Origin of the sequence: Paenibacillus terrigena DSM 21567 (genome assembly GCF_000374845.1) — a bacterium.
GTDB lineage: Bacteria > Bacillota > Bacilli > Paenibacillales > Paenibacillaceae > Paenibacillus_K > Paenibacillus_K terrigena.
Genome location: NZ_KB895421.1, coordinates 1 through 57,671 on the forward strand (window position 1 = coordinate 1; position 57,671 = coordinate 57,671).

A 57,671-nucleotide genomic window follows, 5' to 3' on the forward strand; every position below is an offset into this window, starting at 1 on the left:
TGATTATTCGGTCTTAGCTACCGTTTCCGGTAGTTATCCCGATCTTACAGGCAGGTTGCCTACGTGTTACTCACCCGTCCGCCGCTAAGTTATCCCCGAAGGAATAACTCCGCTCGACTTGCATGTATTAGGCACGCCGCCAGCGTTCGTCCTGAGCCAGGATCAAACTCTCCAATAAAGTGTTTGACTTGCTCATTTTGAAACTGACTTGCTTACGAGAACAATGTTCTCTTTTAAAAATTTAAGCGATCCATTTGTTTAGTTTTCAAGGAACTTATCTGTTCTTTATCATGTTGTAAGTTATCATGTTGTGTCGAACAGGAATTTCATAATACCATTTATTTCGACGCTTGTCAACATCTTTTTTCTTGTTGTTACTTTCAAAAAAGTTATTGTCCGAAGCGGCAAGAAGTAATATACCATGATTCGACACGAAGATGCAAGCTTTTTTTCAAAATTAATATTTCACCTCAAAATACCTCATAAAAAAGCACCAAGATATCATGAATCAAATTCAGTGATATCCTTGATGCTATTTACTGTTATCTTCTATATATAGAGATTAATCATTATTCTGTCTCAGAGAGCATGTGTACCGCCAAAATAAACATCGCATGCGACCATGTCAACGGAACAACCCACGCCGTGTCACCCGAATGACGATCCACTTGCTCTGGCAGTAATCCCATCTCTGTCTGATGATCCACAGCCCACTGCAGCAATTCCATTGCAGCTTCCTTCTGCCCATTCATCACGCGGTATTGCGCAAGCCATAGCGTCGTAAGAATCCAAGGGTTGCCTCCAATATACTGATCATTCTCATAACGCTTAATTCCACCAACGCTCGGAGATGTCAACGCACGTTCAATCGTATCCGCAGTCTGTACCGCATAGGGATGCGATGCCGGCACGACGCCAAATGGAACGGAAATACCGAGTAAACTTACATCGACGATTGGGTCGTACTCCAATTGGTAGACTGGGTAACCTTTTTCACGCGTCTGAATAGCAGACGGAATTCCTTGTTCCTGCGCTTGACGATAAGCAGCCTCATTTACCTCAAGCTTCAACCCGCGGTAAAAGACGCTTTGCGATGCATTCCAACAGCGATCGGTAATGGACTGGGCAATGCCTTGTGCAGCAGTACGCCAAGTGTTCGACAATTCAGCATTTCCTGCTAGGTCAGCCAAAGATGCCGCTGCATCAAGTCCAGCATATACCGCTGCTGCGGAATACGTATGCTGGCCATCCCGCTCTTCCCATAAATCCCGGCTTGCACGTGGCAGTCCAGTCTCGGCATCGATTTGCTTCGTTAAGAAATTCGCCCCCACTTCGACCGCTGGCCATATTTGATGAAGGAAACGTGTTTGCTCCTGCTCCGAAAGGAACAATAAGTGCTGATACATCCCCCATAGAATGGATGCTCCTTCATCTAATTGAATGCCCCAAGAAGGAGCCAATGCGCCATCATGATAATGACGCTGCTGCCATGCACCATCCGGATCTTGTGCCGTTAACGTCCATAAGTAGAAGCGATCTGATAGATCGGTTAATCCCGCACGGTCGAGTGCCGTCGTAATGAAGGCTGCATCTCTACCCCAACAATAGGCATACCCACCACACTGCGCGAAATGTTCATCGAATTCAGGTGCAGCGATAATGCTGCCTGTCTCTTCATCCGTCATCAGCTTCATCGCAAGCAGTGATCGCTCGTAGAGTGCAGTAATTCGCTCATCCTCCATCGGGCAAGGTTTAGCGGATTTCAGGAAATCGCTCCAATATTGGGCCGTTTCTGCTGTCCAAGCTTCTACGGCGCGTTCCTTCGCTTGATGCATGACACTTTTTGCTTCATCTTTTGTGTGACCTGCTGTGATATAAACTGGAAGTGACACGGTCTCGCCTGGCGCGATATTCGCAAAAGTCCATTCCATCGCACCATCCGACGCCATTTGAATCCGGCTTCCATCAAGAGCTCCATGGTTCGCGTTATCCCAAGCGTTCGCAGCTTGGAACTTTGTGCATACGTTTGCACTCGAAGCCATAAAAAAATAACGATGCCTGAAATGAACGAGCGCATCCGCTTCCACATCGAACTGCGTCGTATGATAATAAGGACTTTCCGATACGGTCATGGACGTATAATGAACAAAATGAAATGTTGCTGGCTGCTCGCTTCGGTTCGTAAATTGATAATGGAATACGAGTAAATCTTGGCCCGGAACGGCAAATGAGACCTTTTCAACTTCAATAGGACATTGACTAGAATGTGCATTCACGCGATATAGATTCGAACGCGGTACATAAGCTGCTTCATGCTGCCAGCCATATTCTTGCTCCGCGCTATCAAACCACGATGTCTGCGCACCCTCCATTCGAATACCTGTGCGGATCATATCCACGTGCTGCAGAAACCCGACGTTCGGCCACCATAAGCGTACCAAACGTCCAGTCCGAGTTAGAGAAGCAAGAAATTTCGAATTTCCGATGACAGCATCAACAAGATAAGGTTTACGTTCTAAATGTGTCGTCAACCTATTCAACTCCTTTTCGATTTCGTATAGAGGGATGATTCGCGAATCATCAGTCGATGCGGAACGATTGTTCTCGCTTGGGATAGGGTCTCTCCCTGGATTCGCTTAATTAATAGTTGTGAAGCCATATAACCCAGTTGGTAGATACCGATATCAATACTTGATAGCGGCGGTGTCGATAATTCGGTAAGCGAGATGTTATTAAATCCAATGATATTCAAATCTTCAGGTACACTGTACCCCAGCTCCGTTAGGCCGCGCATAATACCGAAAGAGACCACATCATCAATCACGACAAGTGCTGTTGGACGTTCAGGCAAGCTCATGAAAAATGACATCGCCCGATAACCGCTCTCCTGCAGGAATTCCCCTTCGACGATCCACTCCGGCTTCATGTCCAGTTGGTTTTCAATTAGCGCATGTTTGTAGCCTTGAAGACGATCTTGAGAAACCGATAATGACGGCGGTCCGCTGACGAACCCGATCCGAGTATGTCCTTGCGCAATTAAATGACTGGTTGCGTCAAATGCAGCTTGAATATTATCATTATCGACACAGAGCACCGTTGGATCATCTTCAAACCGTCCAATGAGTACAAACGGAAACTGCTGCTCTTGCAAGAAGGCAATGATCGGATCGAATTTGCGAGATTGAAGCAAGATGATGCCGTCCACCCTGCGGCCCTTCACCAAACGCGTAATCGCTTCCATTTCGTCACTCTCGCTAGAACCCGTTGTCATCAATACATCGTACCCATTCCGAGAAGCTTGTGTTGTAATCCCACGTATGTTCTCTGCAAAGAAATGATTCTGGAACAGTTCCTCAGCAGGACGCGGCAGGATCATGCCTAATGTATATGTTTTATTCGAGACAAGACTACGGGCCATCATATTCGAATGATAGCCCATCTCATTCATAATACCTTTCACTTTCAACGCCGTCTCTTTACTGATTCGGGGATGATTCGACAAGACGCGAGATACAGTTGAAGGAGAAACGCCAGCTTTCTTGGCAACATCTTTGATAGTAACTGCCATAATGCCCTCCACTTTGTGCAATCGTTTGAATTAATCTATGCATAATGTTAGCGCAAATTAACGTGCATGTAAACAGAATGAACTCACATCCAAGCTAAAATGGCATTCTCTCCTAATTCATAAATGAGTTAGAAAATCGAAGAAAATCAAAGAATTAAGAAGTTAACCCCCTATTTTCCAAGCAAAAACGATTGTGCAAACGGTTTACCAAATTTCAGGTGTTGTGTATCATAGGGCATATAAAAGCGTTTTCAGTCGTCGTACAAACGGATCAAACCGCTATTTTTTTTCGCATTTTGTACAAACGTTTGCACACAAACGCTTTTCATAAGAACTAGATATGTATCATACCAATTGGAGGGGTACTCACAATGAAAAAAATGTTGGTTCTCATGTTGACTTTGACGATGGTACTCGCAATCTCAGCATGCGGCGGGAAAGCGAAGGAGTCCACAACAGAAAGCACGCAACAACCTACCACAAAAACGGAAGAGGCTGCAGCAACAGAAGAAGAATTCTTGCCAGAGCCTGGCGCAAAATTAGTGGTATGGAGCAGTGGTACAGAGAAAGTACTCGTCGACGAAGCAGCTAAAGCATTCAAAGAAAAATACGGCATTGATGTAGAATTCCAAGAAGTTGGACCTGATAAATCGATTGAACGTATGACAACAGACGGCCCTGCTGGCGTTGGCGCTGACGTGTTCCTAGCGGTTCATGATCGCATCGGAAGTGCTGTGCAATCCGGTATTATTCTGCCGAACGATTATCATGAAGAAGAAACAAAAGCAAATAACAGCGATAAAGCAATCGAAGCTCTCACGATTGATAACATCCTCTACGGATATCCAAACTCCGTTGAGACAACAGCGGTATTCTACAACAAAGATCTTGTTCCTGAGGCACCAAAAACTTGGGACGATGTCATCAAGTTCGCAAAAACGTTCAATGACCCGAAAAAACAAAAATATGCTTACATGTGGGAAAACGGGAACGGTTATTGGAACTTCGGCTTCCTCGGCGGATATGGCGCTTATGTATTCGGTAAAGACGGTTCCGATCCATCCGATATCGGTCTGAACAACGAAGGCGGCGTAGAAGCAATGAAGTTCTACCAATCCTTGAAAAATTCCGTTCTACCGCTTAAAACAGCTGATATCACTTCCGACATCAAGAAAAGCTTGTTCACCGAAGGTAAATTGGCAATGAACGTTAGCGGTCCATGGGATACGATTTCCCTGAAAGAAGCTGTTAAGAACCTTGGCGTGATGGAGTACCCAACACTGCCAAACGGCAACCCAATGAAACCATTCTCCGGCGTTAAAGCATTCTTGGTTAATGCAAACACGAAATATCCGAATGCTGCTAAATTATTCGCACACTTGATCACATCGGAAGAGTTCCAAATTAAAGACTTCGAATTACTCGGCAACTTGCCATCGAACAAAAAAGCAGCTGAAAACGACAAAATCAAAAACGATCCATTCGCTTCTGTATTCTTGAAACAGTTCGAAAACTCTGTACCAATGCCTAAGATTCAACAAATGAATGCTTTCTGGAGCGTGCACGAAGCAACCTTCACTTCGATCTGGAACGATGGTGTAGATCCGAAAGTTGCCTTAGACGACATGGTTAAGAAAATGAAAGACAGTATCGCATCCAGCAAATAATTGCTCAGCTTGACACACTCATATCGGTCTAAATCACTCACCCGCCGTCCATCGGCGGGTGACACTGCTCATGGAAGGGATTGATCACATTGAATCGATATGCTAGAACAGCTGGTTGGTTATCTGTTCTCAGTATGGGATTGGGACAGCTGTATAATCGTCAATGGACCAAGGGCGTGTTATTCTTACTCGCTCATATCACTGGCATTACCTTAATTACAACCGTACTTAGCAACCATATTGCAGGCTTCTTTACTCTAGGAGAGCAAGGGCAACACTTAGTTAAAGTCGGAAAAATATATAAAAACATACCTGGGGATCACTCGATCTTCATGATGATTTATGGGCTACTATCCATGATGGTGGTTCTACTTTACGTCTTCATCTATGTTATGAATGTACGTGATGCGGTTGCGAATGGACGCTTGCGAGAGCAAGGGCTCCCAACCAAAACGTTTATCGATTCGATCAGACATGGCGTGCATAACAATTTCCCATGGTTGATCTTAGCTATTCCAATTCTCGGCGTTCTTTTCTTTACGATTATGCCGATTTTGTTTATGATTTTCATGGCTTTCACCAACTATTCTGCACCTGAACATCTCCCGCCTAAAAACTTAGTGGATTGGGTCGGTCTGCAGACTTTCAGGGATTTATTCACCTTAAACGTCTGGAGCGATACGTTCTTCGGCGTACTAACTTGGACAATTATCTGGGCTATATTGGCGACGGTTACTTGTTATTTTGGCGGAATTCTGGTTGCACTGCTCATTAACCAACAAGGCATTAAGCTCAAAGGATTATGGAGAACACTGTTCATTATCCCTTATGCCATTCCACAATTCGTCTCGCTACTCGTCATGCGCAACATGTTAAATGATAAATTCGGACCGATTAACCAATATTTCCGTTACCTCGGACTTGATGGACTTCCATGGCTAAGTGATCCGTTCTGGGCCAAAGTATCCGTCATTGTCGTTAATATGTGGATCGGGATTCCCGTCACAATGGTTCTTGTTATGGGGATTCTAACTTCCATTCCAAAAGATCTCTATGAAGCTGCCGAAGTGGACGGTGCCACACCATGGATTAAATTCCGTAACATTACGATGCCGTTCGTTCTCTTCTCAACGGCTCCGATTCTGATCACGCAGTTCGCCGGTAATATTAATAACTTTAATGTTATTTTCTTGTTAACCAAGGGCGGACCGTCATCCATCGATTACAATATGGCGGGGAAAACCGACCTACTCGTAACTTGGCTTTACAAGCTTACGCTCGAAAACAATAAATATAATGTCGCATCCGCCGTAGGTATTCTGATCTTCTTGATCATTGCATCGGTGTCTATCTTCAGTTATACAAGAACAAGATCATACCGAGAGGAGGATATGATCCAATGAAAACGAAACGATCGGTACGCTTATTTTTCAGTTATCTATTGTTAATCCTGATCGGGATTGCCTCCGTCTATCCGGCGTTGTGGACGATCATGTCCTCGTTCAGAGCGGGCGATTCGCTATTCAGTGATACATTCTTTCCAAAGCATTTCACGCTGAAGCATTATTCGGATTTGTTCCATCCCGAGAATATCGCGGGCAAACAGGTTCCTTATGTGAAATGGTATTGGAACACACTTAAAATCGCTACAATGAGTATGATTATCGGTACATTAATTCAACTCTTAACGGCTTATGCCGTGTCTAGATTTCGGTTCAAGGGGCGCAAGACGCTCTTATCCACCGTGCTCGTCCTAGGAATGTTCCCTGGATTTATGAGTATGATGGCGATTTATATATTCCTCGTACAGCTGAACTTGCTCGATACACCATGGGCGCTGATCATCGTGTACTCCGCAGGAGCAGCTCTTGGACTATTCGTTGCAAAAGGGTTCTTCGATACGATCCCGAGAAGCTTGGAAGAAGCTGCTACCATCGATGGTGCGAATCACTGGCAAGTATTTACGAAGATCATTCTGCCACTATCGAAACCGATTATTACGTATATTTCCTTGATGACATTTACAGGAGCCTGGATGGACTTCATCTTCGCAGGATTGATTCTGCGTTCTCGTGATCAATGGACACTAGCGGTGGGTCTATTCAATCTCGTCGATTCTTACTCGAGCACAGCATTTACGCTCTTCGCAGCTGGGGCCGTTCTGGTCGCTGTGCCAATTACGATTCTATTCGCGTTCACGCAACGCTTCTTGGTGGAAGGCTTAACATCAGGGGCAAGTAAAGGATGATGAATCCGGTGAAAAAACATCGATTGATTCGGTCAAAATGGTGGATTCGAAGTGGAATGGCTGTATTCATCCTCATGTTGGTGGTTGCGTCAGGTTGTACGAGTGATAGTGGATCGGGAAAAGCTGCTGAGGATGCTGGAAAAGAAGCTGCAACGGTTAAGACAACTTCCGTGCAGACAGCTGCTACCGAAATCGATGAGCAGCCTTCAACGGTCTATTATGAGATTTTCGTTCGAAGCTTCTATGATACGAATGGGGATGGGATCGGGGATCTGAATGGTGTGACAGCCAAGCTGGATTACTTGAAAGAACTCGGGATTGGCGGCATCTGGTTGATGCCGATTAACCCCTCCCCTAGCTATCACGGCTATGATGTAACTGATTATTACGGCATTCAATCGCAGTATGGCACGATGGATGATTTCAAAAAATTGTTAGATGAAGCGCACAAACGCGGCATCAAGGTCATTATGGATCTGGTCGTCAATCATACGAGTAGCGAGCATCCTTGGTTCAAAGCTGCCGCCTCTGACAAGAACAGCCCTTATCGCGATTGGTATACCTGGTCAAAACCCGATCAGACGCTAGCCTCGGATGGAGCAACCGGTGCACAACCTTGGCATAAGTCCGGCGATGATCATTATCTCGGGATCTTCTGGGAAGGGATGCCGGATCTGAATTTCGATTATCCTGACGTACGCAAAGAGATGATTAAAGTCGGTCAATACTGGCTGAAGCAAGGCGTGGATGGCTTCCGCCTCGATGCTGCGAAGCATATCTATGAAGATTTCAAATCGCAAGGAAATCTTCCTGCGACAAAGGAGAAAAATCAGGCGTGGTGGCAAGAATTCCGTAAAGGAATCGAGGAAGTTCATCCTGGAGCCTATCTCGTAGGTGAGGTATGGGATTCCACTGCGAAGATTGGTCCTTTCCTAGCGCAAGCATTAGACTCTTGCTTCAACTTCGATCTATCGAAGACGATCCTATCCACAGTAAACTCGGAAAAAGCGACGGATATTGCTTTTAACCTGGAACGAATCTATGGCTTCTATGCCAAAAACTCCGACGGTAAATTCGTCGATGTTCCTTTCTTAACGAATCATGATATGAATCGAACGATGTCTGAAGTAAAGGGCAATCCGGATCATGCCAAGATGGCAGCCTCGATCCTACTCACGCTGCCAGGCAATCCATTCCTCTATTATGGCGAAGAAATCGGCATGCTCGGCATGAAGCCGGATGAGCAAATTCGTGAACCGATGGTGTGGTCCGCTGCTACTTCGGGAGGTGCAGAAGGACAGACCAAATGGGAGCCTTTCGTCTATAATAAAAACATGAAACAAGGTGTCGCCGAGCAAGAGAAAGATACCGAGTCATTGTACAATCACTATAAGAAGCTAATTCAATGGCGGAACGCTGAACCTGCACTTCATGATGGCGGAATTGCTTCCTACAAATTCGAAAATACGAGTGTTCTCGCTTATCAACGTTTGACTATTCAGGCTAAAGTTCTCGTCGTTCATAATCTATCCAAAGAGGTTCAAACGGTCGTGCTGCAAGATGATGCCTATAAGACGTTAGCTTTGAAAAGTAAAGAAGGCGCCGTGTTGGAGGGTACTTCCCTCGAATTGCCGCCATACAGCACCGTTATACTGAAATAATTGTTTGTGAAGTAAGCTTCGCGCCGAACAAAATCGGCGCGATAGCTTATTTGCGTTATATAAGATGAATTGATGAAGGAGCTTGATCTAATCATGTTACTCGAAGCGATTTACCACCGGCCCAAACAGAACTGGGCCTACGCATACGATGAGACAACAATCCATTTACGTATTCGCACCAAACGAAATGATGTGGACCGCGCTGAAGTCGTCTATGGAGACAAATATTTGCCTTGGGATCAAATGATGACGAAGGACATGCGTATTGTAGGACACGATGAATTATTCGATTACTGGCAGGCCGAAGTGCAGCCGAAATATCGCCGCCTCAGCTATGGCTTCAAGCTGCATCAAGGAAAAGAAACAATCTGGCTGACAGAACGTTCACTTGGCGCGCAAACACCAACAGGCCATCTGGGCAACTTTGAATTTCCATTCTTGAATCCGGTGGATGTGTTCGCTCCCCCTGCCTGGGTGAAAGATGCGGTATTCTATCAAATCTTCCCGGAACGGTTCGCAAACGGTGATCCTTCCAATGATCCTGAAGGTGTGGAGCCTTGGGGCGGTAAACCGACACCGAGTAATTTCTTCGGCGGGGATCTGCAAGGTGTCATCGATCATCTGGATTATATTCAAAAGCTAGGTGTGAATGCGATCTACTTCACGCCGGTCTTCGAAGCAACGACGAACCATAAGTATGATACACAGGATTACATGAAGGTGGATCCGCATTTCGGTACGAATGAGACACTGAAGGAATTGGTACAGCAATGCCATGCTCGCGGGATTCGCGTATTGCTCGATGCAGTATTTAACCACAGTGGACGAACTTTCGCTCCATTCCTTGATGTAGTCGAAAAAGGAGCTGATTCCCCTTATGCAGACTGGTTCTATGTGCGCGAATATCCACTAACGGTTGTGGAAGGCGTCCCGACGTATGAGACGTTCGCTTTCGAACCGAAAATGCCGAAGCTCAACACAGAGCATCCGGAAGTGAAGAAGTATTTGCTCGATGTCGCAAAATACTGGATTGACGAAGTTGGTATTGATGGCTGGCGCCTTGATGTAGCCAATGAGGTTGACCATGCATTCTGGCGTGAATTCCGTAAGGTTGTTAAGAGCGTTAATCCTGAAGCTTATATTTTAGGTGAATTGTTCCACGAAGGCATGATGTGGCTGCAAGGCGACCAATTCGATGCGCTGATGAACTATCCGTTCACGGGCGCTGTACTCGACTTCTTCGTGAACGAGAGCACTGACGGAGCACAGTTCGCCGGCAAAATGTACGGGCAGTTGTTCCGTTACCCGCATCAAGCGAATGAAGTTACATTCAACTTGCTCGACAGCCATGACACGGAACGCTTATTAACATTATGTAAGGGCGATGTTCGGAAAATGAAGCTCTCTGCCCTCTTCCAGCTTACGTTCCTCGGTACGCCGTGTATCTATTATGGCGATGAGATCGGCTTGACGGGCTCCCATGATCCGGATTGCCGGAAATGTATGCCTTGGGATGAAGCAGAATACGATATGGACTTGCTTGAATTCTATCAACGGACGATTGCGCTGCGCCATCAATATAGCGCACTACGCAGTGGCGCTTTCCGCTTCCTCTATGCGAAGGAAGGCGATTCGCGCATTGCTTATGAACGTCAGGATGCAGACAGCACGTTCACAATCCTAATGAATGTGAGCAAACGGGCACGTACCATGACATTTGCGCTACCTGCTGGAGAATGGCAGGATGAGGTGACAGGTGTACGTTACACGTCAACAGGTAAGAGCTTAAAGTTCCCGCTTGCTGCATACGGGGCGATGGTGTTAAGAAAAATAATGTAATGTAACGAAAATACGAAAGCCCTCGGGGTTATCCAGACATGCGAATGATCGATGCGCTGGATGTTCCGAGGGCTCTTTTATATGTTACGGTGATGAATGGCTGGCGATGATGATGTAGAACTTAGACGTTCTACTCGCCCAGCAATTGCAATAATTCTTCTTCGCTGTCGATGATTCGAATACCGAGCTGCTGCGCCTTTGTCAGCTTACTGCCCGCACTCTCACCGGCAATGACAAAGTCGGTCTTCTTCGAGACGCTGCCTGTCACTTTTGCGCCGACAGCTTCCAACTTCTTCGCAGCTTCATCACGGCTGAGGGTAGGGAGCGTTCCGGTTAGCACGACGGTTTTGCCTGTAAATACGGTCTCCCGCTTCGGTTCCGAAGAACTCGGCGCTGCAGCTGGCGATACCCCAAGCTCGAGCATCTTGCGAATGCTCTCTTGCATACGTGGATCCGCGAAGAAGGATACGATGCTGTCCGCTACGATCGCGCCAACGTCTTGAAGCATGATTAGCTCTTCCGCTGTAGCAGCCATCAATTTGTCCAAGCTGCCGAAATGATCGGCTAACACTTTCGTAGTCGTCTTGCCGGTATTCGGAATACCGAGCGCAAATAAGAACGAGGATAGATCACATGACTTGCTCTTCTCTAACGCTTCAAGCAGCTTATTCGCTTTCTTCTCGCCAAACCGATCCAAGCCGATCAATTGATCGAACGTCAGACTGTAGAGATCTGCTGGATCACGAACGCCGACCTCGTCATAGAGCTGTTCCGCTGTCATGACGCTGAATGCCTCGATATCCATCGCATCACGTGATGCGAAGTGCGTAATCCGTCCGATCAGCTGCGGTTTGCAGCCAAGCCGATTGTTACAGAATAGATGTGCGCCGCGCTGTTCAAGCTCGGATCCACATGCAGGGCATGTCGTTGGGAAGAGGATTTCTTCCCCATCGTTCTCCTCTGTTGCTTTACCCAAAATCTCTGGGATGACATCATTCGAACGTCGGATAAAGACGCGTGATCCGAGGGCGTACTTGAGGTTCTTGCGTTCAATGTCACCGATATTATTCAGCGTACAATTCTGCACCGTCACCCCAGCCAGTTCTACCGCCTCAACGCGGGCGACTGGCGTTATTTTTCCCGTACGACCGACTTCCCAGGATACCGACTCTAGCACGGTTGTCGTCTCTTCCGCCTCGAACTTGAAGGCAACCGCCCAACGCGGGAATTTATCTGTATAACCAAGAGCCTCGCGCGTACGCATATCTGTAAGCTTAATAACCGCTCCATCAATTAGATAGTCCAGTTGCTCACGCTGTTCCACAATATTGGCAAGCTCCTCAATCGTAGCTTCAATCGTATTGAAGTACGTCACATAGGGGTTTACTTTGAAGTGGTTCTCGTGTAGGAATCCAACCATCTCCTGATGATTGTCGAACTTAATCGCATCAGAGTAACCCACATTATAGAAGAAGGCGTTCAGCTTGCGTTCAGCTGTCGTCTTCGGATTCAAGTTCCTGAGTGCACCTGCTGCTGCATTACGTGCGTTCTTGAGCGGTTCTGCTGCGGTCTCGTTATACTTGTGAAGGACAGATAAGTTCATGATACCTTCACCTTGCACTTCAATGGTTCCGTCTCGATAAGGAATGGCGAGCGACACGGAGCGAATGGTCTTCACTTGTGCAAGAATGCCCTCACCGACTTCCCCATTCCCTCGTGTGGAGGCTTGCACAAGCTTACCGTCCGTATAGGTCAAGTTCAGGGTAAGACCGTCAAACTTCAGCTCCAGCACATAAGAAGGCTCAGGCAGTGGAGTGTCTGGATTTTTCGTATTATAGTCGTTCACAAGCTTCATGACACGTGCATTCCACGTGCGAACATCCTCGACATTCTGCGCTTTGTCGAGACTCCACAGTCTTGCCAAATGGCGATGCTCCGAGAACCCTTTGAGTAGTTCTCCGCCTACGCGCTGTGTTGGGGATTCTGGGAAAATCACACCTGTCTCCCGCTCCATCGCAACAAGCTGATCATATAGCGCATCGTATTCCTTGTCGCTCACGGTAGATTGGTCTAACGTATAGTACTCATAGTTGTACCGGCTCAGCTGCGTAATTAACTCCGACATCCGCGCTGCCGTCTCCTGACTGAGTGTTCCTGTACTCCCTTGAACTTCATTCATCCCTGTACGATCCGCCACGCTCGCATCTTCCACCTTTCTTGTTATGGGTAGTATAAGTTGAAGCAGAAACTTCGCAGCGCTTGTTCCTTCTCTCCTTCAACTTATACTTATTTATACTTTCGTAATTGGAGCAAACCCTGCAAGTAGACGCTTCACGCCTACCGGTGCCGGGAACGCAATCTGCAGCTCCATATCATTCCCTGTTCCTTTGATCGCCACGATGACGCCTGTTCCCCATTTGCCATGCGCGACTTTGTCTCCAGTCTGGAAGCTCTGCGCTCCGCCGCCTGCTCCACCTGATGCAGCACTTGCCGTCGCCTTCGCAGCATCCATGGAGGAAGTGACCATCACGCGTCCGCTCGTGCTTGTGACACCGCCGCTGCGTTGACCAAATCCGCCTGCACTCGCTCCGCTGCCGCCTAGCCCGGACCGATTTCCGAACCCACTTCCGCCTCGGCTTCCCAGGCCTGTTCCGAACGAAGATACATCGCGGCCGAATCGATCTCTCGACGTGGAGGATGCATTCGATTCCTTGAGTTCGTCTGGGATTTCATTCAAGAATCGGGATGGTGCATTGCTCGTTGTACGTCCAAATAGTGTACGCATTCGCGCGCTGGTTAAGAAGAGCTGCTTCTCTGCGCGTGTGATCCCTACATAAGCAAGACGGCGTTCCTCTTCCAGCTCCTCATTATCACTAAATGCACGGCTATGCGGGAATACCCCTTCCTCAAGTCCGATAATAAAGACCGTTGGGAACTCCAAGCCTTTGGCACTGTGCATCGTCATAAGGACGACAGCATCCTTGACTTCTTCCTCTTCATCATCACCGAGTGAATCAATATCTGCAATAAGCGCCAAGTCGGTTAGAAAGGCAACCAGGGACTTATCTTCATTATTCTTCTCGAATTCTTGCGTTACAGACAGGAACTCGTCGATATTTTCCATACGTGCCCGAGATTCTAAGGTATTCTCCCGCTGTAGTTCCAGCTTGTACTCGGTCATTTCGAGCACTTTCTCCGTGAGCTCGGTCACCGAAAGGAACTCTTGCATGCGATTTAGCTGTTCGATCATCGTGCGGAAATCCCGTAATGTTCCCTTGGTACGTACCGCAATATCGACATCATCCATGTTATCGATCGTGTCATAGATGGACATATCCCGTGATGAAGCAGCCACATCAAGCTTCGCCAGCGTCGTATCCCCGATCCCCCGCTTCGGAACGTTAATGATCCGATTCAAGCTGATATCATCGCTCGGGTTCGAAATAAGTCGCAGGTAGGCGAGAATGTCCTTGATCTCTTTGCGATCGTAGAACTTCGTGCCGCCGACGATTTGATACGGAATATCTGATTTAATAAGAATTTCCTCGATGACCCGGGACTGCGCATTGGTCCGATAGAGGATCGCATGGTTCTGATATTGTTGGCCTTGATCATAGTTCTTCTTAATTTCACGTGTAATAAAATAGCCTTCGTCATGCTCGGAATCCGCTTGGTAATGCGTGATCTTCGCGCCTTCGCCTTGGCTGGTCCAGAGCTTCTTCGGCTTGCGGCCCGTATTGTTGCCGATGACTTCGTTCGCCGCGTTCAGAATGTTCGCTGTAGAACGGTAATTCTGTTCGAGGAGAATCGACTGAGCATTCGGATAATCTTCTTCAAAGTTCAAGATATTCGAAATGTCCGCCCCACGCCAACGATAGATCGACTGGTCACTATCCCCGACCACGCAAATATTATGATGCGCATCCGCGAACATTTTGCAGAGCATGTACTGTGCACGGTTCGTATCCTGATACTCATCGACGTGAATATATTTGAATTTTTTCTGATAGAAATCTAGTACTTCTGGAACTTCTTTGAACAATTGAATGGTCGTCATGATCAGATCGTCGAAGTCGAGCGCGTTGTTCGTGCGGAGTCTTTTCTGATACATGGTGTATACTTTGGCAACAATGCCTTCGAAATAATCGCCGATCTTCTGCTCATACTGCTGCGGTGTGATCAGTTCATTCTTCGCGGTACTCATCATCGCTTGAACGGCCTTCGGCTCGAATTTCTTCGTGTCGACATTCAATTCCTTCATGCAATTACGAATGACCGATAGCTGGTCCGTCGAATCCAAGATGGAGAAATTCGAGGTGAAGCCGATCCGTTCAATGTCTTTGCGCAAAATACGTACGCACATCGAGTGGAACGTCGATACCCAGATGTCGCGCCCATCGGGACCCACGAGCTTCGATACCCGTTCCTGCATCTCCCGCGCTGCTTTGTTCGTAAAGGTAATCGCTAGAATTGCCCAAGGTGGCGCTTTACGCGTAGCAATTAAGTATGCGATTCGGTGCGTTAGCACACGTGTCTTACCACTCCCTGCGCCGGCCATAATGAGGAGTGGGCCTTCGGTTGCTTCAACGGCTTTGCGCTGCTCTGGATTCAGGCGGGCAACCGCATCATATATATTCATGGATTCATGCATAAGTACATGCTCCCTCCCTATCTTCTATTCCTGTATCTCTCTTACCGCTTGTACAGTAAGCAAGGCTTGTTCCAATTGATCATATAAAATATTGCCAACAACAATGGTATCAGCGGATGCTGCCGCCAGACGGGCTTGTTCGAGATTCGTAATCCCACCGCCATAAATAAGTTGTGCTTGATGAAGCTTTTGTCGCACGCTTCGAACGAGCTCCATATCGCCGAACATGCCACTATATTCGATATAAATAAACGGCAACCGCATCAAGCGATCAGCCACTTGCGCATAGGCGATAACGTCGGATGTTGCTAGATTCGCATTGGCCTCCGATACTTTGGCAGCCGTCGCATCGCCATTCAAGACAATATAACCTTCAGCGAAAACAATCTCCCACGGCAGCATGCTGCCGAACTCACGCACGGCACGCTGCTGATGTCCGATCAACCAATCGGGGTTGCTCGTGTTGAGTACCATCGGTATCAAATAATGGTCGAACCCCGGCACCGCCGCATCCGGATTGGATACTTCAAGTACGCAAGGCACTTCGTATTGCCGGATTCGCGAGAGTAAATCTACCGTATTATCGAACGTCACACCGGACGAGCCTCCTACCAGAATCGCGTCTGTTCCAGACATGCAGATCTTGTCCAGCGCCTCATCACTAATGCTTCGATCTGGATCCAATTTAAACATGTGCCTCCACGGCATGAATCGTTGTTCCACGGGAGTTCCTCCATCTATTTTATGAAAATAGCTTAACAGAATAAGTCTAAAGGACATAGGGGGTGGTGTCAATTTACTGGGGACTATTACATAAAGTTATTCACGAATGTATGTTCTCTAAATTATAGCATAGGATGGGGCTCGCAGGGAACAAAGAAATAGACCGCTCACCTCGAGAAGGTTGCGGTCTATGATTACTTTAAAATGGATACCAGAATCCGCTAAGCACACCAATCTTCAGCCAGATCGCACTGGCAGTTACCAATATGCACAATGCGCCTACGGTGTAATCCATGGCACGCAGATCCTCCATGGCGTACCATGTGCGGCGTTTATGTTTGCCGAATCCACGTAACTCCATGGCATTAGAGACAACCTCAATACGCTGGAGTGACGAGTATAACATCGGAATGGCAATCGACGTCACATTTTTCACCCGCTGTGTGAATGGGGCATCTCCCTTACGAAACCCGATCCCGCGCATTTGCATCGAATTCGTGATTCCTCGGAACTCCGATTGAATATCCGGAATATAGCGAAATGCAATATTGACGGCGTAGGCGATTTTATAAGGAACGCCGATCCGATTCAGACTGCTCGCAAACTTACTCGGATGTGTGGTGAAAATAAAGAGCAAACTCACAGGGAGCAGAGTCAAATATTTGGCCGTGAGCGTCAATACATAGAACAACGTCTCTAAATTAATCGTATTGTAGCCAATATTCAATACCGGTGTATTCGTTCCAGTCAGCTCCGAGCCATACGTCGGCGTAATGAGAATAATAAAGGCCGTGTTAAATACGTTAAAGACGATCATGACCCAGAGCAGAATCCGAATCTGCCGGAATGGTATTTTCGCGGATAATAATAGAATCGTTCCGATGAGGAGCATCACGATAAAAACGCGCAAATCTAGAAAAAGAAATGTCGTGATCGTCCATGCAGCGAACAATAACATCTTGATACTGCCATCCATACGGTGGAAAACGGAATCCCCGGGAGCATATAACGTTCCCATCTTACTCATGGTGCTTCACCTTTTTTTCATAGTTAATAAAATGCTGCACGAATCCTTCTGCTGAAGGCAGTCCGATCATTCGCGACAACATGGAGAGCGAGGTTTCTTTCAAATTCGCTCGTTCAATCACCTCAGCGTTCGTTAGCACGCTCGCCACGCGATCACTCGCAATGACTTCGCCCCCCGATAGAACGACTGCACGATCTGTGTACTCCAAGGCCAAATGCATATCATGGGTGATGAAAATGAACGAAAGTCCTGTCTGTGACAAACTCGAGATAAACTCCATAAATTCGGTGTAGTGCTTATAGTCCTGACCCGCCGTCGGCTCGTCCAAAATGATCAGCTTCGGCTCCATCGCTAGAACTGCTGCAATCGTGACCCTCTTCTTCTGACCATAGCTCAGCGCAGAGATTGGCCAGTTGCGATACGGATAAAGGCCGCAAATGCGGAGTACGTGCTCCACCTTTTGATCCACGATCTCTTTGGACATCCCACGAACCGTTAGTCCAAGTGCGACTTCATCCCAAATCATATGCTGTGTAATCATTTGATTCGGGTTCTGCATCACATAGCCAATTTTCTCACCGCGCAGCCGTATGTTCCAAGGACGAATGTCCTCGCCCTGCAGCCGGATCTCGCCAGATGTCTGACGAACAATCCCCATGATCAGATGGCTCAGGGTCGATTTGCCCGCACCATTATTACCTAGCAGCGATACAATCTCCCCTTCATGAACTTGAAAAGAAACGCCGCGAATGACCTCATGCGCTTCATCATAAGCAAAGCGAAGATTTTGAACGTCTAGTAGCGGTTCGCGGTTCTGGACTTCTGTTGAAGCAGCGGCGGATTCGTACCACGCCTCGAGTGCATGCTCGAACTTCGGTAATCTCATGTTATTTAACTGCGCTAATTTATCGGCTGTAGAGAGCTCGCATCCGGCATATTTCAGCGCCTCAATGTAGAGGGGTTCGCGTAGTCCATGCTTGCGAAGAACATCAGAGGCTAGAATCTCATCCGGCGTTCCGATCGCTTGTATCTCGCCTTCGCTCATAACCACGATCCGGTCGATAGGCTGCTCGAGAACGTCTTCAATTCGATGCTCTATGATGATGATCGTCTTGCCCGTCTGCTTATGAATGTCGTCAATCATCTGCATGGCTTGCTTACCGCTGGCTGGATCCAAATTCGCGAGCGGCTCATCAAAGAGTAGAATATCGGCTTGCGTAGAGAGAATACCTGCAAGGGATACGCGCTGCTTCTGTCCGCCGGAGAGATCATGAGGGCTTTGATCTATAAATGGAAGCATATTCACGGTCGTGAGTGCACGCTCCACTTCCTCGCGCATCTGTTTGCGCGGTATGCCATCATTTTCGAAGGAAAACGCCACATCCTCGCCGACCGATAGACCGATGAACTGGCCATCCAGATCCTGAAGAATGGTACCAACGGTTTTGCTGATCTCAAAAATACTTTTGCCTGTTGTGGGCTCTCCGTTGATCGTCATCGTGCCTTCGATCTTGCCTTCGTACGTAAAAGGAATCAGCCCATTGATACAATGGGCTAATGTCGACTTGCCAGAGCCGCTTGGGCCGGCAATTAATATTTTCTCACCAGGCTGGATCTCAAGGTTGATGTTCCGCAGCGTCGGCTCGGTTAACTTCTGATATTGAAAGCTGAATTGTTGGAAGGATATCATGCTGTACTCCTATTTCTCGATGGTTAAGTTCGTGCTCTTTTTATTCACACGTAAGATAGCAAGGATGATCGGTAGACCCAGGATGGCAACAACGACGATGTTCGATAGGAATGCGCCCCAGAATTGAACGAGCATTTTGTCTAGCGGCTCACCCATGAAGAGAACGTCGAAAATTGTCGCTTCCCCCATCCCTACGAGACATCCTAAGAACCCAAAAGCTACGATTTGGTATAAATGCTTCTTCGCGTAAGCGCCTGCTTTGACATTGAAACCTTTGCTCAAATATACGAATCCACTGAATAAACCGATGAGTCCCGATCCAAGCGCCCAACCCCACCAGACGCCTCCACCTGACATCAAATCCGTAATGACGTGGCCGATAAATCCGATTAAGAAACCAATCACGGGACCGAACAATGCGCCAAAGATCGTCAAGAACGCAACCGCTGGCTTAATCCATGTCGCTGGACCTACTGTAAAACCAAAAAATCCTAAAAAGCCATACAACGCTGCGCCGATCCCGATCGCGACCACAACGAGTGTGCTGAAATTAAAAATTGACTTCTGATTCATCTAGCCAAAATTCCCCTCTCACCTGATAATAAGCTAATACTAAAGGAAATGACCCTCGGATTCAATAGTAATATTCCGAATATTCAATATTCAGAACTATGAAATTGTTAGGAATTTAGTAGGAGTCTTAATGAAGAAGTTGTCGAATCGCTAAAATGATCAAAATCCATAGCAGGATGCTTAGTCCACCGCCGATGAGCCAGCCGCGACCAGGGTTCCTGCTCTCTTCTTCGTCATAAGTGTCAGATGAGTCATGCGGATGCATGGTCATAGAAAAACCCCCTCTACTAGATGTCACTAGTATCGGGAGTTTGGGGTGCGTTAATACGCGTTCTTATTGATAAAACCGTTAATTACTGTCTTCCAGATGATCTTCACATCGAAGAGAATGGACCAATTCTCAATATAAAAGATATCATAGCGAATGCGCTCTTCGATCGATGTATCCCCGCGCAGGCCGTTGCTCTGCGCCCATCCTGTAATGCCGGGGCGGACATGGTGCTTGACCATGTATTTCGGAATTTCTTCCTTGAATTGATCAACGAAGAAAGGTCTCTCTGGCCTCGGGCCGACAATGCTCATATGTCCGAGCAGTACGTTGAAGAATTGCGGCAGCTCGTCGAGACTTGTTTTGCGAAGGAACGAACCGAACTTCGTCTTCCGTGGGTCGTTCTCGGTCGTCCACTTCGTATCAGAGGTCCCTTGCGATTGAACGCGCATCGATCTGAACTTGAACATCATGAAGTTGCGACGATTAAGGCCTACACGTTCTTGCTTGAAGATAATCGGGCCTGGTGATGTTAATTTGATGCCGATTGCTGCTAGGAGTAAGACCGGCGATGTTAGGATGATCGCGAATAGAGCAAAAGCGATATCAAAGGCGCGCTTCATGATGCGGTTACTCATGAGATCGAGCGGTATGTCTCGTACGTTGATGAGCGGCATGCCTGCAAAATTATCGAACGTTGGGCGCGCTGGTAAGTAGTCGAAGAAATCGGGAATGATGAGCGTTCGGACGCCAGCTTTTTCGCACGTATTGATGATATGCGGGAAGCGGTGGTGCGCCTCGAGCGGAAGTGCGATAATCACTTCGTCGATCAGTCGCTGCTCGATGATTTGTTCGAGATCATCGATCGTCCCGAGAATCGGCTTGTATTTGAGAGCGAATTGCTCGTCGATTTCTTGTTGGTCGTCCAGGAAGCCAAAGACTTCGTAGCCCATTTCAGGATGCTGCTTCAGGTTCTTGTAAAATCTTTTGCCCAGTGTACCCGCGCCTAGGATAAGCACAAATTGTTTATTAAAACCTTTCTCACGGAAGTGGCGGAGTCCTTTTTTGACTGCAAAACGGTAGAAAAGGATCGCAAGCACGTTACCGATCATATAAACCGCAAGGTATTCACGCGAGATATGTACGGCTTTAAAATAAAACAATAGGCTTAGGAGCACAAATAAGCTGATCAGATGTACCTGAATGATACGCCAAAAATCATCTGCAAATCGCTTCTTTCGCTTCGGCGAATAGAAGCCGCTCATCATGCCAATAATGACGGCGATGCCGCCGTAGATAAGGCTCCATTTGGAGTATTCCGACAGTGGGAGAGGAGACTCGTGTTCCATCAGTCCGCTCTGAAATTTCATCCAATAGGCGAATAAGAAGATAATCTGGATTATTACAAAGTCAGCTATAATATAAAGTTGCGTCAGAAATCGCTGGTTCTTACGCAGCATGCTGTCACCTCAATTAATTCAAGAAGATAGGAATTCGTTTGATTCTATCGTAACATTTTATTTTTGATGAGTGATGTCGAAAATTTCACCAATATGCCTGCGTAGACGAGTCCATTAATAAGTATCGAGTAATGTTTGCGGTAATGCTTTTTGTGAAACAAGTACATAGCACGATGAAACTCGTAAATGATCTTGAATGGTTTGCGTCGGCTGCTTGCACCCTTATAATGTGTGATGAATGTGCGCGAGTAGTAGTAATTTTGCCATCCTGCTTTTTTGATCCGATAGCACCAATCAATATCTTCTCCGTACATGAAAAACTCCTCATCCAGCATCCCCACCTGATCAATCGCTTCTCTGCGAACGAGCATGAAGGCGCCAACCAGGCAATCAATTGGATAGGATTCGTCGGGACTGAGATAGCCAAGTTGGTATTGATTGAAGCGCGGATTATTCGGGAACATGCGTGAGAGGCCAAATGCGTAATAAAATGATGCAGAAGGCGTAGGGAAGCCACGCCGGCAGGCCTTATCCAGCGAACCGTCAGGAAGTATAAGCTTGCAACCAGAGGTTCCGACTTCGGGATGACTGTCCATGAACTGGAGCATGATCTCGAACGTCTCAGATTCGACGATCGTATCGGAGTTGAGTAGTAATATATATCGGCCTTGCGCTACAAGCATACCTTGATTATTGGCACGGGAAAACCCGACGTTCTCTTGGTTCGCGATAAGATGCGTTGAAGGGTAATGACGCTGCAAATGCTCAACCGAATCGTCGGATGAGTTATTGTCGATAAGTATCACTTCGTATCGATATGACGTTGTCGAAGCGTAGACCGATTGCAAGCAATCTAGTGTTAGTTGTCGTGTATTGTAGTTGAGGATGATAATGCTTAAGTCCATTAATATTCTCCCATCTCGAGAGTTGATAGGCTTATTATAGCATAGAAAAAGACTAGAGTTCGGTATTAACAGGGTTAACCAGTTAAAGTCTTGATAAAGAATGGACTTAACGGATAAATGTTAAATTACGATCCTAGTCTTATTCTAAATATAATCAATCAATACAAGGAATTTAAATAATTGATTCTCTGTCCATGATTGACGGTAGAGCTTAGATTTATGAAGATAGTTCAATCTCTGTTTTAACGATCTTCTTGACTGAATGAATAATTGAAGTTGGTTTAGTTTCTCAGCTTCAAGTTGAGACCCATAATGATTTGCAAATTCTATGGCTTGTCTTTTTAAAAGCTTATCCCCTGAGTGTTTGCGAAAACTTTCCCATTTCTTCTGCCATTTGTGGATCGCTGTTGTATTGCCTCCGACGACATTATTTCCATGCTGACGATAATACATCGTTGGTTTGGAATCATAGATTACTTCGCCAAAAGCGGAAATACATGTGTATACCCACCAGTCGTGCATCAAAAGATTATCGGTATTAGGTGTCTTGGAAATGAGCAGATCGCGAGCTGCTTTATTCATTACCATCGTTGCCCCAACAGCTATATTTTGAACTAATGAGTTATAAAAGGAGGTCTCTCGTTCATGTGGGCTAGGCCACACTTTGATTTCATTTAAATCATGATCTACAAGCATGGTTGAGGTAAAGAACATCCCAGTAGCACTACATGAACGCAATGCATGAACGGCTCTTTCTATTTTGTCCAACATCCATACATCGTCTTGATCACAAAAACAGTAGTAGGAAGCAGTATCATCAGAAAATTGAAGTAATTCAAAAAAGCTTTGTACTACCCCTAAGTTCTCACCCTTAATGAGTACAATCTTACCTGGATTTCTCTCAATTATTCTGTTAATTACCGACACCGTATTATCCTTGGAGCCGTCATCTCTAATCAAAATTGAGACTTCAGAATAACTTTGTTGAAGAATGCTTTGTATTTGCTCCTCTAAAAAGGCTTCTCCATTATATGTTGACATTAGTACTTGAACCTTTTCCATACGTCACCTTCATACTTTGATCATTAAGAAGATGTAAGGAATGATCTTCTTTGTACGATTATATGATATATATACAGAGAATCCTAGTTTTATCATTTTCTCAAAAAGAAAAGACTACTGGGGAAATGTCCCCAGCAATCTTTCATATAAATAACTATATTATCTTATTTTGTTAACTTCGATGAATTCCTTCAACGCATCACGCCATGGGCGTAAATCTCGAAGTCCGTTCGTTCGGATAGACAAATGCTCCATCACAGAGTTACTTGGTCTTGGAGCTGGACGCGGAAATTGATCCGTTGTGCACGGCAATAATTCAGGCTTTAAGCCTGCCTCCTCGAATATTGCTTGTGCGAATTCATACCACGAACACGACTCCGAATTGGATGCATGATAAATACCATAATACTCCGTCTGAACCAGTTCCTCAAGGAAGTAAGCAAGATCCACTGTATACGTTGGTGATCCCACTTGATCATGAACTACTTGGAGAGATGGCTTCTCGGCTCCCAGTTTCAACATTGTTTTTACAAAGTTATTACCGTGAGCCCCATATACCCAAGAAGTACGAACAATATAGTATTTCGAAGATAATGTTTGAACAAGATGCTCCCCTGCTCGTTTTGACTTCCCGTAAACTGTCTGCGGGTCTGTATTATCATATTCACGATAGGCCGTTGAAGAATTTCCGTTAAATACGTAATCCGTACTAATATAGCATACTTTAGCTCCAACCTTTTCGGCTGCCACTGCAATATTACGACTACCGACTGCATTTACGAGATATGCTCCGTCTTCATCCGTCTCCGCTGCATCTACTGCTGTGTATGCTGCGCAATGAATGATGGCATCTGGCTGTTGAGAATAGATGACTGACTCACATTGTTGTAGGTTCGTTACATCTAACTCTTGGCGTGTATAACCAAGTACTAGGTGACCCTTTTGCTTGAATATACGTATGACATCTTGACCCAATTGACCCTGAGCACCCGTAACAAGGATCTTCATACTATTCACCCAGGCGCTCGCCATATTGCTTGGCGTAGTATTCTTGATATGCTCCTGATTGAATCCGAGTCCACCAGTCTTTATTGTCCAAATACCATTGAATCGTCTTCTTAATTCCCGTCTCAAAATGATACTTCGGCTGCCATCCCAATTCTGTACGAATTTTCGAAGCATCAATAGCATAACGGCGGTCATGACCCAGACGATCTGCTACATAAGTAATTAATGATTTTGGTTTGTCTAATGCCTCTAGGATCGTTTCTACGATTTGAATATTCGTTCTTTCATTATTACCACCAACATTGTATACTTCACCGCTTTTTCCATTATGGATGACCAGATCGATCGCACTGCAATGATCTTCAACATACAGCCAGTCACGAACATTTAAACCATCACCATAAACAGGAAGCTGTTTATCATTGAGAGCATTTGAAATCATTAATGGGATTAATTTCTCTGGAAAATGATATGGACCATAGTTATTCGAACAACGTGTAATATTCACATTCATCCCGTACGTTTCATGATATGCACGCACAAGGAGATCTCCGCCTGTTTTACTTGCCGAGTAAGGGCTGTTAGGCGCTAGTGGAGTAGTTTCCGAGAACATTCCTGTATCCCCGAGCGTACCATAGACTTCATCTGTAGAGATTTGAACATATTTTTGAACATTATACTTCCGCGCTGCATCAAGCAACACTTGAGTACCCATAACATTCGTTTGCACAAAGATGCCTGGATCCAAGATACTCCGGTCTACATGAGACTCGGCTGCAAAGTTAACTACAATGTCTACGCCTTGCTGGAATATCTCATCTACTTTTTGTGCATCAGCGATATCGCCTTTAATAAAGGTATAATTCGGCTGATTCTCAACACTCTTTAAGTTCTCTAAGTTCCCAGCATACGTAAGCGCATCAAGATTAATAATCTGATACTCTGGATACTTATTTACCATGTAAATTACAAAGTTACTTCCAATAAACCCGGCACCGCCTGTAACTAATAACTTCAACTCGGCTCCCCCTTACTCAAAATTGATGTCAGCATCGCGTAATAACGGATGTTTCGTATCTTTATCCGAAAGAATTGGCTGATCTGTCGGCCAGTCAATGCCTAGCGCAGGATCATTCCACAAAATGCCCCGATCATGTTCAGGGGAATAGAGTTCATCTACTTTGTAGAGAACTTCTGTGTTTGGTTCTGTCGTACAGAAGCCATGAGCGAAGCCCTGAGGAACAAGCAATTGACGCTTGTTTTCTGCGCTCAAATGAACACCAATCCATTGTCCGAACGTCGGAGAGTTACGGCGAATGTCAACGATAACATCATATATCGCACCAGCCACTGCACGAACTAACTTCGTCTGTGCTTTCGGATTTAATTGATAGTGCAAGCCTCGGATAACACCCTTCTCAACAGACAAAGAATGGTTATCTTGAACGAACAAATAATCCATATTATATTCACGAAAAATCGCACTGTTGTAACTTTCCATAAAAAAACCACGATGGTCCCCATGGACCGCAGGTTCAATAATTCGGACACCGCGTAACTTCGTATCGATTACTTTCATAGTAGCACCTCTATAACTTCAATTTTCCGAATTCTTCGGAAAAGGTAATATTTTGTGCTAATTCATTGGCTTTTGCCCATGATACGTGCGTTCCAGCATCTGTCCACCAACCCTGAAGCACATCATATGTTAGTTCTCCTCGAGCAATATAAGCATTGTTTACATCTGTGATTTCTAACTCACCTCGACCGGAAGGTTTGAGTGTTTTTACAATATCAAATACGGAGCTATCGAACATATATATGCCTGTTACGGCATAATTGCTTTTCGGTTGTTGTGGCTTTTCTTCAATAGAAATAATCATGTCTCCATCTAACTCTGCTACTCCGTATCGCTGTGGATCATGAACTTCTTGAAGTAAGATTTTAGCACCTTTTGACTGTTCACGGAAATTATCTACGTATCCGGAAATATTATCTTCAAACACGTTATCACCCAGAATGACCACCATTTGATCACCACATACGAATTGCTCCGCCAAGTCTAACGCTTGCGCAATCCCTCCAGCTTCATCTTGAACCTTATAAGTGAAAGAAACACCCATGTCACGACCACTGCCCAAAAGATTGACGACATCACCCATATGTTCTTTGCCTGTAACAATAAGGATATCATTAATATTTGCTTCTTTTAATTTATTTACCGAATGAAATATCATAGGATATTTGCCTACAGGCAGCAAATGCTTGTTCGTTACTTTAGTCAAAGGGAATAATCTAGACCCCGTACCTCCAGCCAATATGATACCTTTCATAATAACACTCCTCATAAATAGAATTTCTTTACGCAATCTATTACCTTATCTATGTCTTCACTAGCCATGTGATAATATAATGGTAATCTTACTAATCTTTCGCTCTCAGTGGTAGTGATAACATCTTCACCATGAAATCTTCCGAATCTTTGGCCTGCATCTGAAGAATGTAATGGCACATAATGAAATACAGCTTGAACACTATTTTCTTTAGGGAAGTTAATCAATCTTGTTCTCTCTTCTTCACATAGAACAGCATTATGATCACACTCTTCTGGAATGTACGGCAAGTCCAATAGCCCATTCTTACCTAAATCAAATAATCCCTCATAATATCGATTCCAGGTGTTCAGTCTGTCGTTATTAATTTCTTCTGCTTGTTCTAATTGTGCATATAAGAAGCCTGCAATAATTTCACTAGGTAAATATGAAGAGCCTAAATCCACCCAGGTATATTTATCAACTTGTCCTCTAAAAAATCTCGAACGATCAGTACGCTTTTCACGAATTATCTCTGCTCGTTCAACAAATTGCTCACGGTTAGCTAGTAGAGCCCCGCCTTCACCACAGTTATAGTTCTTTGTCTCATGAAAACTATAACAACCTAAATGACCAATTGTCCCCTAGTATTTCCCTTTTACCAAATGTAGGACTGCTTTGTCTGATATTAACAACAGCATCATATACTGCACCTGCAGTAACGCGGACTAATTTTGTTTGTGCATTAGGCATCAATTGATAATGCAATCTTCTTATTGTACCCGCCTCAACAGACAATGAGTGATTATCCTGAATAAAGTCATATACAAATCATAGTTTACACAGTTTCTCTGCATTGTAGCTTTCCATAAAAAAAACCACGGCTACCTTCAAAAAATTGAGGCTCTAAAATAAAAACATCAGTAAAAATTTGTTTCAATAATCTTCATGATCTCTTCCACCTATTTGATAGCAGTTTTATTAAACATAAAGCTGGTTAACTTCTTTATTAAGCCATTTTTTCTAAAATTAGATCGATAATATTCATAACCGTTGGTACCCAATTGATTTAACTCATCATCAGTTAGTAAGCTCATCTTCTTAACATTCTCAGCTAAAGAAATATAATCTTCAGACGCACTAACTAATCCTGAATTACTTTCAGCTATAATCATACCCCCTTCGCCATCAAGAGATGCAAGAATCGGTTTGCCAGCAGCTAGATATGACTGAATCTTAGCAGGGAGAGTAATACTGAACAGTTCACTCTTAACCAGAGAAACGAGCATAACACTTGCCACATCATAATACTCTGGCATGTTAGCCATTGGCTTTCTTCCTACGAAATCCATGACCTCGGCAACTCCTATCTCACTAGCCCTATCTTCAGCCCATTTTCGAGTCATTCCATCGCCAACAATAATCCATTTTATGTTGGTATATCCATTATCCTTGCATACTTTAGCAGCCATAATTATCGTTTCAAAACTTTGCGCTGGTCCGATATTTCCTGCAAACATAACATTAAACGTCCCTGCAAACTTATTTTGAAGCTCAGGATCTTGACGTTTTTCTTCATATATTTCTTCAGCCCAATTGGGAAGATATAGAACTCTATTTTCACTAATCTGATATCTTTCTTGTATTAGCGACTTAATCCCGTTCGACGTTGTCATGAAATAGTCAAATCGCCTATAAAGACTATTCGAAATCTTAGTGAATAATACTTTATAGATCGAAGAGTTATAATTATACACTGAAAATAAACTTTCAGGCCAAAGGTCCAAAATGTATAAATAGGTTTCTTTTTTAAACATTCTTCTAGCTATCAATGCTGGAAATGCCATAAACACAGGCGTTAATTGATAAACCATAATTTTATCATAATTACGCTTTCTCAATTTAAAAAGTTGCAGTAATGAGAATATCGGAAATGTAATGTAATTTAATAAAACTTGTAATGCATTCCCACTGCCACGAGGAATAAGGAAGCTTCGATAAACTTTGACTCCTTCATACTCCTCTTGTCTTTGCTTAAATAAGGAATACCCTTCAAAACATTTCCCTTGAGGATAATTTGGGATTCCACAAATAACATCTACTTCGTAACCTAACTCCACTAACGATTTCGTAATATCATTAATTCTGAATTCTTCAGGCCAAAAGTGTTGGCAAATGACAAGTATTTTTTTTGTCATTAACTTATTCCCTTCGTTTAATATGATGAAGGGGAGACTATTAGTCTCCCTTTCTCCAAACAAACTTATTAATGATCTTAGTATAGCTTTGAATAATTTTAACAACCTTTACAGATACATTACTGTCTATATAATCTATCGCCATCTCCACTTGCTCAGCATTATCCCACATGTCACGGCATAATGTTATAGCTTGAATGATTTCATCAGACTTAATCCCACCTATAACTACCGTCCCTTTATCAAGCACTTCAGGTCGCTCTGTGGAGGTTCTTATTAATACCGCTGGGAAGTGAAGTATTGCTGATTCTTCAGACAATGTACCACTATCTGATATAACGCAATATGCATTCATTTGCAATTTATTATAGTCAATAAATCCAAATGGCTTTAATTGTCGAACTAATGGATGGAATTTAAAGCCTCTTTCCACTATTCTCTTCCAACTTCTAGGGTGTGTAGAATAGATAATAGGGATTTGATGCATTTCGGCTAACTCATTTAATCCATTCATTAAGGACATAAAATTATCCTCGTTATCGATGTTCTCCTCACGATGTGCTGAAACTAAAATATATTGACCCGTCTCAAGATTTAATTTTCCCAAGATGGTACTACCTGTTATCTTATACATCTGATTGCGAAGAACCTCTGTCATCGGGGATCCTGTAACAAAAATATGTTCTTTCCTAAACCCTTCTGACATTAGGTAGCGTCTACTATGTTCCGTATAAGGAAGATTAATATCACTAATATGATCGACTATTTTACGATTAATTTCTTCCGGAACATTCTGATCAAAACAGCGATTTCCAGCTTCCATATGAAAGATTGGAATCTTTAATCGTTTAGCCGAAATTGCGCTTAACGCACTATTGGTATCACCTAGAATTAATAAAGCGTCTGGTTTCTCCTTTTGAAGAACTTCGAATGACTTTGAAATGATGTTCCCCATTGTCTCCCCAAGGCTATTTCCAACTGAATCCAGAAAGTAGTCAGGTTTGCGTAGTTCAAGCTCCTCAAAGAAAACTTCATTCAATGTGTAATCCCAGTTTTGTCCTGTATGAACAAGAACATGGTCAAAATACTTATCACAAGCCTTTATACACTCTGATAGTCTAATTATTTCAGGACGTGTTCCTATAATAGTCATCAACTTTAATCTATTCACATTAAACCTCCAAATAATAGGTATCTGGTCTAGACTTATCGAATACTTCATTAGCCCAAAATAATGTTACAAGCTCGGTATCACCAATATTAGTAATAGAGTGTGTATATCCAGGTGGAATATCTACTACTTCTGGATCATTACCACTCACAACATATTCCAAGACAGTGTGATCTTCTATTCCACGAAACTTAATAACAGCTTGCCCCTCAACTACTAAAAACTTTTCAACCTTGGTATGGTGCCAATGATTTCCTCGAGTAATCCCTGGTTTCGTTCTCGAGATAAAAATTTGACCAAACTTATCTGATTTCATAAATTCTGAAAGCCAACCGCGATTGTCACTATTTTTGTTTAAATGATAAGAAAAATTGTCAGGAGACAAGTACGATAAATAAGTAGAATATAAGCAACGTGTAAAATCGTCACTCACTTCTACTGATTGCAATGATGTTCTGCTTTTCTTAAACTGATGCAATTGTTCTGCAATACGACTTAGGGAGACATTGAATGACTTGGTTATATTGTAATGAGTTCCTTGCGTATACTCTTTATCCGTTAGATGATCGCTAAAGCTCTGAACAACATCATCTATATACACCAAGTTAATTTCCTTACTCGGCTCATGAATATCAATAGCCAGATCATGTGCAATATTATTGGCCCAAGTTGCAATAACCGAATTGTAATTTGGCTTGCACCATTTTCCAAATACATTAGGAAGACGATAAATATATACGGGTGCTAACTGCAATGATCGATAGTTCAACACAATTTCTTCTGCTGCTCTCTTGCTATTACCGTAAGGATTATCCATTTCGGCTTGTAAAGATGAAGTTAATAATAACGGAGTTCTCTTATTATTCTCTATTAATATCTGAATAATCATGTCGGTTAAGTCTCGATTACCTACAAGAAATTCGTCTACATAGTCTGGTCTGTTTACTCCCGCTAGATGATAAATAAAATCTGCCTTCAGTACATACTCCTCTAATGTCTCATAAGAATTTTTTGATCCAATTCTCATTATCTCGCAATCTTCTCGCTGTTCTAACGCTACAGCAAGGTTTTTCCCGATAAAACCATACGCTCCAGTAATAAGAATTGCTCTTTGTTTCATCACACTTACTCCCAACATCAAATTTTATAAGATATCAATCAAGTCTGTAGACTCATCATTATCGTTGATCCCTAATTCATGTCGGATGACATCAAGCTTAAGAAGCAGCTCTTTGACTTTTTCTACATCTAGCTGCTCCGTGTTGTTGGAGTTGTAATCCTCTAATTGTGAGATTTTCTCTGCCCCCTCAGAAAAATACTTTTCATAATTTAAATCTCTTGTATCACTCGGAACTTTATAATAATGATCCATATCAATAGCCTTCGCCAGCTCTTCCCTAGTCAACAATGCTTCTGCTTGCTTCTCACCATGTCTTGTACCAATTATTCTAATTTCCGATTTAGATTCAAATAGTTCGAGCAAAGCTTTTGCTAATACTTCAATTGTAGAAGCAGGAGCTTTTTGAATAAAAGTATCACCATTCTCAGCATATTGGAATGCAAACAACACTAATTCAACCGCATCATCTAAGCTCATTAGAAATCGTGTCATTGAAGGATCTGTTATTGTGAGATCTTTTCTTTCTTTAATCTGATTAATAAACAAAGGAATTACTGATCCTCTAGATGCCATAACATTTCCATAGCGTGTTACACAAAGTGTTGTCTCTTCACTTGATAAGTTCCTGGACTTTGCAACGACAACCTTTTCTGCCATCGCCTTCGATATTCCCATGGAATTAATAGGATATACAGCCTTATCCGTACTTAATAAAATTAATTTTTTTACCTTGTTCTGTAACGCTGCATTCACAGCATTCTCAGTACCAATCGTGTTGGTCTTAACGGCTTCCATCGGATAAAATTCGCATGATGGTACTTGTTTCAGGGCTGCAGCGTGAAATACATAATCTACGCCTTTCATTGCATCATTTATACTATTAAAATCTCTAACATCACCGATATAATACTTTAATTTATCGCTCTTGAATCGATTTCTCATTTCATCTTGTTTCTTTTCATCTCGACTAAAAACTCTAATTTCTTTGATATCCGTATTAAGAAATCTTCTAACAACAGCATGTCCAAAAGAACCCGTTCCACCAGTGATTAACAACACTTTATTACTAAACAATTCAATCACTCCCACTATAAAGTAATGTTTTCTCCTGTTTTCTCGCTTATTCTTAAGATTTCAACTTTGACAGTTAAGAGGTGCTGGTGGAGAATGTAGTCTGCACCACGATTTTCTGTATGAGCGTAGGCAGGAACAGAGCTCAAGATCGTTAAGGTTCCAAAACTGCGGATAATTGGTTATGGTCGCACAGTGGATCTCCATACTCACCCTTGGGGTTTACCCTCCCATGTCACGCTGGGTCTATGCCCTTACATTCCTTCGTTCTACCTCTCAAGGGATGGATGCCGATTCTCTCTCCTTTACAGGGTCATTGCCCTTACGGTGTGTAGTTCGTCGGCAGTTTCGGCTCGGAGTGCTTTCCATTCCGTATGAGATCCGCGATAACTTTTGCATCCTTGTAGTCGCTCTTTGTTGGCGAGTTGTCTTCAAGCTCTTTCGTCTTGTTGACATGATGAGGATTCACGACGACAACCTGAATACCTTGATTTTGCAAGAAAGCGGCTAACGGAAACCAGTAGTGTCCAGTAGGCCCGACGCCAAAAATAATGTCGGTTTTGCCATGCGCCTGCCCGAGTTCCTTCATCCACATTGCCAGCTTCGTCAGCCCTTCCTGGCTATTATGAAACGCACAATCCTTGCCAAGCTCAATCCCGCGAAAATCGACTGCACGAGCCACGTGGATTCTCTTGGCGATGTCCGCTCCGACGACCAGCGTTGATTCGGTAATGCGTTGATTTTGTTTCTGTTTCATCTTATACTTCATGGAGAGCGCCTCTTTCGTTTGGGATTTGTTCTTGGTGGAACGTTTCCCAGTATAACAAGTGGCGCTTTTTGTTTTCAAAGGGCAAATTACTTCATTACAGGAATGGCTCCTTATTATTTTTTAGGGATATTCAATAAAATCACACCGATCAATATAATACCTATAGCAATACCATTCAATGGACTAATTTTTTCTTTAAATATAAACACCCCGCCTATAATAACAGCAATATAACTTAAACTCGTGGTGATAGGTACTATGTAAGATAAGTCATATTTTTTCAGGAGGATTGCCCACATAAGAAAACCTAACATATAGGTAATTAAACCAAGTATCATATACACATTCAATTGTATATCCAATATCTTACTCCCAAATTGGATACTGGTACCTTCAGCTCCTAATTTCATGAAAATAAGACCGCTAACAGCAAATACTAAATACACAAAAATTAAAAACCACACCTATTATTACCACCTTATTTATGAAATGCTTCTCTCTCAATAGCTCGCATTTCCTTTTTCAATTGTAGAAGTTCATTCTTAATTAACCCAACTTCCTGAGTAAGTTCTTTAATCTTCATAGAGGACCGTGAAAGTGTAATGGTTAATGAAAAAATCAAAACATATCCGAAGAATATAGACACCAAAAACAAAGCATTTACTGCCATTTCAATTCCCATAATTTTAGATATCACTACGAATGAACTAGGAAATAACGCTAATAATACAATAACTAGTACCACCGCAAGCCATAACATAGAATACTTAAGTTCTAATTTGTACTTGCGAATCAAATTAATTAAATAAAATAAACATAAAAGTGCCCCAATAATAAGTATTAATTGCAATTTTAGAGGTAACAATTTTTATCCTCCTAAATAATCTGCTTACGCATTTTATCTAAAACTATGGCCAAAGATACTTTAAACATATAGTAGACTGATTTAAGCATAGTAATCGAAGACTTCCCATCTTTTCTTTCTTTCATATGTACAGGAACTTCTTTAATTCTATATTCATTTCTCTTTAGATACATTATTGATTCCGGTTCAGGATAATCAACGGGGTAGCGCTTTGTAAATAATTCTATTATTTGTTTATTGCAAGCTCTAAACCCCGACGTTGGATCAGTAATCATCTGTTTTGTTAATACCTTAAGTAATTTTGAGAAATAATTGATTCCCACTCGCCTTATTCTTGATGATTGAAACCCTAATTTCTCAATGTATCTCGAACCAATTACTAAATCGGCTTCATTATTTAATATTGGTTTAATCAAGACTTCAAGATAAGTTGGATCATGCTGCCCATCACCATCTACTTGAATTGCAATATCATAGCCATATTCTTTTGCATACTTATAACCTGTTTGTACAGCACCACCGATACCTAAATTACATGGGAGGTTAATAGTAGAAACATTTAATTCACTACAAACTTCACCTGTATTATCTAACGAACAATCATTAATAACTACTATATCAAGGCAACAACTTTCAATACTGACTTTGTTAATACTCTTAATAAGTGAGGTAATATTTTTAGCTTCGTTATATGCGGGAATAATCAACAGTATTTTTTTAAACATTATTGTTCTCCCTCTACTTTATAAATATAAAGATGGCTTATTGAATCATAATAATACTGTTTTAAATTTTTAAAATCAGCTAGTTCATTTGGGGATAAAACATATTTGGCCTCTACCTTATATAAATCATCAATATCTAGATCTACAACGACAACATCCGGACTCTTTAATTCGAAAGCTGTTGGGGCGTCCGATAAATGCACCATTATATGTGCATACCTATTATAAATATCATTGTACTTTTTCATTGGATCAAGTTTATCCCAGACTGATAAATCAGGATAAAAATGTACACTATTCAGTGAATTAGAACCGAGTGCTATTAAGTATTGTCCATTCACGAGACTATCTAGGGCTATCCACTTAGGGAAATTTTCATTATTATTTATTTCAATAATTTTATTTGCAATATTTTTATCAAATATTGCCCCAGTACCCTTTACTACTGGATTTACTGTAATTCCGGATATTATCAGAAAGCTTCCAATACCCACTATCAACATTTTTTTCATCCCTCTGAGCACAAAAAAATTCAATATTACAAAAAATATTATTGTAATATATGAAAATTCAGCAAGGTATTGCGCCATCTCGCTTCTAAACACTGACATGTAGTAAAGAATAAATACAAAGAAACAAATAATTACTGTTTGTGCTCTTGAATACGGTTTTTCACGAATAACTTCAGCAATAAACCAAATTGTAAGATAAAGAGCTGTTAGCCCAAAGGTAAATTGCATCAAACGATTTTCAGGAACAAATGAATACATTGTAATTTTTGCTATTGCCTCTGGATAAGATACAAATAACCATGACAATTGAAATAATAGATAAACAAAAAGAAAAACAGCTATTTTATTATGACTCAATGATTTTCGTAACCATAGTACACTAGTTAATACAATAGCAGGGAGAAAATTGAGAAAGCTACTAACCTCACTATTGTTAGAAAACGTAACTTCCTTATAAGGCAGTAACCAACTTATCAAATAGAGTTGAAGATTTGCAAATGAACCACCGCCTCCAGTAGATATTCTACTTCCTGGATATGCTGTATTTAATAGTATGTTAATATCTTCTTTAGAATTAATAATGAATAAAGCAAGCGTTAACATGACTAAGACAATTGCCCCTCCAAATGCAAACCATTCAGATCTCGATATTCTTATTTTTTTTACATCAGTACTAAATATAATAGCTGCTAAAAATACTAGTGTTAAAAAACCTAACGGAACTTGAGTTGCTGGATATATGCTAAAAATAAATCCAATCGAACTGAATGCTGCCAAAAATATTAATCCGATTCTAACCTTTTGACTTTTTGATTTTAAGAAATAAATCGTAGCAACAATGATAGCTTGAGAATATATTATTGATTCAACAAATGACGTAGAATACCACCACTGTACAGGAGCCGAAAAAGCGATCCAAAAAGCCCCTATAACAGAAATCCCCTTATTCCCTTTTGTTAAATACATACATATTTCAAATGAAAGTAATATTAGTAATATTAATTTTGAGAACCAGAACCATGATAAACCATAATCTGTTCCAAACAATAGAAAACCCCATAAAAACGGCTTTCCTAATGTCTCAAGTGTGAATGTCGGGGCATTAGCTAAAACCATGTTTTGCCCATTTGATCTAATCATCTCGTTTTTATACTCAAATAACTCTGCATGTTGTGCCTGAGATAATAGATAAGGTGTTTGAACTAACCATTCATCACTTCTAATCCCCCTTTCCACACCCAATATTTTTGAGGACTCATGGTCACCGGGGACATATATATCCCACATACCAATAGAAGAACCATTGATTTTAAACAAAACAAGAATAACAAAAAGGACCAAGCCTAGTATGTATCGATACTTAATTACTTCGTTCAAATACCTATAAAATATATAGATTAATAATACAAAAATTGTAATCAGCAGTGTTCTTATTATGAGCTTCTCTAAGTTTATAGAGACTAATTTAGGTGGTACTAACATAATTTCATTTATACTAAAATGATCATCGGGTAGGTTTGTGAAATCTAATCTAAGACTCTCAACTTTATCATCTATGTTAATTGTGTAAGTATTTTGACCAGAAATACTATCTTGTTTAAAAGAATTATCTTCTGAATAGCCATTCGATTTTGATCCAGTATAAAAAACTTGTAGTGTTCCTCCGCTATTTTCATACGTAAGATCTAATTTTATCTCAGAAATTCTTTTATCAATATTCTTGATCTCTATCCAAGAATCGTTGCTTGTTGATAAATACCCATTAGAAGTTTTTTGCAAATCATGTGTTAACTCATTCACAATACTTAATTGCTCTTCACTTTTTCCAATACCATAAATAAAATAATCTTTATTAAAATAAAGATATTGTACCAAAAAAACTATTATTACTAATACAATTAAACCCAAAGTCTTTTTTCTCATTCTAACGTGCTCCCTCTAAATGTTCCCATAACCTTAGACCCAGGAAATAGAATTAAGATACGTAATACATAGTCAAATGTGAAGTGTTGACTTCCATCTGTTACAAGAAACTTACTCTTAAGCCATTAAAAATAGACCGTTGAATGAGATGACTAAAGAATAAGCTCTTTGCTTACTTCGTAGCTATAGGTACGTTTGATAGTTTAACACAGTGATTTGACATGAAACCTCTACGGGCATGAGTACTCGCGAAGGCCGCAAATCACAAGGACTTCGCGATGCTATTTTAGCATACCCACCTCTCCATATAAAATCTCTATCTCTATTACCTATGTAGGTAGCGAGAGCATTATATTCTATTATCCCTTCCTTATCAGTTACCCTTTTTGAACATAGATTGAAATTATTTCTTTTAACGGTTATCTCTAAAAATAATGAGTATATATAACAACTAAGTCATTTAATTACCTAAAATGTGAATCCCATTCTCAAAAACTCTTACGGTTAATTGCAGACTATTCATTTCAAACATAGTCCAAAATCTTCCTTATCCTTAGTGAGATGATTACTATAATGAGGGTCTATTTCTAATTTTTCTCCCCACTTCTTCTTCATATAATTCACTTCTCTATTAAATCTTTCTATTTTCTCAGGAGTATCTTCATGTCCTCTACTCTTTGATTCATGATGATATAGCTTCACATGAGGAAGCCATACATTGTTATAGCCTTTCTCTCTAATTTTCAGACAAAAATCGACATCATTAAAAGCTACAGCGAGTTCTTCTTCAAGCCCCCCCACTTCAAGAAAGCGAGTTTTTTTAACCATTAAACAAGCCGCTGTTACTGCAGAATAATTACTAACCATTTTTATTCTGCTAAAGTACCCATTCTCATTTGAGTCAAAATATTTATGGCTATGTCCTGCAACACCACCTATTCCAAGCACTACACCTGCATGTTGAATTGTATTATCTGGGTATAATAAACAAGCACCAACTACTCCTACTTCCTTTCTAATAGCCTGGCCCGCCATATCTGAAAGCCAAGATTCGCTTATGACTTCTATGTCGTTATTTAATAATAAAATCAAATCCCCCTTAGCATAATTTACCCCTATGTTATTTAATTTTGAATAATTGAATGGTATGTCTGCTCTAATGACTCTAAATCTATCAATTTCTTTATTTATCCAGTATTCAAACAGTTCTAATGTAATTTCATCATCAGTACCATTATCTATTACAATCACTTCAAAATGGTCATATTGGGTAAACCTAAATATAGACTGCAAGCATTTGTCCAATACTTCACCCATATTTCTCGTAGGGATAATAATGGAAACAAGAGGGTTGCTAGTCGGCATATGATTGAGTATATATAGATTTGGAATCCCTTCAACTTGGCGCACTTCCGCATCATATCCTCGTCTTTGAATTGTTTCATTCAATGCCCTAATGCCAACATCACTTGTATAGTTTTTAACCTCTGAAGACGAAGCCGTAGAACATGCAATAGTTCTCCAATGATACAATACCTTAGATATGTGTTTAATTCTATTTGTTCGTTCAGTAATTCTTAATACTAGATCATAATCCTGACTCCCTTCAAATCCTTTTCTAAAACCACCAACTTCTTGAATTATTTTTTTTCTATAAACACTAAAATGACACGTGTACATCTGGGAAAGTAGCATATCTGGTGACCAATCTGGTTTGAAAAATGGAGAATGTCTTTTCCCAACAACACTTATTTTGTCCTCATCACTGTAAATCATATCCGTATCAGGGTATGCATTTAATAACATTACATTCTCGTATAGTGCATCGATGGTTAACTCATCATCATGATCAAGAAGCCCCACAAACTCTCCTGTTGCAATTTCTAAGGCTGAATTGGAACAGGCCGAGATATGCCCATTGGATTCTCTATATACAACTTTAATGCGAGTGTCTAGTAACATATATTCATCTAACACTTTTCTGATGTGAGGTTTGGTTGATGCGTCATCAGCAATGCATAGTTCCCAATTTGTATATAACTGATTTTGAACAGATTGAATACATTTTCTCAACCAAATCTCGTCGACATTATATACAGGAAGAATAATAGATATAAGTGGTAGATACTCGAAATTGTTTATTTCACTTTTAATTCTGATTTGATCATGTTCAGTTAAAGTATTTTCATCTACCCAAATTGAATAATCGTTATAGTTAAGTTTATTTTCCAGACCAACTCGCTTTATTTTTGCCCATAGCGATTTGGCTCCATTTGTACGGAATTCTGCCAAGACTTTCTTCGCCAGTTTATATATTTCTTTTGGGGATACACCATCTTGCTCTAGTACTTTTGTCAATGAATGTACTAGTAATCTTCCTCTAAATACTTTTTTAAGAGTAAAACAGTTGAAAACGAAACTAAGCAATAATTTTTCCCCTGTATCAATTCTCAATCGGTTAGCACCATGAGGTATAAATACAAAACCTTTTTGATAGCCTCTTCCTTTTAATATGCTTGAGAAATTAATACTTCGAGATTCATCGAAGCCATGACCATTATCCCAGTAAAGTTTTAGTGGGATTCGCTCTGCTGCTTCCGAATACCATTCGAATCTATTCCAACCTGATTTAAACTTACCTTCAAGAATAAAATGTGGATCTTCTCCAATGGAGCACCACTTATCTTCCTTTAATACTAAATCCGATACCGGAGTTAATTTCATATTGCCTTTTCGAGTATACTTCAATCCGTCCACATCTACCTTCCATTCATAATCATTTTTTCAACATACCTTTCACTCTACTTATAATCTTCCAACTTCTAGATTGATAAATAGAATTCAATAACGCTTCTTGTTCTTGATTAGAATACTGAAGTGAGTTAACTTCATCATTTTTATGTTCGATACACTCTTTCAATTTCTCTACTTCTTGAACTAACTCATTAATATCTTTGCTTAAACCCTGGATCTTACTATCTAAGTCTTTATTCATTTCATTCAACACTTCATTTTGTAGTTGTTGTGCTTCATAATATTTTTCTCTTTGATGCAGAACTTCGATTAAGTATGAAACATCTGAAATTAAGATATTCAACTCGAAACTAATACTTTTTAATTCTATGCCTTTCTCAAATTCAATGACGAGATTAGGGTCATCTTTATCAAACAGATAAACATCATCAAGTTTATCGATATAATTCCCACTAACATAAAACGAAATCTCATTTCCATGATTAATACATATATTTCGTAGTTTAAAAATCCCTTTATAATTAGATGGATCTATCCTTACTGATTTTATTTCTTTATCCAACTCATTGTTAACACTATAAAATCGAGATTGTTGTTCAGTATGAGATAATACAATGCTATACTCCTCACTAAACCCTTTACCATAATCAAAGAAAACTTGAGCAAAATCGTCATGTGCATACTCTTTAGTACTTACAGGTATCTCTGTTTGATCCAATGTATTGAATAATTGATAGAATATACTTTCTAGTTCATTTAACTTTTTTATAGCATCATAATCTTTTTCAGTGTTTGCAATGGACTCGATATGATCTACGTTATTTTTCTTAGAGCCCACAACAATCTTCCTATAAGAATTCTCAGTATAGTCATTAGGGAATATATATCGGTTATAGAATGTGTCGATTTCACTTCTATAAAGGGAAGTCTCACCTTTCTTTGCTGCAAAGAAATGCATATTCATTATTTTTTCCCACACATTAACATCTCCATGAGACAAAAAAGCATGATCGACTTTTAGGACAGACAAATGCGAGACTAACTCTTCAAAATCAGGCAAACCATTCTCTCTATGCTCATCCAACCAAATAAAATCAGTATGAAATAAACTTTTATAAACCGCGTTCGTTCTTATTTCTGCACTTTCTACATGCGCTGAATGAAATGGTGCTGTAATAATGAAAAACTCAGAACTCACTCTATTTAATTCTTGAACAAACATTTGTCTTCTCTCGACTGGAATATGCTCATATACATCTAAAGCTACAACTACATCAAATGAATCATCATTGAACTCCATTTGTGTAGCGTCACCCTCGATATACTTTGGATGATTTCTCAAATGCTCTGGAAGTGACAGATCCAAGTACGTAATTTCATCGCTTGGAAGAAATCTCTCTAAATTTTGGTGTTCATTTGCTCCTACTTCAAGAATTTTTAATTTACTATTGTTTCTTAGTTTGTCCACTACTAATTTTACATTGTTATATCGCTGAAACTGGTCGAATAATACATGTTCTATCATTTGATCACTTCCCAACCATGGTTAATATAGAACTGACCTTCCGAAAAATACTTATTAGTAACGTGGAATTCGATTGCTTCTTGCTTGTAATCTATACATACTATTCCTTCGTTATTAAATACACCTATATCAAGCAAGTAAGTTCCAGATAAAATAGGTAGCTCTGGAATAATATATTTCACTACATGTCTCCCTAAATTGTTTGGTATTTCTATTTTTTCCAGATAAGTATTCGGTCCAAAAATGTATTCTCTCTTAGGCGTATATATAGCTACTCCTAGTAAAAAGCCTTCAATTATTTCTTCATAAATTTCATATTCGACTTCAACTTCAAACCGATCAAAGCAATTAAAGTTTGCCTTATTCAACTTATATTTTGTGATCAGTGACATGATTTCATTATTCAGAGGAACAACAAAGTCTTCTTCAACTTCCATGCATACATCTAGCTCAATCTTCTTATTCAAATCCGGTACCACATCGTTTTTCATGTAATCCTCATACAAATCCACTACTTCACTTGATTGTCCACTTACAATTAATTCTCCATCTTTTATCCACAATGCTTTATTACAAAAACGCTTCACCTGCTCTGTTGCATGTGAAACAAACAAAATTGTAGTTCCTTCTTCTTTTAATTCTTTCATTTTATTTATACATTTTATTTGAAATCGACTATCTCCAACTGCCAGTGCTTCATCAACAATTAATAGATCCGGTTCGACATTAATAGAGACAGCAAATGCAAGCCTTGCAAACATTCCACTTGAATATACTTTAACCGGTTGCTCAATAAAATCTCCGATATCGGCGAACTCAATAATTGAATTTAATTTTTCTTCAATTTCTGAATTCGTCAACCCCATCATCATACCATTCAGAAAAATATTTTCTCTTCCTGTGTATTCTGGATTAAATCCTGCACCCAGTTCTAATATCGCAGAAATCCTACCATTTACATCTATTGTTCCTGACGTTGGAGTCAAGACTCCTGTAATCATTTTTAACAACGTGGATTTACCCGATCCATTTTTACCTAGTATGCCAATAGCATCACCTTTATTCACTTGAAACGTAAGTCCATTTAAAGCACGAAACTCTTTATAATGCTTTTTTTTACCAGGGAGGATCGCCTCCTTTAATCTATCAAACGGAGAATCATATAATTTATAAGTTTTCACTAGTTTTTCTACATTTACTATTACACTCATATTCAGCCCTCCTTTTCTAAATCACATCAGAAAAATGCGGCTTTAATCTTTTAAATATTTTTACCGCTACTACAAGCAAAAATGTACAGAACATCCAGAAATATAGCGTATAATAAGGATGCTCGAAAAAATAAATATGATGAACTAAAGTATCTCTGAAACCCTCGACAATATAAAACACTGGATTTAACTTAAATATCCACAACCACGAGGCTGGTACCATCTCGAAAGACCATCCAATTGGAGTAAACCAGAAACCTATTTGCAGAATAATCATAACTATTTGATTTAAATCCCTAAAAAACAGAACTACAGACGACACTATTATTGATGTAGCTAAAACCAAAACAAGCGAACATACGATATAATATAGTAATTGTATATGAATCAATTGAAAGTGGTAACCATAAATCATATATATAACCAATAGAAACAGAATAAAGAATCCATGTACAAAAAATGCGGATACTATTTTCACTGCTGGTAAAACCTCTATTTTAAAAACAACTTTTTTAACTAAGTAACTATATTCCATAAAAACATTCGTTGACGAAGAGATTGCTTCTGAATAAAAAAACCATGGAATTATACCAGCTATAAACCATAATATAAATGGGACGTTTGAAACACCGCCCGCCCTTAAACCCACTTCAAAAACAAACCAGTAAGTCAAAATCATAACAATAGGTTGTATAAATCCCCATATAACTCCTAAATAAGAAGAAGCATACTTCGTTCGAAAATCATTTTTTGCTAATTTAAAGATCAATGCTCTACTATTAACTAATTCTTTAATATATATAATAGTGTCTCTACCATAAATAAATATCACACAACATATTAGTGATAAAATTATACTAATAGCTGCTCCAATAACAACCTGAATAAAGTTAATGTTAGTCATACTTTTAGTAATAAAAGTATCTACTTTAAAAATAGTATATGGGTCCTCCCCCAGAGATGATACTTTCACCTGTTGTTCATTAATTGAGGAAATACTTAACTGATTCTTATCTATTTTAAAAACTTCATTTAATGGTATTAAAATCGAATGGTTACCGTGCACTGAAATATCTTTAACATCGAATTTTGCAGGCTTTCCACCAAAATCAATCCGAATAAATTTAGTGTTTTTAGGTATTTCGAAATTAAGTTTTTCCCAATCATTCATATCCTTATATGTCTTATGAATCGAATTCGCTTCTGTCCAATCAGCATCATAAGAACTAGAGTAGAACATCTGAATATCTGTTTCGATCGTAGATTTAAGTTCGACTGTTAGCTTGGGTAAAGTATTATCTCTTTGATAATAACTCGTCATGAAAAAAAACAACACAAAACATATGATAAATCCAATTATAATATCAGTCTTTTTTCTGCTCATAACTTCTCCTAGACTCAAATTGTTTATTCACATTCATTAAAACACATCTTTTACTCACAACTTAACAATTGTATCAAAGCTGTATACTCAACACTACCACAAAAGTGATGTAATGTTACCTACACTTATTATACTATACATATTTCCCTTCTCCCCTACAGATATGGTAAAATGATGTCGTTATTTCGGAACGGAAAAGGAGATTATAGAAAAATGTCAAATCCTACTTATGGGAAGAAGAGCAGCACTCCAAAAAGCATTATTGGACTGCAGCAGCAAGAAAACCCTCTAATCTATTGGATTTTAATGGGTGTATTCGTTCTCTTCTTACTCTGGTCCCCACTATGGGCCGCATTATTTAATGGACAACAGATTGCTTTTGAAAGACCACTTTATGAAGCAGTGCGCTGGGTATCTATTATTATGTTGGTCTTGGGTATCTATCTATTTAAAAACTGGAAACCAAAAGACCTGAAAGACTGGTATGCAATCCTCATTTTTGCATTGCCATTGACTTATCTCATATCACTAATTCCTGCAGCTTCACACTATCAAGCCTTAAATATGGTCTATATCTATTTGATCTACGCGGTCATTTTTGTCATCGGTCTCTATTTTACACGAAAAACACGTGATAATTCGATTATCCAGAATACATTGCTAGTTTCGACATATTTCACTGTATTTTTCGGACTATTCCATTGGTTCGGCAACAGCAAGTTTATAGCAGCTGCGTTAGGGTGGTTAATCCCTCTTAAATCGCCGACAGGTACATACCTGGATGCTGTCATGATAGACTCTAACGGTCTGCGTTTGACGTCATTCTTTCAATATGCGAATACATATGCGGCATTTTTGATCGCAATTCTATTTGCAGCTGCGTTCCTTCTCGTTAAAAGTCGGAAGTGGTATGTCTCAGCCATTCATGCGTTTATGCTTGTGCCTATAATACTATCCTTCTTTTTAACTCTTTCTCGTGCAGCATACGTTATTCTGCCAGTCGTGTTCTTGATCGTCATTCTGTGCCTCAAACCTTATCGACAAATTATGTATACCGTCCACGTAGCGCTCGCGTTCATTGCTTCGATGGCCATTTTAAATAAGGTGACAACGATTGGTATTGCTGTAAACGGACAATTTAATGGATCTGAGTCCTTAAAAGGTTGGATGTTAACTCTCGGGGTTTCAATCCTTGTTGCAATAATCGCAACATTGCTACAACATTTTGTAACACCATGGCTGCAACAAAAACTTAACAGCTTTGGACAACGTAAAGCATCATCTCTTGTTATGCCAGCTGCAGCGGTCATTTTAGGCCTGGCAATGGTATTAATATTTATTGGCACAAGCGCGAAAAACCTACTTCCTGAGAACGTGAAAATCCGTCTCGAGAATATCAACTTCCAACAGCATAGTGTTCTTGAGCGTGCAACGTTCTATAAGGATGCGATGAAGTTGGTTGCTGACTATCCTGTATTCGGTGCCGGGGGTGGCGCATGGTATTCGATGTATGAAAAATATCAGCACAACCCGTATACAAGCCGTCAAGCGCATAGCTTCTTCTTCCAAAACATTGTTGAGGTCGGAATTGTAGGTTTCCTTGTTCTTGTTGGTTTATTGATTCTATTCTTCTATACGTATATTAGAAATTATGTGAAAAGTGATGAAGCGAGCCGTGATTCGCATTTCTACTATTTCATTATTGCGATCGCGCTTCTCATTCATAGCATTCTAGACTTTGATATCAGCTACGTGTACGTCGGTGTGCTGCTATTCTTATGTCTTGGAGCTATGCTATCAAATATACAGCCTAAAGAATCCAAGAAGATGAAGAATGTCCAGGCTATTAAATGGGCATATCCTTCACTGATCTCAGTGCTTGCCATTGTGATGTTTATCTTTGCTCAAATGTCGCTAAGCGCAAATGCAAGCTTTATGAAATCGCTCGACATGGTTCAGCAGCAGACAAGTAAAGACTATAATGAAATCGTTACGCCGATTAATAAAGCATTAGGACTACGTGAGAATCCTGACTATGCTCAACTAAAAGTTCAATTACTTCAATCCGTGTATAGCCAGAACCAGAACCAACAGTTCTACGATGAAGCACAGAACCTATTAGTTAAAACATTAGCGAAAGAACCTTATAATTTCCAATTAATAAGTTTACAAATGAATCAATATGAGCTGCTAGGTGATAAGAAAAACTTACTTAAACTTGTTGAGGATCAGCTAACGAACTTCCCATGGAATATGTCCCTCTATGAGAAAGTGATCCAATTGAACACGGAGTTGGAAAGCTACGATGCGGCATTAGGAGCTTATCAAAAAATTCTCGATCAAAAACAAGTCCTTGCTTCATTGCCCAAAGAACAGTTACAAGGTCGAGCATTTGATATAACACCGAAGATCAACTTAAATGTTGCCCAAATTTATTTCAATCAAGCTGACTATGCGAAAGCCGCAACTTTTATTAAGCCTCTGTTAACAGCTGATTATAATGATCCAGTTAATAGAGATATGGCTCGTTGGTATATCGTTTCCTTACAAAAACAAGGTACAACAGATCAAAGCGTATACGATGCGCTTATAGCAACAGATGCTAGTGAAAAAGAAGTACTTGCTGCAATTGCAGCAAGCGCAAAATAGAAAATATTAAACGCCTTGAGCAAGGTATTAAGCCTTGCCAAGGCGTTTGTTATTATTTCATATTCAATATCCCTCTCATAAAACCAATCAAGTCTTCCCTCAGTTCTTCCTTCTGCAGCGCATACTCAATCGTCGTCTTAATAAACCCCAACTTCTCCCCAACATCGTGCCGCTTACCGAGAAAATGATACGCCAACACTTGCTCTTGCTGATTCAACCGAGCAATGGCATCCGTCAGTTGAATCTCCCCTCCTGCACCAACATCTTGTTGATCGAGTATATCAAAGATTGCAGGTGTAAGAATATAGCGACCCATAATGGCTAAATCCGAAGGAGCATTCTCAACAGGCGGCTTCTCTACGAATCCTCTCGCTTGGTACAAACGCTCATCTATTGATAGTCCATCTACAATACCGTAACGCGATACTTCCGCGTGTGGAACAGGTTGAACACCTACAACCGAGGCGTGGTGCTGATTGAAGACTTCAATCATTTGCTTCAGACAAGGTTCTTCTGCCTGCACAATATCGTCACCAAGTAATACAGCAAAAGGTTCATCGCCAATGAACTTTCGAGCACACCACACAGCATGACCTAGGCCCTTGGGTTCTTTCTGCCGGATATAATGGATATCCGCCATCTTGGATGACTTCTGTACTTCTCCTAGAAGCTGTATCTTGCCTTTTTCTAATAATGTATGTTCAAGCTCAAAGGAGTTATCGAAATGGTCTTCAATCGCACGCTTGCCCTTACCCGTTACGATGATAATATCTTCAATGCCGGAGGCTACCGCTTCTTCAACGATGTACTGTATGGTTGGTGTATCTACGATCGGAAGCATTTCCTTCGGCATCGCTTTTGTAGCTGGTAAGAACCGAGTCCCTAGCCCGGCAGCAGGGATAATTGCTTTACGAATCTTCATTCATGGACCTCCTTTAGTTGAAGCCTATCTACTTATTCTCCATATTATACAGGATTTCATAGATATCGAAACTTCAAAGCATCAATATGATAAAAAAGAGCCTCCACGCATAATGCGTTGAGACTCCTATTTTTCAACCCTACTTCACTAACTGCCCCCGCGTTACGCCTAACTGGTTCGTCGCCTTCAGCGTCTTCCAGACCTTCGTGCCGCTGATCTTACCTTGCAGCGCGCGTTTGTATAGATCGATGACCTCGTGGACTTGGTCAGCTGTCTCTTCCAGGAATTCAACCCGGTAGTGAGATACACCGAGCTCCAAGAAGTTCTGAATATACTCCGCACCCGATTGCTCGATGGCGTTATATACTGTGTTGCGGCAGCCCTCATCTACACGTACCGGATGAGACATCCCGATACGGTCTTGTAAGGAAGCACGATGCTCTTCACAAGGACGGCCGCAGTTCGTGTAGTCTGTGCCTTCACTCATGAAGGTACAGTACACGCAGTGCTCGGTATGGAACATCGGGAGATGCTGATGGATAACGACTTCCATCTTCGATGTATCTGCACGACCTAGGAGGTCGACCATTTGTTGAATATTCAAATCATACGATGGCGTGACAAGGTCACAACCTACTTCGACGAATAAATCCGCTGCTTTGTGATTCGCGATGTTGAGCGAGAAATCGCCGATCAGACGCGGGAATTTCTCCATCTTCGCGAAGGTATCAGCAAGGCTGCCCGTCGAAATGTTCGACGGCCCGGTCGCGGATCCCGCATGCAGGGTATCGCCGCTTGCCACAGCGTTCACGTTCATGCCGCTGTGCATCGCTTCGAACTCCGCACGAGCGCGCATGTAGAAATACAACGCGCCCGTATTACGCACCAGGATCGCATCTGGCTGCAGCTTCAAAATGTTGCGATGGTAGCCGTTCTCGTTCGGCATATGAATGCGCGGTGTTACGAGCGCAATCTGTTTGCCGGCTTCACGCGCCACTTCCACCGCTGCCGGGAACTGCTTGATGAACTCGAAGTCAGCATAGATCATGCCGACTTCACTCGCAGCCGCTGCCTGCACTTGTTCTAGCGTGCGGCACAACACTGTAAGCTTGGACTGCAGCGAACCAGCTTCGCGCCCCTTCGCGTCCCCGTACACCTCAACCGCCCGTTTCACGTACACCGGCGGCTTCGGACGCTCGCCTGCGAGCTGCTCCACCGCTGTGCGGCGCAGCGCGTTCAGCTCGCGCATCGGCAAGATGATCGCGCCTTCCAGATGCGCGTCCATCGCCTCCAGCTGGAACAACGTGCCGCCGAGACGGCCCAGTTGTTCCTCCAGCAACGCCGCGTCCATCGGACGTTTCAGCGCCTCTTCGAGCAGGAGCTCCGAATCAACTTGCACCGTCACGCCCTTCTGGACGTCCGTCCACCACGTGCGAAGCGGCTCGCCTACGCGACCCTCAACACGCACGTGCACCGGGAATACCCGATACGGCTTCTCCGTCTCGAACGTCTGACGCAGACGCTTGTCCAGCGCCGGATCGCTCGTCTTCCAGATCCGGTCACCTACATTAACCTTTTGCAGGTTCACGTCATTCCGACCCGGCACGATATCGATGATCCAGCCTTCCGCCGCTTCGCCTTCCAGCTTCACGCCTTGGCGACGCACGTCATAGACGCGTCCGCCTTCTTCCTTCTTCGTCGGATCTCCGGCGTCGAATACGATCCCGTCTCCACGTTTCAATGGCGCTTCGATCTTACAGACGACACCGTCGCGAAGAATCTTCTCGACACGACCAAGGTACACACCCCGCGATTTCGGGAACGTCCCCTCGACCAACTTCTTATTGTTCGTTCCTTCCAAGAATCCATGCGTAAAGCCGCGCGAGAAGCTCTGCTGCAGTTCACGAACCTCTTCCTTCGACGGCCCCGAACGATCGCCCGCAAAATACTGGTCAATCGCCTTCCGATACTTGCTCACCACGTTCGCCACATACTCTGGGCTCTTCAGACGTCCCTCGATTTTGAACGATGTCACACCCGCTTCAATCAGCTCCGGCACGATATCGATCGCAGCAAGATCCTTCGGTGAGAGCAAATACGCCACGTCACCCATTGGCTTCTGCTCCCCATCCACCATCAGATCATACGGCAAGCGGCACGCCTGTGCACATTCCCCGCGGTTCGCCGAACGGCCTCCCCACATCTCGGATGTCAGGCATTGTCCGGAGTACGACACGCAGAGCGCACCATGCACGAATACTTCCATTGGAAGCTTTGCTTGATCGCCGATCATTTTGATTTGCTTCAGGTTATTTTCGCGGCCCAATACGACCCGCTCCATATCCCAAGGCTTCGTGAACTCAACCGCCTCTGGTGACGTAATCGTCATCTGCGTCGAACCGTGAATCGGGAAGTCCGGCGAGATCTCGCGAATCATTTTAACGAGTCCGAGATCCTGCACGATCACCGCATCGACTCCAGCATCAATACACGCATCGATTAGCACCTTCGCCTCCGGTAGCTCTTCCTCAAATACAAGGATATTGAACGTCAAGAACCCTTTAACCCCATAACTATGCAGAAACGCCATAATCTCTGGCAATTCATCCATCTGAAAATTGTTCGCCCGCGCACGCGCATTAAATTTCTCCACACCGAAGAAAATCGCGTCCGCACCATTTGCCACCGCCGCACGCATGCAATCCCAATCCCCTGCAGGTGCTAACAGTTCAATATCCGCCCGTGTGAGCGTTGTCTGACTCATTACATTTACCCCTCTATTCCTATCATCCGCGGATGACTAATCTTTGAAAAAAAGCTCTACTCTCTAGTTTACCAAAGTTTCGGCCTAATAATCTATATGAATTCCAAGGAATTATCCAATTGGATATATATTACCCCACACCCCATCCTCTACCCTACCACTAACGAACCCAGAAACTCTTATTTGCCTCATTATGGTCATTTCGGAACTGTAACGAATCCAACGCAAACGCTATTCCCTCCAATTCCTCCTCGAACTACCATTTTTGAGCACATTAACGCTCCTACGATTCCTTAGCCGTAAAAATAGTCGATTTTCTCCTAACTAAGCCTACTACGATTCGTTAGCACAAATTGACGAACAACCCTCGCCATGAACTCGTTCCCGGCGACCACGACCTAGCAATGAACGTCCTCCACGCCCCGCACCAAAATAAAACCGCAACCCCTCCGGGAGCTGCGGCCTTCCTAGGCGAGCACATTCATTCACCACAATGTACCTGCCCTACCTTCTTTAATTCGACCATTTCAACGACTGGAACACGCTCTGAATCGCCTTCTCATTCACGTCCGTGCGATTCGCCTTCATGATCGTCGATAACAACGAGTACACTTTGCCATTCTTCACGATAACATATTGCTCGTGATGCGCATCTTTACCGTCCAGCACGATCTTATACGCCGGTTGACCTGCGAGCGTTGTGGATTCTGTGCTCGTTACCGTGTAGTTCTTATACAAAATACGCTGCTGCTCGTAGACGTACTTATACGCCTCAACCTCTTCGCTAAGCGTACGATCCGTCGGATTCACCGACACTTCGAACGAACCACCCGGGAGCTGATACTGCATTTTACCCGGATCTCCTCCATACTCACTTTCGATACGCATCCAATAGTTCGGAATCGTTAATGAATAGCCGTTTTTCTTGGACGATTTCACCGACGTAAGACTACGATCTACATACGCCCGTGTATCCTCCAGGAAGCCGAAGTTGCTGCTGAGCTCCTTCGTATTGAGCTTAATCCCCTTCACCAACGCCCCGAACAAGCTGTCAGCCGATGTGTTTTTCGAATCGTAATCATATTGAATCAAATACTTGTAAGAACCTGAAATTAGGAAAATTTCCGACTGTACATATGTATCTTCCCCAGTTGTATACTGATATTTCTTAAGGACACCCTCTTGTCCGTCTACCTTAATCGGCTCGGTCGTGAGCAGATTCCATGCATCCGGCACGAACACATCCTTGAAATATTGATCCATCTGCCCTGCCCATGCATCCACTTTGAGACCCGAAGCTGCCGACGAAATATCGAACGTTAACTGCGCAGAACCGTCATCATTCCCGAAAATCAAATCCTCCGGGTACAGACTCCACGAAGCCGGAACGGTTACCGTTACGCCATAATCACTGTTAACTGCTTTTCGCATGCCACCCACAACAGTAGACAAGTCCTTCAACTTCCCATTCCCTTTGTCATAAGCTGGTCGGAACGAATTAAGCAGATCATTATGTTTTGCAAGATCTTTATAATTTTTCGCTAAGCCGTCACTGTAGTACAGCTCATAATAGGTATCGTTCGCAAAATACCCCCGAATCGCGCTAAACACGCCATCCTCACCTTTGGAGATCACTTGCGCATATGGTGTTGCTCCACTTTTGACCGTCTTCTTATCGACAACCAATCCATTCTCCGATAGCGCCGCGTTCGTCAATTGCTTCAATAGATCCTCATCGGTCATCGGATCATCGACCTTCGTGACAGATACAGCAAGCAGGTACGTCCCTTTCTCATCGGTAAAAGAAACATAATCATCCGCTTCGCTCTGGAACTGCTTCACGAGTCCCGTCGGGTAGCGCATCGACCACATGTAGTAGCTGTCACCAATCATCGTCTTGCCCGCATCGCTATCAATGCCGCCAATTGCTCCAGACCCTGCGCTCGCATCCAAATTAGCTGTAATAACGATCGTACGATCCGCTTCCACCTTCACATTCGCCCCCAGCGCATCCGTCACGACACGCATCGGCACCATGACCACGCCACCGACCAGCTTCGGTGCTGCTCCCGTCTGGACCGTACGTCCATCTACTGTCGCATTCGTACTGCCAATCACGAATTGGATCGTATGCTCCCCGGATGTGATCGTAATTTTCTTATTATTTTCGAACGAAAATTCCACCTGGAACGCCTTCGTAATAAGCGAGAGCGGCACCATCGTCGCACCCTTCTCCGTATAAGGCTTGGCAATACTGATTCGCTGGCCGTTTAATGTTGCGTTCGTACTGCCCAGCTTGAACTTCAGCTCCACACTATTTCCTTCACTTGCCATCGCAACGCCCGGCATCACCATCGTGAATACCAAGGCGAGACATATCAACCAACCGCTTAACTTTTTCCCCATTACTGCTTCCCCTCTCACTTCTAGCTCTGCTCCGTTAATTGAAGCTTACGTTCGACCAGATCGCCGCCGGATTGCATCATTAGCTTCACGGACTGGCCAGGCATATACCCCTTGAACAATTCATTAATATCGAGCATTGTCGTCACTTGCTTGCCGTTGATCGAATAGAGCACATCGCCAGCTTTGATCCCCGCTTTCACCGCTACATCGGAATCGACCCGTGTCACCGTGAGCGGTTCATTCGTCGGCAGACCGACAATCGCGGACCAGCTCTCCTCCATATCAAAACCAAGGGTCGCACGCTTGACCTTACCGTATTGCATCAACTGATTCACGATATATTGCACCGTATTCGTCGGAATCGAGAACCCCATATTCTCCACACCAACTGCTGAATACTTCAACGAGTTAATGCCAACGACCTCACCCTTCATGTTCACGAGCGGGCCGCCGCTGTTCCCCGGATTAATCGCTGCATCCGTCTGAATCAGCTTGTAGATCGAATCCACACTGCGATTCAAGCCACTAATAACACCGACCGTCGCCGAATTCCGGAAAGAGAACGAAATCGGTGTCCCGAGTGCCACGACCGATTCTCCTACCTCTACACTGGCACTTGAAGGCGAGAATACCGCTGGCGTTAAGTTCTTCGCATTAATCTGAATGATCGCAATGTCGCTGATCTCATCGACGAACTGCTTCGCAATCGTATAGGACTTGCCGTCCGACGTCACGACCACCGCATGCTTCAAGCCGCTAACCACATGCGCATTCGTTACGATCCATCCATCCTTCTTAAGCACCACGCCTGTCCCATGCGCAAGATTATAACGATCTGACGTATCAACCTCGCCTTCGGACACTTTCCCAATAATCGCGACGACTGATGGAGATAGTTTCTTAACAATAGAAGGGACTGAATTTCCCGCTTTATATTGATAGGTTTGACTCTTCGCATCATAGACGCCTTGCCCACCTAGTTGACTTACGAGAGAGCTCGCCTTCACATAGACTTGTCCATTCACCACTTTCGCTTCTAGCGCTGCATCGCCAGATTGGCCTGCCGCTAGCGCACCTGCTGCATTCCCGAACACCATGAGGACAATCGCACTCCCACATACCATTCGACGTACCCGCGCGCGATTTCCGCTCCTCATTCCTAACATCACTTGGCCTCCTTCTCTACTTTCATACCTATAGATACATGATGAATCTCGTATCCTCGCATTCTTGTGATTATACTCTTTTTTCTCAACCCAAACATAAACAACTTCGTCGTCCTTGAATAGACGGGAAGCGTTTAAGCGAGAAATATAAGAACAGTTTATTTGTTAAACTGAAAATTCTTATATTTTGAAAAGACTCAAACTTAACCCTCCGTTATCATACGAAATCGAAGAGCTGATGGATGCATCATTTTGGAAAAAAGACGTATCTCAGTTGTAGCACATCCTTCCATTTATTTCAATTTAAGACCTCTACCATCCTACGCTTGCCCCCTCTCTAATATGACCTATTAAAATATCCTTAACACTTCGACATAACTTTCTTTTAGGCTGACAAACTTTTTGTTTGATTCTGGTCATTCCTGTGCTATCATGTGAACCATAACCACTCTATGTAAGAACGGAAGTGATTTCACATCATGGAACAAGTGCAAGCTGAATTTGAATTTCTCACCTCGCTCGTCCGCGGGATTGCCGCCCAATTCGGAGACAACTGCGAGGTGGTGCTGCATGATCTCACAAGGCCATACGACAGCACAATCGTCGCGATTGAAAATGGTCATGTCACGGGACGCAAAGTCGGCGATCCGGGCACGAACCTAGGGCTCGAGCTGCTGCGCGGACAGTCCGACAGCGGCAATAAGATCAACTACGTCACGCAGACGAAAGATGGACGAATCCTGCGCTCTACTTCGCTCTATATGAGGAACAGCGAGGGCACCGTCATCGGTTCGCTCTGTATCAACTACGATATTACCGATCTCATGATGGCGGAGAAAACGCTGCAATCCTTAACAGCGAGCGGGCTCCAGCCAGAGGTAAGGGAGAGCTTCGTCTCCAATGTCTCCGATCTACTCGATCAATTGATTCAAGAGGCACAGGAGCACGTCGGCAGACCTGTCGCGGCGATGACCAAGGAAGACAAGATGCGTCTCATCCAGCTGCTCGACCAGAAAGGCGCCTTTCTCATTAAGAAAGCGGGCGAGAAAATTTGCAGTTATCTGAATATCTCGAAATATACGCTATATAGCTATTTAGAAGAATCGAAAACAAGCGAATAGAACCCCACAAAGTGGTGACTTGCCTTCGAGGTCGATTGAACAACCTCTTATATTTGAATAAAGGAGAATCGCCATGTCCACACATCTGGAAACACCTTGTATTGTGATCGATGCGGCCAAAGTACGTCAGAATATCGACCGGATGGCACAAACCATCCAATCGCACGGTGTAAAGATTCGTCCGCATGCCAAGACGCATAAGATGCCGTCTGTCGCTCATGCTCAGCTCACAGCAGGCGCTAGCGGCATTACCGTCGCCAAAGTATCGGAAGCCGAAGTGATGGCTGCGGGCGGCATTAAGGACATCTTCATTGCCTACCCCCTCGTCACACCGTCCAAAATTGCCCGTTCCATCCAGCTTAGCCGTTCGATCCGTCTCATTGTCGCTGTCGATAGCCTCGAAGGCGCGCGCCGTCTTAATGAACAAGCAGCGGCAACTGGCACTACGCTCGAAGTGAGGCTTGAGATTGATACAGGGCTTCGGCGCACGGGGGTTCATGCGGATCACGCCGCAGCCTTGGCGCAGCAAATCGCGGCCTTCGACCATCTTCGACTTACGGGGATTTTCACGTTCCGTGGTGCACTTATGGATGGTGCAGCCACGCTGGACTTAGAACGTGCCGGTCGCGATGAAGGCGAATGGATGGTGCGGATTGCGACAGCGATGCGTGATGCGGGTCTTTCAATTGAAGATGTCAGTGTTGGATCAACGCCTACAGCCGCATTTGCAGCTGCCGTTCCAGGCATTACGGAAGTTCGTCCTGGCACGTATGTGTATCAAGATCGAATGCAATCGGCATTTGGTGTATGCGCTATCAACGATTGTGCAGGCAGCGTTCTCGTCACGATCGTTAGCCGTCCAAGTCCAGAACTCGTGGTCATCGATGGCGGCAGCAAAACGTTCGCGACGGATGTACAGCCGGGTACGGCTCCCTTGCATCTTGTGGGCTTTGGCCATGTGATCGGTGCACCAGAGGCTGTTCTCGAACGGCTCAGCGAGGAACATGGCATGCTCCAGGTTCCCGCAGATTGTCCCTGGCAGGTCGGCGATCAGCTTCATATCATCCCGAACCATATTTGCAGCACGGTGAATTTGCATAATCAAGTCATTTGGCAGGACCAAGGCGAATGGACAGCGATGCCTGTTCAAGGCCGAGGCATGCTGGAGTAGCACATCGTTCTTAAGAACTGTTTATCCTAATAACATTTAAACTCTTCTATTTTTAAAAAGGAGTGCAGCGCGATGCTCGATCTCATTTTAAAAAACGGCAAAATTGTTGATGGAACTGGAAACCCATGGCTCGCTGGAGATGTAGGGATTAAGCAAGGACAGATCGTTCACGTGGGGCAGCTTGGGCAGGAAGCACACCGTACGATCGATGTGCACGGTCAAGTCATCGCACCGGGATTTATTGATGGTCACTGCCATTCTGATCTGATGATCCTTGATCATCCGTATAGCGAGATCAAGCTGCAGCAAGGGGTAACGACCGAAGTCGTCGGCAATTGCGGGCTGGCGCCGGCACCTTTCTTCCCTGAGACAGCAAGTCTACTCCAGACCTATGTCGAACCAATCCTTGGGAAGAGCAAGTGGAACTGGCCTTGGAAGACGGTCGAACAATATATGGAGACCCTTGCGAAGTCGAGTCCATCGGAGAATGTCGCGACCTACGTGGCGCATGGCGCGCTGCGGATTGCGGTCATGGGATTCGCGAACCGTCCAGCAACGCGTGAGGAGCTGGATCGAATGAAGCAGCTATTAGAGGAAGGACTTCGTGCGGGAGCCATCGGTTTCTCGATCGGATTGCTCTATGCGCCGGGCAGCTATACCTCCCGCGAGGAAATCGCCGAGCTATGCAGCGTCCTACCGAAGTATAACGGTCTGTTCTCCACCCATATTCGCGGCGAAGGCAACAACCTGCTTCCTTCCATTGAAGAAGTGATCTGGATTGCGGAGAAGACGGGCGTATCGCTCCATATTAGTCATTTGAAAGCGGCAGGCCGGGCCAATTGGGGCAAAATTCTCGAAGCACTCGAGCTAATTGAAGCTGCACGTGGTCGTGGCATGGATGTCACCGTGGATGTCTATCCGTATAACGCAGGATCGACGATGTTAACGACGGTGCTCCCGCCTTGGGTGCTCGAAGGGGGCATTGAACGAACGCTCGAAGCGTTCCGCGATCCTGCAATCCGACGTCGTGTTCACGAAGAATTGGGTAGCGAACAGCAAGATTGGGATAACCTTGTCTATTCGACAGGTTGGCATAGTGTCTACCTTTCTGCAGTGCAGACGGAAGCGAATCGTCCACTCGAAGGTAAACATATCGAGGAAATTAGCGAAATTCGCGGGCAGCATCCGGTCGACTGCGTGATGGATTTACTGCTCGAGGAAGGCGGACAGATCTCGATCGTCTACTTCCATATATCGGATTCCGACGTGAAGGAAGTCATTCGTTACGACAAATCGCTGATCGCTTCCGACAGCCTGACCTGCGAGACAGGCAAGCCGCATCCGAGGCTATATGGCTCCTTCCCACGCATTTTCGCCAAGTATGTTCGTGAAGAGAAGACGTTAACCTTGGAGCAGGCTGTCCGCAAAATGACATCCTTCCCGGTCCAACGCTTCAAGCTCGGCAAACGCGGCTTAATTGTACCAGGGTATATCGCAGACCTCGTCGTCTTCGATCCGGCGACCATTACGGATACTGCGACCTACCAAGATCCGCGGCAGTATCCGACAGGCATCTCGGAGG

The 57,671-nt window shown here is 42.9% G+C and carries 43 protein-coding genes, 1 rRNA gene and 1 pseudogene (1 of these 45 running past the window's edge); 9 read left to right on the forward strand and 36 right to left on the reverse strand.

Annotated features, from left to right (window positions below):
* The 3 genes from C558_RS0122985 to C558_RS0122995 all read right to left on the reverse strand — a co-directional run.
* Window positions 1–178 (reverse strand): 16S ribosomal RNA (locus C558_RS0122985); the annotation flags it as partial.
* A 391-nt stretch (window positions 179–569) separates the two neighbouring features.
* A complete protein-coding gene (locus C558_RS0122990; RefSeq protein WP_018758662.1) occupies window positions 570–2,531 on the reverse strand; it encodes a glycoside hydrolase family 15 protein in 1,962 nt (653 codons plus the stop codon).
* 5 nt (window positions 2,532–2,536) lie between these two features.
* Window positions 2,537–3,568 (reverse strand): LacI family DNA-binding transcriptional regulator, encoded by a 1,032-nt coding sequence (locus C558_RS0122995; RefSeq protein ID WP_018758663.1) that lies wholly within the window; start codon window positions 3,566–3,568, stop codon window positions 2,537–2,539.
* A 371-nt stretch (window positions 3,569–3,939) separates the two neighbouring features.
* Between C558_RS0122995 and C558_RS0123000 the strand changes: the two genes are divergently transcribed.
* The 5 genes from C558_RS0123000 to C558_RS0123020 all read left to right on the forward strand — a co-directional run bounded on the left by C558_RS0123000 (window position 3,940) and on the right by C558_RS0123020 (window position 10,983).
* A complete protein-coding gene (locus tag C558_RS0123000; RefSeq protein ID WP_018758664.1) occupies window positions 3,940–5,235 on the forward strand; it encodes a sugar ABC transporter substrate-binding protein in 1,296 nt (431 codons plus the stop codon).
* Window positions 5,236–5,324: 89 nt separating this feature from the next.
* Entirely contained in the window at window positions 5,325–6,638 is a 1,314-nt protein-coding gene (locus C558_RS0123005) for a carbohydrate ABC transporter permease (RefSeq protein ID WP_018758665.1), read from the forward strand.
* A complete protein-coding gene (locus C558_RS0123010; protein WP_018758666.1) occupies window positions 6,635–7,483 on the forward strand; it encodes a sugar ABC transporter permease in 849 nt (282 codons plus the stop codon). Before C558_RS0123005 ends, C558_RS0123010 begins: the two co-directional genes overlap by 4 nt.
* The gene (locus C558_RS0123015; protein WP_425413957.1) at window positions 7,483–9,144 is read left to right on the forward strand and encodes an alpha-amylase family glycosyl hydrolase; all 1,662 of its coding nucleotides are present in this window, start codon (window positions 7,483–7,485) and stop codon (window positions 9,142–9,144) included. Before C558_RS0123010 ends, C558_RS0123015 begins: the two co-directional genes overlap by 1 nt.
* A gap of 93 nt (window positions 9,145–9,237) precedes the next feature.
* Window positions 9,238–10,983, forward strand: a complete 1,746-nt coding sequence (locus tag C558_RS0123020) for an alpha-glycosidase (RefSeq protein WP_018758668.1) — start codon at window positions 9,238–9,240, stop codon at window positions 10,981–10,983.
* A gap of 130 nt (window positions 10,984–11,113) precedes the next feature.
* Here C558_RS0123020 and ligA read toward each other — a convergent pair whose 3' ends face one another.
* The 29 genes and pseudogenes from ligA to C558_RS34810 form a co-directional block, all read right to left on the reverse strand.
* Window positions 11,114–13,162 carry an NAD-dependent DNA ligase LigA gene (gene ligA, locus C558_RS0123025; RefSeq protein ID WP_051106916.1) on the reverse strand — a complete coding sequence of 683 codons (2,049 nt, stop codon included), beginning with the start codon at window positions 13,160–13,162 and terminating at the stop codon, window positions 11,114–11,116.
* A 111-nt stretch (window positions 13,163–13,273) separates the two neighbouring features.
* The gene (pcrA, locus tag C558_RS0123030; protein ID WP_018758670.1) at window positions 13,274–15,634 is read right to left on the reverse strand and encodes a DNA helicase PcrA; all 2,361 of its coding nucleotides are present in this window, start codon (window positions 15,632–15,634) and stop codon (window positions 13,274–13,276) included.
* A 24-nt stretch (window positions 15,635–15,658) separates the two neighbouring features.
* Window positions 15,659–16,357: a heptaprenylglyceryl phosphate synthase gene (gene pcrB, locus C558_RS0123035; RefSeq protein WP_026264094.1), complete on the reverse strand. Its 699-nt coding sequence runs from the start codon at window positions 16,355–16,357 to the stop codon at window positions 15,659–15,661.
* Between the two features lie 199 nt (window positions 16,358–16,556).
* Complete coding sequence (locus C558_RS0123040; protein WP_018758672.1) at window positions 16,557–17,384, reverse strand: energy-coupling factor transporter transmembrane component T family protein; 828 nt, start codon at window positions 17,382–17,384, stop codon at window positions 16,557–16,559.
* Window positions 17,377–19,074 (reverse strand): ABC transporter ATP-binding protein, encoded by a 1,698-nt coding sequence (locus C558_RS0123045; protein WP_018758673.1) that lies wholly within the window; start codon window positions 19,072–19,074, stop codon window positions 17,377–17,379. Before C558_RS0123045 ends, C558_RS0123040 begins: the two co-directional genes overlap by 8 nt.
* Before the next feature lie 9 nt (window positions 19,075–19,083).
* Window positions 19,084–19,632, reverse strand: a complete 549-nt coding sequence (locus tag C558_RS0123050) for an ECF-type riboflavin transporter substrate-binding protein (protein ID WP_156826245.1) — start codon at window positions 19,630–19,632, stop codon at window positions 19,084–19,086.
* Window positions 19,633–19,774: 142 nt separating this feature from the next.
* Window positions 19,775–19,918 carry a hypothetical protein gene (locus C558_RS33960; RefSeq protein ID WP_018758675.1) on the reverse strand — a complete coding sequence of 48 codons (144 nt, stop codon included), beginning with the start codon at window positions 19,916–19,918 and terminating at the stop codon, window positions 19,775–19,777.
* Window positions 19,919–19,968: 50 nt separating this feature from the next.
* Window positions 19,969–21,375: an undecaprenyl-phosphate glucose phosphotransferase gene (locus C558_RS0123060; RefSeq protein ID WP_018758676.1), complete on the reverse strand. Its 1,407-nt coding sequence runs from the start codon at window positions 21,373–21,375 to the stop codon at window positions 19,969–19,971.
* 44 nt (window positions 21,376–21,419) lie between these two features.
* Complete coding sequence (locus C558_RS0123065) at window positions 21,420–22,280, reverse strand: glycosyltransferase family 2 protein (protein WP_018758677.1); 861 nt, start codon at window positions 22,278–22,280, stop codon at window positions 21,420–21,422.
* Between the two features lie 144 nt (window positions 22,281–22,424).
* Window positions 22,425–23,342, reverse strand: coding sequence for a glycosyltransferase family 2 protein (locus C558_RS0123070; protein ID WP_018758678.1), 918 nt, complete (start codon window positions 23,340–23,342; stop codon window positions 22,425–22,427).
* A 159-nt stretch (window positions 23,343–23,501) separates the two neighbouring features.
* Window positions 23,502–24,350, reverse strand: coding sequence for a dTDP-4-dehydrorhamnose reductase (rfbD, locus tag C558_RS0123075; RefSeq protein ID WP_040675708.1), 849 nt, complete (start codon window positions 24,348–24,350; stop codon window positions 23,502–23,504).
* A 1-nt stretch (window position 24,351) separates the two neighbouring features.
* The gene (gene rfbB, locus C558_RS0123080) at window positions 24,352–25,368 is read right to left on the reverse strand and encodes a dTDP-glucose 4,6-dehydratase (RefSeq protein WP_018758680.1); all 1,017 of its coding nucleotides are present in this window, start codon (window positions 25,366–25,368) and stop codon (window positions 24,352–24,354) included.
* Window positions 25,369–25,380: 12 nt separating this feature from the next.
* Window positions 25,381–25,929 carry a dTDP-4-dehydrorhamnose 3,5-epimerase gene (gene rfbC / locus C558_RS0123085; RefSeq protein ID WP_018758681.1) on the reverse strand — a complete coding sequence of 183 codons (549 nt, stop codon included), beginning with the start codon at window positions 25,927–25,929 and terminating at the stop codon, window positions 25,381–25,383.
* 10 nt (window positions 25,930–25,939) lie between these two features.
* Window positions 25,940–26,683: a sugar phosphate nucleotidyltransferase gene (locus C558_RS0123090; RefSeq protein WP_018758682.1), complete on the reverse strand. Its 744-nt coding sequence runs from the start codon at window positions 26,681–26,683 to the stop codon at window positions 25,940–25,942.
* A gap of 11 nt (window positions 26,684–26,694) precedes the next feature.
* Window positions 26,695–27,300, reverse strand: a complete 606-nt coding sequence (locus C558_RS31740) for a DegT/DnrJ/EryC1/StrS family aminotransferase (protein WP_083927253.1) — start codon at window positions 27,298–27,300, stop codon at window positions 26,695–26,697.
* Complete coding sequence (locus C558_RS35125) at window positions 27,278–27,460, reverse strand: dTDP-4-dehydrorhamnose 3,5-epimerase family protein (RefSeq protein ID WP_342662352.1); 183 nt, start codon at window positions 27,458–27,460, stop codon at window positions 27,278–27,280. The genes C558_RS31740 and C558_RS35125 overlap by 23 nt, the downstream gene beginning before the upstream one ends.
* Window positions 27,461–27,624: 164 nt before the next feature.
* On the reverse strand, window positions 27,625–28,860 hold the full coding sequence (locus tag C558_RS0123100; RefSeq protein ID WP_018758684.1) for a glycosyltransferase family 4 protein: 1,236 nt from the start codon (window positions 28,858–28,860) through the stop codon (window positions 27,625–27,627).
* Window positions 28,861–28,900: 40 nt separating this feature from the next.
* Window positions 28,901–30,031 carry a non-hydrolyzing UDP-N-acetylglucosamine 2-epimerase gene (gene wecB, locus C558_RS0123105; protein WP_018758685.1) on the reverse strand — a complete coding sequence of 377 codons (1,131 nt, stop codon included), beginning with the start codon at window positions 30,029–30,031 and terminating at the stop codon, window positions 28,901–28,903.
* Window position 30,032: 1 nt separating this feature from the next.
* Window positions 30,033–31,151, reverse strand: coding sequence for a polysaccharide biosynthesis C-terminal domain-containing protein (locus C558_RS0123110; protein WP_018758686.1), 1,119 nt, complete (start codon window positions 31,149–31,151; stop codon window positions 30,033–30,035).
* 24 nt (window positions 31,152–31,175) lie between these two features.
* Complete coding sequence (locus C558_RS0123115; RefSeq protein ID WP_026264095.1) at window positions 31,176–32,225, reverse strand: polysaccharide biosynthesis protein; 1,050 nt, start codon at window positions 32,223–32,225, stop codon at window positions 31,176–31,178.
* A gap of 331 nt (window positions 32,226–32,556) precedes the next feature.
* Window positions 32,557–32,991, reverse strand: a pseudogene (locus C558_RS0123120) (IS110 family transposase); the annotation flags it as partial.
* Between the two features lie 113 nt (window positions 32,992–33,104).
* The gene (locus C558_RS31745; RefSeq protein ID WP_018758689.1) at window positions 33,105–33,455 is read right to left on the reverse strand and encodes an EamA family transporter; all 351 of its coding nucleotides are present in this window, start codon (window positions 33,453–33,455) and stop codon (window positions 33,105–33,107) included.
* 14 nt (window positions 33,456–33,469) lie between these two features.
* Window positions 33,470–33,856 carry a DUF2304 domain-containing protein gene (locus C558_RS0123130; protein WP_018758690.1) on the reverse strand — a complete coding sequence of 129 codons (387 nt, stop codon included), beginning with the start codon at window positions 33,854–33,856 and terminating at the stop codon, window positions 33,470–33,472.
* An 11-nt stretch (window positions 33,857–33,867) separates the two neighbouring features.
* Window positions 33,868–34,581: a glycosyltransferase family 2 protein gene (locus tag C558_RS0123135; protein ID WP_018758691.1), complete on the reverse strand. Its 714-nt coding sequence runs from the start codon at window positions 34,579–34,581 to the stop codon at window positions 33,868–33,870.
* Window positions 34,581–37,016, reverse strand: a complete 2,436-nt coding sequence (locus C558_RS0123140) for a DUF7657 domain-containing protein (RefSeq protein WP_018758692.1) — start codon at window positions 37,014–37,016, stop codon at window positions 34,581–34,583. Before C558_RS0123140 ends, C558_RS0123135 begins: the two co-directional genes overlap by 1 nt.
* Window positions 37,017–37,535: 519 nt before the next feature.
* Window positions 37,536–39,773 carry a glycosyltransferase family 2 protein gene (locus tag C558_RS0123145; protein WP_018758693.1) on the reverse strand — a complete coding sequence of 746 codons (2,238 nt, stop codon included), beginning with the start codon at window positions 39,771–39,773 and terminating at the stop codon, window positions 37,536–37,538.
* Window positions 39,774–39,792: 19 nt separating this feature from the next.
* Window positions 39,793–41,295, reverse strand: coding sequence for a class I SAM-dependent methyltransferase (locus C558_RS0123150; protein WP_018758694.1), 1,503 nt, complete (start codon window positions 41,293–41,295; stop codon window positions 39,793–39,795).
* Complete coding sequence (locus tag C558_RS0123155; protein ID WP_018758695.1) at window positions 41,292–42,506, reverse strand: ABC transporter ATP-binding protein; 1,215 nt, start codon at window positions 42,504–42,506, stop codon at window positions 41,292–41,294. The genes C558_RS0123150 and C558_RS0123155 overlap by 4 nt, the downstream gene beginning before the upstream one ends.
* 16 nt (window positions 42,507–42,522) lie before the next feature.
* A complete protein-coding gene (locus C558_RS34810; RefSeq protein WP_018758696.1) occupies window positions 42,523–43,890 on the reverse strand; it encodes an ABC transporter permease in 1,368 nt (455 codons plus the stop codon).
* Window positions 43,891–44,103: 213 nt separating this feature from the next.
* Between C558_RS34810 and C558_RS0123165 the strand changes: the two genes are divergently transcribed.
* The gene (locus C558_RS0123165; protein WP_018758697.1) at window positions 44,104–46,539 is read left to right on the forward strand and encodes an O-antigen ligase family protein; all 2,436 of its coding nucleotides are present in this window, start codon (window positions 44,104–44,106) and stop codon (window positions 46,537–46,539) included.
* A 52-nt stretch (window positions 46,540–46,591) separates the two neighbouring features.
* Here the strand turns inward: C558_RS0123165 and galU are convergent, their stop codons facing one another.
* The 4 genes from galU to C558_RS0123185 all read right to left on the reverse strand — a co-directional run bounded on the left by galU (window position 46,592) and on the right by C558_RS0123185 (window position 53,797).
* Window positions 46,592–47,461 (reverse strand): UTP--glucose-1-phosphate uridylyltransferase GalU, encoded by an 870-nt coding sequence (gene galU / locus C558_RS0123170; RefSeq protein ID WP_018758698.1) that lies wholly within the window; start codon window positions 47,459–47,461, stop codon window positions 46,592–46,594.
* 139 nt (window positions 47,462–47,600) lie between these two features.
* Window positions 47,601–50,225 carry a U32 family peptidase gene (locus C558_RS0123175; protein WP_018758699.1) on the reverse strand — a complete coding sequence of 875 codons (2,625 nt, stop codon included), beginning with the start codon at window positions 50,223–50,225 and terminating at the stop codon, window positions 47,601–47,603.
* 513 nt (window positions 50,226–50,738) lie between these two features.
* Window positions 50,739–52,631: a copper amine oxidase N-terminal domain-containing protein gene (locus C558_RS0123180; RefSeq protein WP_018758700.1), complete on the reverse strand. Its 1,893-nt coding sequence runs from the start codon at window positions 52,629–52,631 to the stop codon at window positions 50,739–50,741.
* A 20-nt stretch (window positions 52,632–52,651) separates the two neighbouring features.
* Complete coding sequence (locus C558_RS0123185; protein ID WP_018758701.1) at window positions 52,652–53,797, reverse strand: S1C family serine protease; 1,146 nt, start codon at window positions 53,795–53,797, stop codon at window positions 52,652–52,654.
* A 479-nt stretch (window positions 53,798–54,276) separates the two neighbouring features.
* Here C558_RS0123185 and C558_RS0123190 point away from each other — a divergent pair, with 479 nt between their 5' ends.
* From C558_RS0123190 to C558_RS0123200, 3 genes are all read left to right on the forward strand, one after another.
* Window positions 54,277–54,918: a helix-turn-helix transcriptional regulator gene (locus C558_RS0123190; protein ID WP_018758702.1), complete on the forward strand. Its 642-nt coding sequence runs from the start codon at window positions 54,277–54,279 to the stop codon at window positions 54,916–54,918.
* Between the two features lie 73 nt (window positions 54,919–54,991).
* A complete protein-coding gene (locus C558_RS0123195) occupies window positions 54,992–56,089 on the forward strand; it encodes an alanine racemase (RefSeq protein ID WP_018758703.1) in 1,098 nt (365 codons plus the stop codon).
* A gap of 72 nt (window positions 56,090–56,161) precedes the next feature.
* A protein-coding gene (locus C558_RS0123200) for an N-acyl-D-amino-acid deacylase family protein (protein ID WP_018758704.1) crosses the window boundary here: on the forward strand, window positions 56,162–57,671 show its 5' portion. It continues 95 nt past the right edge of the window; the window shows 1,510 of its 1,605 coding nt (coding positions 1–1,510); its start codon is at window positions 56,162–56,164; the stop codon falls past the right edge of the window.

What these genes read in the sequence shown, in the direction of transcription:
- C558_RS0122995 (WP_018758663.1), bottom strand. Translation starts at nt 3,568, where the DNA reads ATGGCAGTTACTATCAAAGATGTTGCCAAGAAAGCTGGCGTTTCTCCT.
- C558_RS0123000 (WP_018758664.1), top strand. Translation starts at nt 3,940, where the DNA reads ATGAAAAAAATGTTGGTTCTCATGTTGACTTTGACGATGGTACTCGCA.
- C558_RS0123010 (WP_018758666.1), top strand. Translation starts at nt 6,635, where the DNA reads ATGAAAACGAAACGATCGGTACGCTTATTTTTCAGTTATCTATTGTTA.
- C558_RS0123015 (WP_425413957.1), top strand. Translation starts at nt 7,483, where the DNA reads ATGAATCCGGTGAAAAAACATCGATTGATTCGGTCAAAATGGTGGATT.
- C558_RS0123020 (WP_018758668.1), top strand. Translation starts at nt 9,238, where the DNA reads ATGTTACTCGAAGCGATTTACCACCGGCCCAAACAGAACTGGGCCTAC.
- ligA (WP_051106916.1), bottom strand. Translation starts at nt 13,162, where the DNA reads ATGAATGAAGTTCAAGGGAGTACAGGAACACTCAGTCAGGAGACGGCA.
- pcrA (WP_018758670.1), bottom strand. Translation starts at nt 15,634, where the DNA reads ATGCATGAATCCATGAATATATATGATGCGGTTGCCCGCCTGAATCCA.
- C558_RS0123040 (WP_018758672.1), bottom strand. Translation starts at nt 17,384, where the DNA reads ATGAGTAAGATGGGAACGTTATATGCTCCCGGGGATTCCGTTTTCCAC.
- C558_RS0123045 (WP_018758673.1), bottom strand. Translation starts at nt 19,074, where the DNA reads ATGATATCCTTCCAACAATTCAGCTTTCAATATCAGAAGTTAACCGAG.
- C558_RS33960 (WP_018758675.1), bottom strand. Translation starts at nt 19,918, where the DNA reads ATGACCATGCATCCGCATGACTCATCTGACACTTATGACGAAGAAGAG.
- C558_RS0123060 (WP_018758676.1), bottom strand. Translation starts at nt 21,375, where the DNA reads ATGCTGCGTAAGAACCAGCGATTTCTGACGCAACTTTATATTATAGCT.
- C558_RS0123065 (WP_018758677.1), bottom strand. Translation starts at nt 22,280, where the DNA reads ATGGACTTAAGCATTATCATCCTCAACTACAATACACGACAACTAACA.
- C558_RS0123070 (WP_018758678.1), bottom strand. Translation starts at nt 23,342, where the DNA reads ATGGAAAAGGTTCAAGTACTAATGTCAACATATAATGGAGAAGCCTTT.
- rfbD (WP_040675708.1), bottom strand. Translation starts at nt 24,350, where the DNA reads ATGAAGATCCTTGTTACGGGTGCTCAGGGTCAATTGGGTCAAGATGTC.
- rfbC (WP_018758681.1), bottom strand. Translation starts at nt 25,929, where the DNA reads ATGAAAGTAATCGATACGAAGTTACGCGGTGTCCGAATTATTGAACCT.
- C558_RS0123090 (WP_018758682.1), bottom strand. Translation starts at nt 26,683, where the DNA reads ATGAAAGGTATCATATTGGCTGGAGGTACGGGGTCTAGATTATTCCCT.
- C558_RS0123100 (WP_018758684.1), bottom strand. Translation starts at nt 28,860, where the DNA reads ATGACAAAAAAAATACTTGTCATTTGCCAACACTTTTGGCCTGAAGAA.
- C558_RS0123110 (WP_018758686.1), bottom strand. Translation starts at nt 31,151, where the DNA reads ATGAAACAAAGAGCAATTCTTATTACTGGAGCGTATGGTTTTATCGGG.
- C558_RS0123135 (WP_018758691.1), bottom strand. Translation starts at nt 34,581, where the DNA reads ATGTTTAAAAAAATACTGTTGATTATTCCCGCATATAACGAAGCTAAA.
- C558_RS0123140 (WP_018758692.1), bottom strand. Translation starts at nt 37,016, where the DNA reads ATGAGAAAAAAGACTTTGGGTTTAATTGTATTAGTAATAATAGTTTTT.
- C558_RS0123150 (WP_018758694.1), bottom strand. Translation starts at nt 41,295, where the DNA reads ATGATAGAACATGTATTATTCGACCAGTTTCAGCGATATAACAATGTA.
- C558_RS0123155 (WP_018758695.1), bottom strand. Translation starts at nt 42,506, where the DNA reads ATGAGTGTAATAGTAAATGTAGAAAAACTAGTGAAAACTTATAAATTA.
- C558_RS34810 (WP_018758696.1), bottom strand. Translation starts at nt 43,890, where the DNA reads ATGAGCAGAAAAAAGACTGATATTATAATTGGATTTATCATATGTTTT.
- C558_RS0123165 (WP_018758697.1), top strand. Translation starts at nt 44,104, where the DNA reads ATGTCAAATCCTACTTATGGGAAGAAGAGCAGCACTCCAAAAAGCATT.
- galU (WP_018758698.1), bottom strand. Translation starts at nt 47,461, where the DNA reads ATGAAGATTCGTAAAGCAATTATCCCTGCTGCCGGGCTAGGGACTCGG.
- C558_RS0123175 (WP_018758699.1), bottom strand. Translation starts at nt 50,225, where the DNA reads ATGAGTCAGACAACGCTCACACGGGCGGATATTGAACTGTTAGCACCT.
- C558_RS0123180 (WP_018758700.1), bottom strand. Translation starts at nt 52,631, where the DNA reads ATGGGGAAAAAGTTAAGCGGTTGGTTGATATGTCTCGCCTTGGTATTC.
- C558_RS0123185 (WP_018758701.1), bottom strand. Translation starts at nt 53,797, where the DNA reads ATGTTAGGAATGAGGAGCGGAAATCGCGCGCGGGTACGTCGAATGGTA.
- C558_RS0123190 (WP_018758702.1), top strand. Translation starts at nt 54,277, where the DNA reads ATGGAACAAGTGCAAGCTGAATTTGAATTTCTCACCTCGCTCGTCCGC.
- C558_RS0123195 (WP_018758703.1), top strand. Translation starts at nt 54,992, where the DNA reads ATGTCCACACATCTGGAAACACCTTGTATTGTGATCGATGCGGCCAAA.